General features: G+C 52.9%; 59 protein-coding genes, 2 tRNA genes, 1 other RNA gene and 1 pseudogene (1 of these 63 only partly in view). 24 read left to right on the plus strand and 39 right to left on the minus strand.

Annotation, left to right across the window (positions count from 1 at the left end):
* Positions 1-299: pseudogene (locus H7F11_RS12635) on the minus strand (IS256 family transposase); the annotation flags it as partial.
* Positions 300-395: 96 nt separating this feature from the next.
* Between H7F11_RS12635 and H7F11_RS17295 the strand changes: the two are divergent.
* Positions 396-878 carry a DUF3320 domain-containing protein gene (locus H7F11_RS17295; protein WP_413541264.1) on the plus strand — a complete coding sequence of 161 codons (483 nt, stop codon included), beginning with the start codon at positions 396-398 and terminating at the stop codon, positions 876-878.
* 165 nt (positions 879-1,043) lie between these two features.
* The gene (locus H7F11_RS12645; protein WP_193651408.1) at positions 1,044-2,162 is read left to right on the plus strand and encodes a hypothetical protein; all 1,119 of its coding nucleotides are present in this window, start codon (positions 1,044-1,046) and stop codon (positions 2,160-2,162) included.
* 587 nt (positions 2,163-2,749) lie between these two features.
* Here the strand turns inward: H7F11_RS12645 and H7F11_RS16985 are convergent.
* The 3 genes from H7F11_RS16985 to H7F11_RS12660 all read right to left on the minus strand — a co-directional run bounded on the left by H7F11_RS16985 (position 2,750) and on the right by H7F11_RS12660 (position 5,321).
* Positions 2,750-3,283 (minus strand): relaxase domain-containing protein, encoded by a 534-nt coding sequence (locus H7F11_RS16985; RefSeq protein ID WP_193658168.1) that lies wholly within the window; start codon positions 3,281-3,283, stop codon positions 2,750-2,752.
* Positions 3,246-3,878 (minus strand): MobF family relaxase, encoded by a 633-nt coding sequence (gene mobF / locus H7F11_RS16990; RefSeq protein ID WP_193658170.1) that lies wholly within the window; start codon positions 3,876-3,878, stop codon positions 3,246-3,248. The genes H7F11_RS16985 and mobF overlap by 38 nt, the downstream gene beginning before the upstream one ends.
* Before the next feature lie 108 nt (positions 3,879-3,986).
* Positions 3,987-5,321 carry a transposase gene (locus H7F11_RS12660; protein WP_193640707.1) on the minus strand — a complete coding sequence of 445 codons (1,335 nt, stop codon included), beginning with the start codon at positions 5,319-5,321 and terminating at the stop codon, positions 3,987-3,989.
* Between the two features lie 712 nt (positions 5,322-6,033).
* On the opposite strand from H7F11_RS12660, the gene H7F11_RS12665 reads away from it, so the two are divergent.
* The 3 genes from H7F11_RS12665 to H7F11_RS12675 all read left to right on the plus strand — a co-directional run bounded on the left by H7F11_RS12665 (position 6,034) and on the right by H7F11_RS12675 (position 7,883).
* The gene (locus H7F11_RS12665) at positions 6,034-6,357 is read left to right on the plus strand and encodes a hypothetical protein (RefSeq protein ID WP_193640999.1); all 324 of its coding nucleotides are present in this window, start codon (positions 6,034-6,036) and stop codon (positions 6,355-6,357) included.
* Between the two features lie 33 nt (positions 6,358-6,390).
* Positions 6,391-7,119, plus strand: coding sequence for a hypothetical protein (locus H7F11_RS12670; protein ID WP_193640998.1), 729 nt, complete (start codon positions 6,391-6,393; stop codon positions 7,117-7,119).
* Positions 7,120-7,226: 107 nt separating this feature from the next.
* Positions 7,227-7,883, plus strand: a complete 657-nt coding sequence (locus tag H7F11_RS12675) for a hypothetical protein (RefSeq protein ID WP_193639820.1) — start codon at positions 7,227-7,229, stop codon at positions 7,881-7,883.
* A gap of 184 nt (positions 7,884-8,067) precedes the next feature.
* Here the strand turns inward: H7F11_RS12675 and H7F11_RS12680 are convergent, their stop codons facing one another.
* Positions 8,068-8,526, minus strand: a complete 459-nt coding sequence (locus tag H7F11_RS12680) for a hypothetical protein (protein WP_193639821.1) — start codon at positions 8,524-8,526, stop codon at positions 8,068-8,070.
* A 705-nt stretch (positions 8,527-9,231) separates the two neighbouring features.
* Between H7F11_RS12680 and H7F11_RS12685 the strand changes: the two genes are divergently transcribed.
* From H7F11_RS12685 to H7F11_RS12715, 7 genes are all read left to right on the plus strand, one after another.
* Positions 9,232-9,486, plus strand: coding sequence for a hypothetical protein (locus tag H7F11_RS12685; protein ID WP_193639822.1), 255 nt, complete (start codon positions 9,232-9,234; stop codon positions 9,484-9,486).
* A 16-nt stretch (positions 9,487-9,502) separates the two neighbouring features.
* Positions 9,503-10,795, plus strand: a complete 1,293-nt coding sequence (locus H7F11_RS12690) for a DUF2130 domain-containing protein (protein ID WP_193639823.1) — start codon at positions 9,503-9,505, stop codon at positions 10,793-10,795.
* 2 nt (positions 10,796-10,797) lie between these two features.
* Entirely contained in the window at positions 10,798-11,691 is an 894-nt protein-coding gene (locus H7F11_RS12695; RefSeq protein ID WP_193639877.1) for a phospholipase D-like domain-containing protein, read from the plus strand.
* Entirely contained in the window at positions 11,684-11,983 is a 300-nt protein-coding gene (locus H7F11_RS12700) for a hypothetical protein (RefSeq protein WP_193639824.1), read from the plus strand. The genes H7F11_RS12695 and H7F11_RS12700 overlap by 8 nt, the downstream gene beginning before the upstream one ends.
* 103 nt (positions 11,984-12,086) lie before the next feature.
* Complete coding sequence (locus H7F11_RS12705) at positions 12,087-12,302, plus strand: antitoxin MazE family protein (RefSeq protein ID WP_193639825.1); 216 nt, start codon at positions 12,087-12,089, stop codon at positions 12,300-12,302.
* Positions 12,299-12,622 (plus strand): type II toxin-antitoxin system PemK/MazF family toxin, encoded by a 324-nt coding sequence (locus H7F11_RS12710; protein WP_193639826.1) that lies wholly within the window; start codon positions 12,299-12,301, stop codon positions 12,620-12,622. The genes H7F11_RS12705 and H7F11_RS12710 overlap by 4 nt, the downstream gene beginning before the upstream one ends.
* Positions 12,622-13,011 carry a helix-turn-helix domain-containing protein gene (locus H7F11_RS12715; protein WP_193639827.1) on the plus strand — a complete coding sequence of 130 codons (390 nt, stop codon included), beginning with the start codon at positions 12,622-12,624 and terminating at the stop codon, positions 13,009-13,011. Before H7F11_RS12710 ends, H7F11_RS12715 begins: the two co-directional genes overlap by 1 nt.
* 23 nt (positions 13,012-13,034) lie before the next feature.
* On the opposite strand, the gene H7F11_RS12720 is transcribed toward H7F11_RS12715, so the two are convergent.
* Complete coding sequence (locus tag H7F11_RS12720; RefSeq protein WP_193639828.1) at positions 13,035-13,310, minus strand: hypothetical protein; 276 nt, start codon at positions 13,308-13,310, stop codon at positions 13,035-13,037.
* 386 nt (positions 13,311-13,696) lie between these two features.
* Positions 13,697-13,786: transfer RNA gene (locus tag H7F11_RS12725), tRNA-Ser, on the minus strand.
* Between the two features lie 220 nt (positions 13,787-14,006).
* Between H7F11_RS12725 and H7F11_RS12730 the strand changes: the two genes are divergently transcribed.
* Positions 14,007-14,564 (plus strand): SCP2 sterol-binding domain-containing protein, encoded by a 558-nt coding sequence (locus H7F11_RS12730; protein ID WP_227485483.1) that lies wholly within the window; start codon positions 14,007-14,009, stop codon positions 14,562-14,564.
* A gap of 96 nt (positions 14,565-14,660) precedes the next feature.
* Here the strand turns inward: H7F11_RS12730 and gatB are convergent, their stop codons facing one another.
* The 20 genes from gatB to secB all read right to left on the minus strand — a co-directional run bounded on the left by gatB (position 14,661) and on the right by secB (position 37,829).
* The gene (gene gatB / locus H7F11_RS12735; protein ID WP_193651412.1) at positions 14,661-16,094 is read right to left on the minus strand and encodes an Asp-tRNA(Asn)/Glu-tRNA(Gln) amidotransferase subunit GatB; all 1,434 of its coding nucleotides are present in this window, start codon (positions 16,092-16,094) and stop codon (positions 14,661-14,663) included.
* A 2-nt stretch (positions 16,095-16,096) separates the two neighbouring features.
* On the minus strand, positions 16,097-17,569 hold the full coding sequence (gene gatA / locus H7F11_RS12740; RefSeq protein WP_193651407.1) for an Asp-tRNA(Asn)/Glu-tRNA(Gln) amidotransferase subunit GatA: 1,473 nt from the start codon (positions 17,567-17,569) through the stop codon (positions 16,097-16,099).
* Positions 17,570-17,581: 12 nt separating this feature from the next.
* Entirely contained in the window at positions 17,582-17,869 is a 288-nt protein-coding gene (gene gatC / locus H7F11_RS12745) for an Asp-tRNA(Asn)/Glu-tRNA(Gln) amidotransferase subunit GatC (protein ID WP_193651406.1), read from the minus strand.
* Between the two features lie 2 nt (positions 17,870-17,871).
* Entirely contained in the window at positions 17,872-18,675 is an 804-nt protein-coding gene (locus H7F11_RS12750; RefSeq protein WP_193651405.1) for a VacJ family lipoprotein, read from the minus strand.
* The gene (locus tag H7F11_RS12755; RefSeq protein ID WP_193651404.1) at positions 18,675-19,328 is read right to left on the minus strand and encodes an ABC transporter substrate-binding protein; all 654 of its coding nucleotides are present in this window, start codon (positions 19,326-19,328) and stop codon (positions 18,675-18,677) included. Before H7F11_RS12755 ends, H7F11_RS12750 begins: the two co-directional genes overlap by 1 nt.
* 40 nt (positions 19,329-19,368) lie before the next feature.
* A complete protein-coding gene (gene hpnH / locus H7F11_RS12760; RefSeq protein ID WP_010636860.1) occupies positions 19,369-20,472 on the minus strand; it encodes an adenosyl-hopene transferase HpnH in 1,104 nt (367 codons plus the stop codon).
* Between the two features lie 107 nt (positions 20,473-20,579).
* On the minus strand, positions 20,580-21,422 hold the full coding sequence (locus H7F11_RS12765) for a ferritin-like domain-containing protein (protein ID WP_193651403.1): 843 nt from the start codon (positions 21,420-21,422) through the stop codon (positions 20,580-20,582).
* A complete protein-coding gene (locus tag H7F11_RS12770; protein WP_193651402.1) occupies positions 21,419-22,432 on the minus strand; it encodes a lysylphosphatidylglycerol synthase domain-containing protein in 1,014 nt (337 codons plus the stop codon). The genes H7F11_RS12765 and H7F11_RS12770 overlap by 4 nt, the downstream gene beginning before the upstream one ends.
* A 3-nt stretch (positions 22,433-22,435) precedes the next feature.
* On the minus strand, positions 22,436-25,141 hold the full coding sequence (locus tag H7F11_RS12775) for an MMPL family transporter (RefSeq protein WP_193651401.1): 2,706 nt from the start codon (positions 25,139-25,141) through the stop codon (positions 22,436-22,438).
* On the minus strand, positions 25,122-25,997 hold the full coding sequence (hpnK, locus tag H7F11_RS12780; RefSeq protein WP_193651400.1) for a hopanoid biosynthesis-associated protein HpnK: 876 nt from the start codon (positions 25,995-25,997) through the stop codon (positions 25,122-25,124). Before hpnK ends, H7F11_RS12775 begins: the two co-directional genes overlap by 20 nt.
* Before the next feature lies 1 nt (position 25,998).
* Positions 25,999-27,429 carry a hopanoid biosynthesis associated radical SAM protein HpnJ gene (hpnJ, locus tag H7F11_RS12785; protein WP_193651399.1) on the minus strand — a complete coding sequence of 477 codons (1,431 nt, stop codon included), beginning with the start codon at positions 27,427-27,429 and terminating at the stop codon, positions 25,999-26,001.
* On the minus strand, positions 27,429-28,604 hold the full coding sequence (gene hpnI / locus H7F11_RS12790; RefSeq protein WP_193651398.1) for a bacteriohopanetetrol glucosamine biosynthesis glycosyltransferase HpnI: 1,176 nt from the start codon (positions 28,602-28,604) through the stop codon (positions 27,429-27,431). The genes hpnJ and hpnI overlap by 1 nt, the downstream gene beginning before the upstream one ends.
* Before the next feature lie 39 nt (positions 28,605-28,643).
* Positions 28,644-29,633, minus strand: coding sequence for a hopanoid-associated sugar epimerase (gene hpnA, locus H7F11_RS12795; protein ID WP_193651397.1), 990 nt, complete (start codon positions 29,631-29,633; stop codon positions 28,644-28,646).
* On the minus strand, positions 29,630-30,352 hold the full coding sequence (locus tag H7F11_RS12800) for a nucleosidase (protein WP_193651396.1): 723 nt from the start codon (positions 30,350-30,352) through the stop codon (positions 29,630-29,632). The genes hpnA and H7F11_RS12800 overlap by 4 nt, the downstream gene beginning before the upstream one ends.
* Positions 30,334-32,307, minus strand: a complete 1,974-nt coding sequence (gene shc, locus H7F11_RS12805; protein ID WP_193651395.1) for a squalene--hopene cyclase — start codon at positions 32,305-32,307, stop codon at positions 30,334-30,336. The genes H7F11_RS12800 and shc overlap by 19 nt, the downstream gene beginning before the upstream one ends.
* Complete coding sequence (locus H7F11_RS12810) at positions 32,304-33,344, minus strand: phytoene/squalene synthase family protein (RefSeq protein WP_193651394.1); 1,041 nt, start codon at positions 33,342-33,344, stop codon at positions 32,304-32,306. The genes shc and H7F11_RS12810 overlap by 4 nt, the downstream gene beginning before the upstream one ends.
* Before the next feature lie 119 nt (positions 33,345-33,463).
* Positions 33,464-34,873 carry a sigma-54-dependent transcriptional regulator gene (locus H7F11_RS12815; protein WP_193651393.1) on the minus strand — a complete coding sequence of 470 codons (1,410 nt, stop codon included), beginning with the start codon at positions 34,871-34,873 and terminating at the stop codon, positions 33,464-33,466.
* 6 nt (positions 34,874-34,879) lie between these two features.
* Positions 34,880-36,331, minus strand: a complete 1,452-nt coding sequence (locus H7F11_RS12820) for a sensor histidine kinase (protein WP_193651392.1) — start codon at positions 36,329-36,331, stop codon at positions 34,880-34,882.
* Between the two features lie 4 nt (positions 36,332-36,335).
* Positions 36,336-37,376: an NAD(P)H-dependent glycerol-3-phosphate dehydrogenase gene (locus H7F11_RS12825; protein WP_193651391.1), complete on the minus strand. Its 1,041-nt coding sequence runs from the start codon at positions 37,374-37,376 to the stop codon at positions 36,336-36,338.
* A 3-nt stretch (positions 37,377-37,379) separates the two neighbouring features.
* The gene (secB, locus tag H7F11_RS12830) at positions 37,380-37,829 is read right to left on the minus strand and encodes a protein-export chaperone SecB (protein ID WP_193651390.1); all 450 of its coding nucleotides are present in this window, start codon (positions 37,827-37,829) and stop codon (positions 37,380-37,382) included.
* 141 nt (positions 37,830-37,970) lie between these two features.
* Here secB and H7F11_RS12835 point away from each other — a divergent pair.
* From H7F11_RS12835 to H7F11_RS12850, 3 genes are all read left to right on the plus strand, one after another.
* Positions 37,971-38,046, plus strand: a tRNA-Glu gene (locus H7F11_RS12835).
* Positions 38,047-38,731: 685 nt separating this feature from the next.
* On the plus strand, positions 38,732-40,450 hold the full coding sequence (locus H7F11_RS12845) for a proline--tRNA ligase (RefSeq protein ID WP_193651389.1): 1,719 nt from the start codon (positions 38,732-38,734) through the stop codon (positions 40,448-40,450).
* An 11-nt stretch (positions 40,451-40,461) separates the two neighbouring features.
* The gene (locus H7F11_RS12850; protein WP_193651388.1) at positions 40,462-40,920 is read left to right on the plus strand and encodes a universal stress protein; all 459 of its coding nucleotides are present in this window, start codon (positions 40,462-40,464) and stop codon (positions 40,918-40,920) included.
* 1 nt (position 40,921) lies between these two features.
* On the opposite strand, the gene H7F11_RS12855 is transcribed toward H7F11_RS12850, so the two are convergent.
* Both H7F11_RS12855 and H7F11_RS12860 read right to left on the minus strand, forming a co-directional pair.
* Positions 40,922-41,563 carry an ABC-type transport auxiliary lipoprotein family protein gene (locus tag H7F11_RS12855; RefSeq protein ID WP_193651387.1) on the minus strand — a complete coding sequence of 214 codons (642 nt, stop codon included), beginning with the start codon at positions 41,561-41,563 and terminating at the stop codon, positions 40,922-40,924.
* A gap of 4 nt (positions 41,564-41,567) precedes the next feature.
* Positions 41,568-42,506 (minus strand): MlaD family protein, encoded by a 939-nt coding sequence (locus H7F11_RS12860; protein ID WP_193651386.1) that lies wholly within the window; start codon positions 42,504-42,506, stop codon positions 41,568-41,570.
* A gap of 176 nt (positions 42,507-42,682) precedes the next feature.
* Here H7F11_RS12860 and H7F11_RS12865 point away from each other — a divergent pair, with 176 nt between their 5' ends.
* The 3 genes from H7F11_RS12865 to H7F11_RS12875 are packed head-to-tail and all read left to right on the plus strand — an operon-like array spanning position 42,683 to position 45,758.
* Positions 42,683-43,336, plus strand: coding sequence for a protein-L-isoaspartate O-methyltransferase family protein (locus H7F11_RS12865; RefSeq protein WP_193651385.1), 654 nt, complete (start codon positions 42,683-42,685; stop codon positions 43,334-43,336).
* A 6-nt stretch (positions 43,337-43,342) separates the two neighbouring features.
* Positions 43,343-43,888 (plus strand): isochorismatase family protein, encoded by a 546-nt coding sequence (locus tag H7F11_RS12870; protein WP_193651384.1) that lies wholly within the window; start codon positions 43,343-43,345, stop codon positions 43,886-43,888.
* Positions 43,889-43,904: 16 nt separating this feature from the next.
* Positions 43,905-45,758, plus strand: coding sequence for a M61 family metallopeptidase (locus H7F11_RS12875; RefSeq protein WP_227485485.1), 1,854 nt, complete (start codon positions 43,905-43,907; stop codon positions 45,756-45,758).
* On the opposite strand, the gene H7F11_RS12880 is transcribed toward H7F11_RS12875, so the two are convergent.
* The 4 genes from H7F11_RS12880 to H7F11_RS12895 all read right to left on the minus strand — a co-directional run bounded on the left by H7F11_RS12880 (position 45,666) and on the right by H7F11_RS12895 (position 47,068).
* The gene (locus tag H7F11_RS12880; protein WP_227485486.1) at positions 45,666-46,304 is read right to left on the minus strand and encodes a 5-formyltetrahydrofolate cyclo-ligase; all 639 of its coding nucleotides are present in this window, start codon (positions 46,302-46,304) and stop codon (positions 45,666-45,668) included. The genes H7F11_RS12875 and H7F11_RS12880 overlap by 93 nt on opposite strands.
* Position 46,305: 1 nt before the next feature.
* A non-coding RNA gene (gene ssrS / locus H7F11_RS12885) (6S RNA) lies at positions 46,306-46,486 on the minus strand.
* 8 nt (positions 46,487-46,494) lie between these two features.
* Entirely contained in the window at positions 46,495-46,809 is a 315-nt protein-coding gene (locus H7F11_RS12890; protein WP_193651383.1) for a cell division protein ZapA, read from the minus strand.
* A 19-nt stretch (positions 46,810-46,828) separates the two neighbouring features.
* Positions 46,829-47,068, minus strand: a complete 240-nt coding sequence (locus tag H7F11_RS12895) for a hypothetical protein (protein ID WP_193639863.1) — start codon at positions 47,066-47,068, stop codon at positions 46,829-46,831.
* An 88-nt stretch (positions 47,069-47,156) separates the two neighbouring features.
* On the opposite strand from H7F11_RS12895, the gene mrdA reads away from it, so the two are divergent.
* From mrdA to ychF, 4 genes are read left to right on the plus strand one after another with little or no spacing between them, the layout of a single operon-like run.
* On the plus strand, positions 47,157-49,103 hold the full coding sequence (gene mrdA / locus H7F11_RS12900) for a penicillin-binding protein 2 (protein WP_193651382.1): 1,947 nt from the start codon (positions 47,157-47,159) through the stop codon (positions 49,101-49,103).
* Positions 49,104-49,115: 12 nt separating this feature from the next.
* Positions 49,116-49,724, plus strand: a complete 609-nt coding sequence (locus tag H7F11_RS12905; RefSeq protein WP_193651381.1) for a 50S ribosomal protein L25/general stress protein Ctc — start codon at positions 49,116-49,118, stop codon at positions 49,722-49,724.
* A gap of 6 nt (positions 49,725-49,730) precedes the next feature.
* A complete protein-coding gene (gene pth, locus H7F11_RS12910; protein ID WP_193651380.1) occupies positions 49,731-50,300 on the plus strand; it encodes an aminoacyl-tRNA hydrolase in 570 nt (189 codons plus the stop codon).
* 9 nt (positions 50,301-50,309) lie between these two features.
* The gene (gene ychF, locus H7F11_RS12915) at positions 50,310-51,401 is read left to right on the plus strand and encodes a redox-regulated ATPase YchF (protein WP_193651379.1); all 1,092 of its coding nucleotides are present in this window, start codon (positions 50,310-50,312) and stop codon (positions 51,399-51,401) included.
* A gap of 24 nt (positions 51,402-51,425) precedes the next feature.
* Here the strand turns inward: ychF and H7F11_RS12920 are convergent, their stop codons facing one another.
* From H7F11_RS12920 to H7F11_RS12930, 3 genes are read right to left on the minus strand one after another with little or no spacing between them, the layout of a single operon-like run.
* Positions 51,426-51,947: an RNA pyrophosphohydrolase gene (locus H7F11_RS12920; RefSeq protein ID WP_193651410.1), complete on the minus strand. Its 522-nt coding sequence runs from the start codon at positions 51,945-51,947 to the stop codon at positions 51,426-51,428.
* 55 nt (positions 51,948-52,002) lie between these two features.
* Positions 52,003-52,452 carry an NUDIX hydrolase gene (locus tag H7F11_RS12925; protein ID WP_193651378.1) on the minus strand — a complete coding sequence of 150 codons (450 nt, stop codon included), beginning with the start codon at positions 52,450-52,452 and terminating at the stop codon, positions 52,003-52,005.
* Positions 52,453-52,454: 2 nt separating this feature from the next.
* The gene (locus tag H7F11_RS12930) at positions 52,455-53,162 is read right to left on the minus strand and encodes a pseudouridine synthase (protein ID WP_193651377.1); all 708 of its coding nucleotides are present in this window, start codon (positions 53,160-53,162) and stop codon (positions 52,455-52,457) included.
* Positions 53,163-53,246: 84 nt separating this feature from the next.
* Between H7F11_RS12930 and H7F11_RS12935 the strand changes: the two genes are divergently transcribed.
* Complete coding sequence (locus H7F11_RS12935) at positions 53,247-54,278, plus strand: agmatine/peptidylarginine deiminase (RefSeq protein WP_193651376.1); 1,032 nt, start codon at positions 53,247-53,249, stop codon at positions 54,276-54,278.
* 52 nt (positions 54,279-54,330) lie between these two features.
* Here H7F11_RS12935 and H7F11_RS12940 read toward each other — a convergent pair whose 3' ends face one another.
* The 3 genes from H7F11_RS12940 to H7F11_RS12950 all read right to left on the minus strand — a co-directional run.
* Positions 54,331-55,308, minus strand: a complete 978-nt coding sequence (locus H7F11_RS12940; RefSeq protein WP_193651375.1) for a hypothetical protein — start codon at positions 55,306-55,308, stop codon at positions 54,331-54,333.
* 36 nt (positions 55,309-55,344) lie between these two features.
* Complete coding sequence (locus H7F11_RS12945) at positions 55,345-56,577, minus strand: pesticin C-terminus-like muramidase (protein ID WP_193651374.1); 1,233 nt, start codon at positions 56,575-56,577, stop codon at positions 55,345-55,347.
* Positions 56,578-56,685: 108 nt separating this feature from the next.
* Positions 56,686-57,069 carry the 3' portion of a lysozyme inhibitor LprI family protein gene (locus tag H7F11_RS12950; RefSeq protein WP_193651373.1) on the minus strand. The gene runs 69 nt beyond the window's last position, so only the last 384 of its 453 coding nucleotides appear in the window; the start codon falls outside the window, past its right edge — the gene reads right to left on this strand; it ends in the stop codon at positions 56,686-56,688.

A 57,069-nucleotide genomic window follows, 5' to 3' on the forward strand; every position in this document is an offset into this window, starting at 1 on the left:
ACTTTGACGGGTACCGGACCCAGAGCGGTCATGATCTCGCGCTCCGGCAGATGCCCATTACGCACGACCGCCTGACGCCCATCAACCATCCGCACCGTCGCAAATTCTTCCAGCAATACCGCCACCTCTGCCTCTATGGCCTGCTCAATCAGAGAGCGTGCCGCGCGTCGAAGTATCCCTTCAATGCCCAGACCCAACTCTCCCATCCCACCTGCTATTACGGTATTCTTTTCCACGGCGTACTCCTTATGTTGCTCTTTGAGTCGGAAACCCTTTGTAGCAACAGTACGCCACCTCATTCAAGCCAGTTGTAACGGCCCGTACACCACTTTCGAGCATAGCTCAATCCGTTGGCCGAATTCCATGAATCTGATTTCAGCGTCCTTAATGTAGAGGTGGATTCCCAGATTTTCTTCGAAGATGATTACGATAGCATACTGGGGCAGCTTATTGCTCATGTGGTAAACACGGAGGGACCAGTGCGAACCGATGTACTCACCAAGCGCATTGCACGCGTTCATGGGTGGGCCCGAACTGGAGCTCGTATACAAAGTCGTATAGTTGGACTAGCCCAAGGAAAGTACCCTACCAGCAAAGAAGACGTTGGCCTTTTCTATTGGCCAATGGGCAGCAATACGTCCCGTTTTTCAGCTTTTCGCCACCCTTGCAATGAAACCGTTCGGCCTGTAGATGAGATTGCTTTACCAGAACTTATTTCGCTTGCCTGTGAATTAAGAAGGCGGCAGCATTTCGAAGACGAAGCCGCCGCCGTCTTAGCTATGGCCCACGCAGTGGGACTACAGAAGCTCCGCACTGCAAGTCGGCACAGGCTGTCCCGCGCGTGGAGAGATTCGATGAATTACAATGAAACGCTATAACAAATTCTTGGCATTCCGTATTTCTATTGGACAAGTCTGTCAGCAACTTAGTTTATATTCTACAGCATAGTTGTCTTTTTCAACGCTGTCTGTCGCCGTTTTGCAGAACGATAGCTGCATAACCTATAATGCAGTTCGTTCAAAAGCCCTGTCCTAGAGGAATGCATGCCTATCCGCCCCTACCCCATCCCCATGGATGACTTCCGTAACGTGCTAACGCTTTCCCCGCTCAGCCTGGTCGAAATAGCGCGCAGATTCGAGATCAGCCGCAGCAATCTGATGGGCTTGCTCGGAGGCAATCGCACGCTCAGTGATGACAGACTCCTGCAGTTGGTGAAATGGGTGGGGCTGGTAGGGGCGAATTCCCTGCACCTGAATTCTGGCATTCATTTTTGGAAAATTGCTTCCGAAACACAAATGGAAGCTTTTCTGCATCTGCCCACAGGGATATTGCCGGAATCCTTACGCTGGAGTCTGGTCCTGGAGTTTCCGCCCCAGGATCGGGACTGGATACATCTCAAGGCCGATATCGGCGAGCACTGTTGGGTTTTGCTGTCCGTCCGACCAGTCTTTTTTGCTTTGCTGCGGGACCGCCTTCCAGGCATTGGTCGCCCAGTAACGCTGATGTATTTACAAAAACCGCTGAAACAAATCCTTGCCGATACCAGTAATCCGGGTTTGGCGGTTGCGTGGGCAAAGCAGCCGCAAACCCTGACTTTGGTAGATGCGCCAATGCGGGACACTCATGCAGCGGATTTGTCGGCCTGGATGGCTTGGGCACGGCAAAAGCTGGCCCTTGATACCAGTGACATCAGTGAACAGGTCTATCCACCAGTGACGGAATCTCCCGAAGACGGACTGGACCCTGCGATTCCTTGTGATCAGGCCTGGCACCTCTTGGCGCACCGCCTTGACGTCGCCGGTGCCGCACATCCGGATATTGTTGATATACCAATATTCCCCATGGAAAAGTTCAGCGATTACCCTACTGGCATGGTGCGGATGGATCGGAACTGGCTGGGGGATGCCCTGCTGGAGCTTGGAAAAAAAGGACGGTTGCGCTGCTACGTCAAGGAAAACAGTACAGAGAGCGTGATTGTGGCATTGTCTACGGTAACACGCTGTGGATTACCGCCACCTTGGGTTTTGTCCACGGCATCAGAACGTTACCTGATTTGGCGTGAGCAACATCTGGAAATCGCTGCGCACATTGAATCAAATGACTATTGTATCGGGCCGGTAGTGGCTTCCTGGCATCGCGCTACAACCTGTTTGGTTCAATAGTATCCATCCAGCCTTCAGGATTGGCGGCAGTGAACCGCTGGTCTTGTTTCGGGCATACTCTGGAAGTTGAACATGTTCCGAAAGGACTCTGGCTTTGGAGTCTAAATAGCCTGGAAAACCAGAGTGAAATGAGCAAATAATGATTGAACAGATGCACAGAAAACGGGCGCATTTCCACCTAACCTACTCATTATACTTGATTTTACTCGGAATTGGCCTTAAAGAAAAAACTATGCGACTCTGGCTTTCCCGTCTATATAGCCTGGAAAACCAGAGTACAAAGGCCAATGATGGTTGAGAATGGCGCGGGAACAAAGCCTGCTGTCAGTGCATAACGTGTCCAGCAATGGTTGGGGTTACCTTACCTAACACGGACTCAATCAGTTAGGTAGCCAAAAGCTATGCGGCAATCCTATGTTCCCGATTCTGTCATCAATCGTTCCTGTTTGTGTCACATGAATATGCTCATGCCATACAGGGAGTAAAGGGCGCGTCAGACGGTTATGCACGGATGGTTATAGTTCTTAGCTGTCATTTCAGTGAAGACCATGCTTCACTGGTTTTGTATTTCCATTTTATTCTCCCTGCTACCCAATATTGTCTGGTCCGAATGCTGATTGATAGTCATGACTGATGGCAACATCTTCACCAAAATCTGACGAGGAATGAACAGTAATATTGGTCACATCCATTCCGGTGCAGCTTTGTTGCTTTTGAGTTACTGCTGCACGTTTGGCGGCAGCGGCCCGAATACTGTCCAAATCAATGCCTGCATCATGTGCACGCTGCCGCAGCGCATCCTTCAAATACTTCTTGTCCACGTTTCGATCTTTGCTTACCCGTGTATTCAACACAGCGAAATCTTTTTGTTTGCGGGTGGCCTTTTTGGGATCAATGCCGCTTTTTAATAAATACGATTGGATTTGTTTTTTTCGCCCTGAGAAAGCATCTTCGGCTTCTCTGGATATACCCTGCACCCCAAAAGATAGGTGCTCTATACCTTTTTTATCACATTCCAGCCTCAGCTCCAGTTCATAGCCGCCCAACACCTGCATTTTGTTCATCAAGTAAGCCACTTGGGCATCACCCAGTGCATAGATTTTGCGACTTTTTTTTTCCATAGTCGCTCCGCAAACTGGCCCACTGGCCATCGGCTCTTTGGATAAGATTGGGAATCACTACATGGACATGCAGTTGGGGATCGATGATTCCATCGGCGGCTCTGGCGGTTTCATGCAGAAATCCAGCCGCTACAATAAGATCAGAAAACTCGGTAATCACGCCACCCTTCCCTTTTCTCGCGTGGGACATTTCCCTTGCGTAAAAATTTTCGATCGCTTGTTGCACAGATTCCAGCATCCATGCCTTAACACGTGAATCGTCAATGGACAGAATAGAGGCCGCTTTGGGCGCACTAAATGTCCAGTCCGAGCCCATTCGACGATTATTCTGATGGTTACCGCGTTTACTGATGTCATGTCCATCCATGGTGACACCATGTAGGAGTTTTTCTAGATCCGAGTTGTTGACATAGCAAGATAAGCCTTGGATGGCGGCACCGTTACCCATCCAAACGCCCTTAACGTTGCCATTTTCCGCATAATAGTTGCTAGTTTCATCTTCAGAAAAATGGACAGTCTGCGCTTCCTTTTGTTCAGAAACGTATTTTATTACACTTTCAGGAGTCCCTTTTAGGTGAGTTTCTTTCACGCTCATGATATCACCTCTCCTCTTCGTTTTTTATTACCGTAATTATGCAAAAAAACTTTTCGTAATTTTTATCTGAAGTTTCACCGATTTTCATGAGGAATAAGTCGCCGCATGCTACGCCACCATACGCATGAGCATCTGAGTGAATGATTTATGAGGGGGTTGGCAGAGATGGGGCCAAAGTCCCAGAAAATGGCTGGAGAGAGCTTCATCTGTAATCAGTTTGCGGACATCGGAGAAGGCAAAACTGGTCCGTCCCTTGACGATATGGCGGCGCTTGGGATCAGCCGTGATCCGGTCGGCGTAAATCCAGGTCAGGGTCGTGGCGAGCAGGCAGAAATGGAGGTGGTTGGTGACGGCATCAGCGGTCCGGTTCTGGCTGCGGGCGCTCCCGATTTCCTGTTTGATTTCTTTGAAGCCGGCCTCGATTTTCCAGCGGGCACCATAGTATTCGACAATCTGGGTGACGGAGAGCGTCAGATCTGTCGTGAAGAACGCCACCCACTGGGTTTTGCGAAAGACCCAGACCACCCGCACCGGGCAGCGCAGGGTTTTGAGCAGGAAGATCTGATCATAGGCACGTATCTCCCGCGCTTTGCCATAAAGCTGGACCGTGTGCCTTTGCGCCTGTTCCCGCAAAGACGTCGCCAGCTCGGTCACTGAACCGCAACGATCCCCATATTTGCGAGGCCGACCCTTGGCGGTCCGGGCCGCATCCGCTGGCTCTGCATATAGGACCGTACTGCTGCGCAAGCGGGACAACAGGTGGATGGACGGTTCCGCTGCATTCAGGGGTTTCCACAGGCCATTGTTCCCGAACCAGCTGTCGCAGACGATCAGAGGAGAGTGGCCGCTGAAATGGGTAGCCACCGGCAGGATCATGGCCGCAGCCTGGGCCATTTTTGACTGAAAGACCGGCACCTGTCCATGACGGCGGACGTTGATCTTGCCGGCCGCAATGTCCTTCTGCCGATGGTAGAAGCGACAGCCCAGCGGCAGACAGGCCCAGCGGCCTTTGATGGGCTTGAGCAGGCCGAGCATGACGATATTCTGTGCCCAGGGATAAGTGGGATGATTCACCTTGGCGGTATGATCGAAGAAAAAGCCGCAGCCGAAGATCCGCTTGCCGGTTTTGTCGTTGAGGGTGTCATCAAGGGCCAGGATCAGTCGCCCATCGACCAGCGGGGACGGAATCAGATTCCAGGCAATCGGCCAGAGGCGATCCCAGGCCAGTTGGGTGGAGGCCATGAAGAGGTAGAAACGGCGGGCGTTCACATCCAGGCCAAAGAGGGTCTGCAGGGAGCGCAGCAGATTGCTGCTCATGGAGGAGGTGAAGGGGACCATGATAGCCAACAGGATAAAGGGGAACCATTGAGCCCGTTCGCGCCCTAGTCGCGAATCCGAAAATGCCGATTGGAAAGGGAGGAGTAAATCGCGTAGCATGGACATCGAACAGGGCCTCTTGCGTTTTATAATCAGAGCGTTAACGATCACTCATTATATCACGGAAGGCGGTTCTATTCATCGTTATCTGGCTGATTCACAATAAATAAAACAAGAAAAATAGGGTAACAAAATAGCGCCAAAATAAGTATAATTCATAGATAAATAATAATATTTAATGACCGACATTTTTGTTAACCATGCCGATTTTCCTCGCGGAAAAACGGTGAAACTTTAGTTTTTATAATACCAAATTAAATTAAATGCACGAAGCTTAGGTAGGTTTATCCCGTTACCGTTCGATCACAGTAACGACACCAACAGGCTCAAGACACCAAGCATTATTGAAAACCCATCTGACCTCAAAATTCAGGATAAAACTAATAACAATGTCATGATTTTGGGTGGGTTTGTGTGTAGTTAACATATCTATATGTGTGTACAAAACTTATCGTTTAAATGCTGAACTATATGGAAAAACTACGGTATATGTGCGTTATGTGATGATTACCTAAAGATAAGATGCGCATTCTATACAGAAAACCTTCGGACCGATAATCCGAAAATCAACAGATAAATAAAGGATATTTAACGGCATAAAAAGAAAACACTGAAATTCTACAGAGAATGGCATCACATGCTTCGTTGAAGTGACTTTTATTGGTACAATATGTATTAAGAGATATTTTTGAAAAATGCAGAAAAAAAGGAGCCATGCGTGGATAAATTAACAGAGCTGATTGCCGACGGACCGGATAAACGTTATACCATGAAGTCGGTTGTTTTAAGCCGCTACGAAGACATTAATACTGCTAGAAAATTAATGCGTACCTGGAATGACATTGCTGATGCTCTCGGATTTACCGGGCGCGGAAAAGATGTGGCTGGATGTTATGCGCGGGTCTCTATGGGCATCAAAAAAGGGAAGTTAATGGTACCTGTAAAAAAGCAAAAGACGAGTATAGGTCGTGGCTTAGATATTCATGAACGGCTCATATCCAAATCAGGAATCATCAACTTGGATGATCCTGCCAATCAATGAGTTTTTTACCATCTACTGAAAAGGAATCTTGTTATGCATAAAAAATTGATTATCAGCCATGGCGACAAGGGTGGCGTGGGCAAAAGCATTTTCTCGATGCTAACCGTCGATTATTTGCTCGACAGAAATTTACCTGTCGCCGTTGTGGAAGGAGACGTCGAGACGGGGGACGTAGCCAATCGTTATGAAGGCGTCGAGGGCGTCACCGTTTTCAGCGTGGATCTGGACAAATCGGGGCGCGATGCCGAAAACAGCATGACCGTTCTGTTCAGGCGCATTGAGCAGATGGGTTGCGAAAACGTGGTGATTAACGCACCAGCCAATGGGAAAAAAGCCTTCGACACGAATGCGAATTTGATACTGCCCGTTGCCCAGGATTTAGGATTTGAAGTATGTGTCGCTTGGATGATTGGTGTTGAGGAAGCCAGCGCAGAAATGTCGTCACGTTCTCTTCTTTGTCAAATGGCTGACCGCAAGATGGCCGTGGTGAACCGCCACGAAAGTGCCTACGATGCCGATTTCTCATGGTTTACCCAACCGGTTCACAAAAATGCATGGATAAAAGGTGGCGGACTGGTTGGTGAGATTCCTGAACTAGCCTCGCGTGTTGCTAGTGTTCTCAAAACGCACAAAAATCGATCATTGGCCTCCCTGACAGGGGCGGATAGTCCTTTGTTTATCGTGGACCGTCAGTCTATTCGAAATTGGCTGAGGCAGTCGTGGGTCAATGCGGTGATTCCACTTATTGATGGTGGTGCCTGATGGGTCCATTAAACCGATCGGAATCACCCGCATCTGGGATAGGCACTCACAAAACGGGCAAAGCTTCGTTGGCCGCTGACAGCGGGTATGATCTGACAGAGCGGTCTTTGCCCGATACCGATCATAAGCTGCTCGCCCGGTGGGTACAGCAGTATAAAATATCGGCAGACGATCCCATGTATGGCGCGTATCTGTCTGCACGTGTAGCTTTTGATGGAGCCGCTGCCGCTGGTTATTCCTTAGAAATCATGAAAACCGCTCTCGCATCCATCCCAAACAAGATACAAAAAGCCGTCACTGCAGGGGCCGGTGATATCCAAGGGCACGTGGATAAAGCCTTTGACATAAATGTAATCAAACTGGAAAGAGCGATTAGTCATGGACTAGAGCGGGGTTCTTCATCGGCATTGATCGCCTTGAATACGGCCACCAAAAACCTGAAAGACGCTGCGGCCGCCGTAGACAAAAATATGAATGCGGCCATTGCTCAAAAGCAGGACAAAGTCATCGACCACTGGGTAGATACCGGTGCCGACCTCTTGAACATCACCGTGCGGGAAGCGGTTTTGAAACAGCGCGTCCTGAACGTTTACTTTATTTTAGGGGTGATGCTAACCGCGTTTGTGTTAGGTGCAGTGCTTTGTTATGAATATCTCACCTTAACCCATCGTATTACGCCATCGACCATCCTGATAAATCAACACACGGGAAAACTGGAATGTAAGGTTTCACAACACGGCGCTAATTTCTGCGAAATTCGGTAAGTCACGAACGCTGTTTGAAAAAGTTTTACTTGAATGCGATGGATACAACATGCTGATCTCAAGATTCCCTATTCGGCCAGCATACGGCCATAAATTAGCCGTAATAAACGAACAAGCGGGAACCCCATCATCAATAACAGGTTCATGACCGATCACAGACGTCACCGGCCATGATAAAGACGGCTCAACTATTTTCTTTGTCTTGGCCTATATCCAGTTCATCTGAATCGTAGAAATAAACAGGTAGACGTTTCAGAGGCCGCTGCCAAGCTTTAAACCCAAAGGGAGGCAATGATTGCGCATATTTATCTACTGACCAATACTCTAGAATAGTTCCATCTGGATTAGTTTTAATCTCAGGTTTGGGGATCAGTGAGGTTTCAATCCCAAGATCGTAACCAGCAGCATCAGCAAGACAAGGAAAATTGAAAGCGATCACCGAGTGAATGTGCCGTGCAAGCTGACGCCACAGACTGGTACTCAGCCAAGCATATCCTGCATCCGGATTTTCTAATTTTCCCACCCACCAGTTTATCAGATGCAGAGGATCAAAAGCTTCCTCACTACCCGTTTCCAACAAATACAAACGCATCAATACGGCACCCATCGGGGTCTTATACACATTTTCAATTCCTTTTAACATGACATTCTCCTTTACCAATCATCAAAACACGATCTACAATCAACCCAATAACAAATTATAACTCTTTAAGTAAAATAAAAAAGTTTTTCTACTGACCTACTACTATAATCTATTTTTTCACTTGTACGAAACACCTTCAAGACATTTTCCAGACCGTCAACCTATTACAAACCAGAATGATGCTGACGTTGTGGTGATTTAATGAAAATACGCTTTTAAATGGGATTATGAAACTTCCTTGATGCCTTATCCGGAATTGCAAGCCAGCTCGTTCAGATTTTTTCGTGGGATACACATTGTACCCAATGGCCTATTTTATAAAGTCTTTGATCGCCATATAAGGGACACATTAACCACATGAAAAAATGATTCATCGAAGGTTCTTCATTGAGCAGCTTTCAGCCTGTTTTGTTCCAAATGGAATTCATTCAGGACATGATTTACGGTAGGCATTTACACCATGTCAACTGCCTCAGCTTCCAATGAGACATACTCTTTTGGGGCATCGATGAATTTTACATAGATGATCTGCAATAAGGTATCGGCCAGAAGATACAGCAAGTAACTTCCTATAGTGGTGGTACATTTGGCACGCTACGAATAAGATGGGCGGTGTTGACTATCGCTTATTTAGGGTAACATATAGACCTGTAGTCGCATCCCGATTAACGACATCTTTCCGCAAATCAGCAAAGGAGTACCATCATGTTTGGATTTGGAGAAAAGCCCCAGGAACAGCAAACTGCCACTTGTCCATGCTGCCAGACGCCCATGCAGGATATGGGTGCCCATGGCCTTCGTATGGGAGGTTTAACCGGTCTGGGTGGGGCCGCATTGGGCATGTTCGCCGGGCAGATGGCCGATGATGGCGAGGAAGCCTTCGAGAAGAAACTCAAGGTACAGGTCTTTGTCTGCCCCCAGTGCAGCGAGATTTCCTTCAAATATCATGGCGGGCTTTAAACGGGAGTGAGTCAGCATGCATGAGATCATTTGCCCCCATTGCCACAAAACTTTCAGCTTGGACGAAGCGGGATACGCCGATATTCTGAAACAGGTTCGGGATGCGGACTTCGATAAGCAGATCCATGAGCGTCTCGCGCTGGCTGAAAAGGAAAAGCAGAACGCTCTGGCCCTCACCCGGGCTGAATCCCTGGCAGAAGCGCAGCGTGCCGAAGCCGCCAAGGATGCAGAAATTGCAAAACTCAGGGAACAGATAGCTTCCATCAACAAACTCGAATCGGTCAATCTCCAGAATGCCCTGCAACGCCTTCAGGCAGAAAAGGATAGGGAAATTCAGTCGCTCAATGCCAAACTGGAAGCCAGCCAGACCCATCAGCAACTGGCCGTTAGTATGGCTGTCCGGAACATAGAAAAAGAGCGCGACACGCTGAAAAACAGTCTCGATCGGGTAGAGCTTGAAAAGCACCTGGCGGAAAAATCCATCACCGAACGTTTCGAAATGCAGATCAAGGACCGCGATGCAGCCATTGAACGCTTGCGTGACATGAAAGCCAAACTCTCCACGAAAATGGTCGGAGAAACCCTGGAGCAGCATTGCGAAATTGAATTCAATCGAATCCGGGCCACAGCATTCCCTTACGCCTACTTTGAAAAAGACAATGACGCTCGGGCGGGTAGTAAGGGTGACTATATTTTCCGGGATTATGACGAAGCCCAAACGGAAATCGTATCCATCATGTTCGAGATGAAAAACGAAAATGACCAGACGGCCACCAAGAAGAAAAATGAAGACTTTTTGAAGGAACTGGACCGTGACCGTACAGAAAAAGGTTGCGAATACGCGGTACTGGTTTCACTCCTGGAATCCGATCACGAACTCTATAACAGCGGCATTGTGGATGTATCTCACCGCTATCCGAAGATGTACGTCATTCGGCCGCAGTTCTTCATCCCCATGATTACCTTGCTGCGCAATGCGGCCATGAAAGCGCTCCAGTATAAGACCGAGCTGGCCCTGGTGCGCACGCAAAATATAGACATTACAAACTTTGAAAACGATCTGGAGAGCTTCAAGGATGCATTTGGAAGAAATTACGACTTGGCATCCAGAAAATTCGCCACGGCGATTGATGAGATCGACAAATCCATTGATCATCTACAGAAAACCAAAGAGGCGCTGCTGGGCGCGGATCGGAATCTGCGCCTGGCCAACGATAAGGCCCAGGATGTAACCATCAAGAAACTCACCCGGAAAAATCCTACCATGGCCGCCAAATTTGCCGAACTGGAAAACCCAAAAGAAGGATAATGATGCCGCTCTATATTGAACCCCATGCGGGACCTGCACCCATTGTGCAGCTGATACGATCAGCCCACCACTCGGTCAATGTCGGGGTCTATTATCTCTCCGACCATCCTATTCTCCGGGCATTGAAAGCAGCCCATGCGCGCGGTGTGGATGTGCGCGTTATCATTGAGGGTAAGCCTTATGGCATGAAACCCTGGCAGGTGCGTAAGGAAGAACGGGAGATCGAGGCGACGGGTGCCACTTTACATCTGGCCCCTTACCGCTTTACCAGTCATGGGGATCACTATGCTTTTCTCCATGAAAAGTTTGTCTGTTCAGGCCATGAATGCGAAATTGGTACGGCGAACTTCGATTGGAGCGCATTCGATCGCAATAGGGAGTACCTGTATGTCACGAAAGATCCTGCCGTGGTCAAGGCGGCCAACGCTGTTTTCCATGCAGACTGGAATAATCGACGGGCTCCGGCCTATGCACATCAGATTCTGGTTCTTTCTCCGGGCACGTCTGCCGCGCAAATCATCGGTGTCATCCAGCAACCGGGTCCGATAGACATCGAAAGCGAGGAAATGGGTCCATATCGCCCGACACTGGAGGCTATTGCCCGAAAAGGCGCGCTGGCCAGAGTCATCCTGCCCGCCAGTATCAACGCCCAAGACAAGCAAGATGTAGCCTTTCTGCGCGCACATGGGGTTCAGGTACGCTTGATGCCGGTGAAGCCGATTTACATGCACGCGAAGGCCGTAATTTCCGGGAATGAAGCATTGATAGGCTCCGAGAACTTCACGGAGACTTCACTGGAGTCCAATCGAGAAATGGGGTTATTGCTTCATGGTCGTCCGGTATCGGAGCTGCAGGCGCAATTTAATCGGGATTGGACCAGATCTGCACATGGCTAAACACGAAACTATCATAAAAGCTCCCCAGTTTGGAATAAGAGCCAATCTAAAGACCAATCCCGGCAAAGAGACTCCTGCGGAGCGTATTCCTGCGGAGCGCAAAGAATCCGCAAAGGATGTACGGGATCCAGATATGGCTTCCGCGAACGCTACTCCATCATTCTGGTACCCCAAGGATCTTGATCTCCCAGAGAAGACTGCGCCCAAAATGGCTTTCAAGACAGCGCCTAAAATCGCAGAAAAGCGCAAGGTGGAAGTTATTGTGCGAAAGAAGCGGAATTTTAGCCTCTAGTCGCGCTTAGGAATCCTGCGATCAGGTTATTTTCAGGGAATTGTTGCCTGCGATGCTGCTGTCATATAACCTGTTTCATGTAACTTTAATGAGGAGATGATTTATGACCACTGCACATGTGAACATGCGGGTTAAAAAACATCGAGACGCCTTGCGTGCCGCAGGGTTGAGGCCAATTCAAATTTGGGTGCCAGACACCCGTCGTCCAGACTTTGTGGAGGAATGTCGTCGTCAGTGTCTTGTTGTGCGGAATGACCCGCAAGAAAAGGAGGTGATGGACTGGCTTGAAGCGGCAGCAGATAAGGATGGGTGGGTTTGAAAAGGGGCGCTATAGTCGTTGTTGCCCTACAAGGTGACTATGGCAAGCCCCGCCCGGCGCTGGTTGTTCAGTCTGAAATGTTCTCGACATTGCCCTCCGTGACAGTTCTCCCCATTACCAGCGATCTCAGAGATGCGCCGCTTTACCGTATCGGCATTGAGGCATCACCGGAAACCGGATTGCACAAGCCTTCACAAATCATGGTGGATAAATCGCAGACTATCCCTCGCGAGAAAATAGGCCAGATAGTCGGGCACTTGGACGATGGGATGATGGTCTCTGTGAATCGGGCGATGGCTCTATTCCTTGGCTTTGCCTGATGGAACATTGGCGTAATGTTGCGCCTCTGCTGGTCCCGCCAGCCGATGACGCAGATTATCAATCACTGGTGGAATCTCTGGATGCCATTCTGGATGCGGGGGGCGCGGATGAAAATAGTCCTCTGGCTGGACTGGCCAGCATGATCGGATATTTGATCGAAAAGTACGGAGCTCAAAATTACCCCATGCCCAGTGCTATGAGCAGCCAGGAAGTTTTGGCATTCTTAATGGCACAACATCATCTCCGACAATCCGATTTGCCCGAAATTGGAAATCAGGCAAAGGTTTCGGACGTGCTTTCAGGCAAGCGTAAGATCAATCTTCGTCAGGCGAACGCCTTGGCAAAACGGTTCGGCTTGAGCATTGAAGTATTTGCAGGAACCGATTAAAAAATAATTCGCGTGTCAATCGCCTACGCCGGGTTGCAACACTTATCAGACTGTAGCGGTCGGTTCTGGATGTATTCCCCTAACCATGCCTCATCCCGCCATGCACATTCCCGCACCATCACGGCCAGCATTTTTTGTATCCGGCTGGGTGGAACATTTTTGACCCATCGACAAAACCGGGCATCTTTCGCATAAAAACCGACCATCGTACTCACATCAATCGCATAAGCCGGGCTGAGAACGTGCATCTCCACATGATGAAAAACGTTTTTAGCCATCGCATGAATATCCGTTTTCATATAATCCCCCTTATTTTCCTTATGGGATCATAACACAAAACGTTAGGCTTGGACGTCTATTTTTACGAGGCGACTTCTCCCAACCGGTGAGGTCATGGAATCGTGTGTGGATAGATGTATCAACGGTAGCTCAATTATCTTGCTCCATTCGTATCATCTGGATGGGCAACCGTTCTCCCTCTGCATTTTCCGACGGCATCGGTACCACAGGGTCTCGGAATGATAAAAAACCTGATGTTCCATCTTGCCAATAAACCCACGACTTGTAATCACAACCCAAGTAAGTCTCGATGAAGAAGAATTTTTGCAGGGTAAGATCGGAGGTAAGATAAACTTACTTTAAAATTATTTATTTATTTTTAATTCAATTGGTTAGCATATCTAATTGGCGGAGGCGGTGAGATTCGAACTCACGAGGGGCGCAAACCCCTGCCGGTTTTCAAGACCGGTGCATTCAACCGCTCTGCCACACCTCCGTGTCGGTGGAGTTTAACCAAAGCCCGGGCAAATGTGAATGCCAGCCAACTTAAAGTCATGCAAAAACATCTCCCTTCAGTACACCGGAAACTCACTATCTGCTTATTTTCTAATTGTTTATCACCAAATTAAAAATACCTTGGTTTCCGCAAGACCAAACCCGGTCTATACTCGGCAAATGCTCAATGGGAGCATTCCATACATATGGCGGAGGAGAAAATGATGTTTAAAAAAATGGTGATGGCGACGGTTTTGGGATTTGGTCTCGCCGGTTCTACGATGGCAATTGCAGCAGATACAAGCACTTCCGCAACAGATAGTAGCGCCACAACAGCAGCATCCACAACCCCCGTTTTCATGTCTCCGGCCTGGGCCAAGGAGCTTTGCACCGCCTGGAACAATAACCCGACGCTGACCGAAAAACTCGCGGGGGCCTGGATCAAAAATAATGGCGGCAAGGGCTACAAGGTCATGGAGGTCTCTGATTCCAGTATGAAAAGTACGCCGCCTATTCAGCTCGAAATTGCCGCTAAGGACGGTAAGGCCGAATGCACCTATGGTGGCGCAATTAAGGTAGCAGACCTGAATTACAGCTATGACTACAAAATGTGGGCAACGACCCATGACTGGCACCACATGGGTTCACCCATGATGGCCATGATGTTTGGGCGCCTCAACTTCAAGGGTCCGAAAATGGAAGCCATGGAAAACATGGGCCCGTTCTCCGAATTTCTGAAACTGGTCAAGGAAGTGCCCGCTACTGTTCCGGCTTCCTGAGCGCACCCAAAAGTTGTCATATAAAAAGGGTGCCTTCTGCTGGCACCCTTTTGAATGAACGGGCATTACCCACCCGCAAAACAACACTTCAAAATTTCATTCCGGCTTCTGGAGTCGTTCCAGCAACAGGGTATTTACCTGATCAGGATTGGCTTTCCCCTGACTGGCTTTCATCACCTGGCCGACAAAAAAGCCCAGAAGCTTATCCTTACCCGCCCGGAAACCCGCAACCTGCTGGGGATTGGCAGCAATAATTTCATCTACCATAGCGGCAATGGCTGACGCATCGGTAATCTGACGCAGGCCACGACTGTCAATAATGGCATCAATTTCACCACCCTGGTGAAAAATTTCTTCAAAAATTTCCTTGGCAATTTTTCCGGAAATCGTTTTATCTTCAATACGCTGCACCAACAGGCGTAATTTTTCGGCAGACACCGGGCAATCCTGAATTTCGACCCCTGCTTTATTCAAAGCTCCGAGCAAATCACCCATGACCCAGTTGGCCGCCAGCTTCCCTTCCACGCCATCCGCCACACTCTCGTAGTAGTCGGCAAGATCGCGCCCGGCAGTCAACACACCGGCATCATAGGCCGAGAGATGATAGGCCTGCATGAAACGTTCACGCTTGGCATCCGGCAGTTCAGGCAGGCTCTGGCGGACTTCTTCGATGCGAGTATCATCGAGAACCAGAGGCAACAAATCAGGATCCGGGAAATAACGATAATCGTTGGCTTCTTCCTTGCTGCGCATCGAGCGGGTTTCATCCCGGTTGGCATCATACAGGCGCGTTTCCTGAACAATGCTGCCACCGCTCTCCAGAATATCCTTCTGTCGCAGAATTTCATATTCAATGGCTTTTTCCAGAAACCGGAAAGAATTCAGATTCTTGATTTCCGCCCGGGTACCAAAAGGGGCTCCAGGACGACGCAGGGAAACGTTGGCATCACAACGGAACGAACCTTCCTGCATATTTCCGTCACAAATTTCCAGATAGCGCACCAGCGCATGCAGTTTCTTCAAGTAAGCCACCGCTTCTGCAGACGAACGCATATCCGGTTCAGAAACAATTTCCAGCAATGGCGTTCCGGCGCGATTCAAATCAATACCTGTCTGCCCGACAAAAGCCTCATGCAGGGATTTACCCGCGTCCTCCTCCAGATGTGCACGGGTGACGCCGATGACTTTCTCGGAACCATCCGCCATCTGTACCGTCAACTGCCCCTTGCCGACAACAGGCAACTCGTACTGGCTGATCTGATAGCCCTTGGGCAAATCCGGATAAAAGTAATTTTTTCGCGCAAACACACTATGCCGATTCAGTTCGGCACCAATCGCCAGACCCAAAGCAATGGCCTTATCGACGGCTGCGCCATTCAAAACCGGTAATGCTCCAGGCATGGCCAGGCAAACCGGACAGGTATGACTATTGGGTTCTGCACCAAAAGCAGTCGGGCAGCCGCAGAATATTTTCGTAGCGGTGTTGAGTTGAGCATGAACCTCCAGACCGATAACCACTTCCCAGTCCATACTCATGCCTCCCCTGCCTTCAAGTTTGGCCGTGCCAGATGCCAGTCAGTTTCCTGTTGATATCGATGCGCCACATTCAACAATAAATCGTCTGCAAAATAATCTCCCATCAACTGCATGCCAATGGGCAGGCCGGATCCGGTGAACCCACAGGGCAGGCTGAGGGCCGGAATCCCGGCCAGATTCACGGCAATCGTATAAATATCGGCCAGATACATGGAAACTGGATCGGCGTTTTTGGCACCCAGCGCAAAGGCAGGTTCTGGAGTCGTAGGGCCGACAATCACATCCACCTCGGCAAAAGCACGGCGGAAATCCTCACGAATCAGACTACGCACCTGCTGGGCCTTGAGATAGTAGGCATCGTAATAACCCGCAGAAAGCACATAAGTACCGACCAGAATGCGGCGCCGCACTTCCGCACCAAAGCCTTCATAACGGCTCTGCAGATACAAATCATCCAGGCTTTCACCTGCACTGCTGCGATGGGTGTAGCGCACCCCGTCAAAACGCGACAGATTGCTGGAAGCCTCAGCCGGTGCCAGGACGTAATAGGTACTGACCGCATGGGGGTTATTCGGCAAGCGAATGGACTGAATGGATGCGCCTTGTTTGGCCAACTGATCTATCCCCGCCTGCACGGCGGCAGCCACTTCCGGATCCAGTCCCTCGCCAAAAAATTCTTCCGGCACACCTACGCGCAATCCCTGCAGAGGACGATCCAAACCCCGCAGTAAATCACTGGCAGCCGCCGGGTGGCTGGTGGAATCCCGAGGATCATGGGCCACCATGACATTGAGTAGCAAGGCACAATCCTCGGCGGAACGCGCCATCGCCCCCCCCTGATCAAGACTCGAAGCAAAAGCAATCATGCCATAACGGGAAACCCTTCCGTAAGTAGGTTTAATCCCGGTAATACCGCAAAGGGCAGCCGGTTGGCGAATGGAGCCGCCGGTATCTGTCCCCGTCGCCACCGGCACTAAACCCGCTGCTACCGCCGCTGCCGAGCCACCGGAAGAACCTCCCGGCACCATTTTCGTATTCCAGGGATTGCGGACAGGCCCAAAATAGCTGGTCTCGTTGGAAGAGCCCATGGCAAATTCATCCATGTTGAGCTTACCCAGCATCACCATGCCTTCTGCGGCCAGTCGCTCCACGACAGTGGCACTATAAGGTGCGACAAAGTTTTTCAGCATTTTCGACCCGCAGGTGGTCGGTACACCTGCCGTACAAAAAATATCCTTATGGGCCATGGGCAAACCCAGCAGCGTTCCGCTTTCGCCTTTCGCCAAACGGTCATCGGCCCGCGCAGCAGATTCCAGGGCAGCAGCCTCAGTCACTGTTACAAAAGCGTTCAGTTCCGGGTTTAAGGTATGGATACGCTTGAGCAGGTTTTTCGTCAGCTCTTGAGCAGAGAAATCCCGTTTTTGCAGACCCTCGCGGAGTTGCCGCAGGGAAAAATCGTGGAGGTCCAAATGCTGCTCCTGTTATTCGATGACTTTGGGGACGAGAAAAAGCCCGTGCTCGGTGGCCGGAGCACTGGCCATCAGGCGTTGGCGTTCATCATGATTGGAAACCTGATCCTGGCGCAGTGGCTGTTCCAGATCCAGAGGATGGGCCATGGGTAAAATCCCCTCTGTAGGTATGGCACTCAACTCCTCAACGAGTGACATGATTTTTTCCAGTTGACTGGCCACTGCGGGCACTTCTTCCTGAGGTAGGGCCAGACGGGCCAAATGAGCCGTACGGCGCACTGCATCCTGATCAAAAGCCATATTTAATGTTTTCCTTTCGTGTTGGCGCTGGATTCATTGCCGGCTGGAGTTGTTCCAGCAGGCGGAGGTAAAGACAGACCTTCAAGTAACTGGCTTTTACTCACCACCCCGCCACTGATCAAATACTGTTCATGCTGTTCCCAGGCGTTGCGCATAAACTGATAGGGATCCACTGCCTCCTGAACCATGCGGATTTTCGGACCATCCACATAGCCCGTATTAATCACGCCCATGCCACTCAAGGCATATTGGGCGGGGGTACTGGTAATATAATATGCGGGGCCGGTAAAGATGACCATGGCGAGGCCCGGCAAACTCCGCAACGAACTGGGTCCATAAAAGGGTAATACCAGATAGGGTCCCTGTGGCACGCCCCACACCCCAAGCGTCACCCCCAGACTATTGTCGTGCATGGGTAAATCCAGCTTGTCTGCCACATCAATCAAACCACCCACACCGAATGTGGAGTTGACCAGGAAACGGCTCATATCCTCCATACCCTGTTGTACCCGACCTTGCAAAAAATCGTTTATAAAAATGTAAGGCATGCCCACGTTGGAAAACACGTTACTGACGCCCTCGCGGACAAAACCCGGAGTCACCGCATTGTAACCCGTAGACACCGGCTCAAGCACATAATCATAAAGTCCCATATTCACATGGAACATGGCATGATTGAAGGTTTGCAAAGGCGGCCGAGCGGATCCAGATATGTCAGGCCCGGGACCATCCACCGTAGCGCAGCCCGATAGCGCCAGCACGGAACTGGCAAAAATCCCACCAAACAGCCGACGCCAACGAGCCATCAATTTCTCCCGCTCGCGTACTGAGCGATTTGCGCTTTTAAATGCGCAATCAGCGCCGGGAAACCCTTACTTTTTATGGTTTCGTCATATTCAGAACGTTTCAGGGACAAATCACTGACCCCGTCTGCAACCACATTCACAATACGCCACTGTCCATCCTGTTGCTGGAGCAGGTAATCAAAATGATGGACTTTACCATTGCGCATGGTCAGCGTGCTGAATACGCCCTCAGTTCCGGGCTGCATGGTTTCACTGTTGACGACCGCAAAATGCTCCCCTTCATAGTTATCAAAACGGGCCGCATAAGTGGCTGCAGTATAGTCCGCCAACACACCTACAAATTCTTTTTGTTGCGCGGGGGTCAGTTTGGACCAGTGGTTGCCCAGGGTCAGACTGGCAATTCGGTCAAAATCATAGACCTTACGCACCACAGGAGACACGACAGCATAACGGCCCTGGTAACCCATTTTGCTGCCACCCTGCATGGCTTTCAATAAGACTGCATCGAGCGTATCAATAGTCGCTTTTGGCGTCAGCACCTTGGCTTGCGCAGCTGCCGAAGCCGGCGCGGCGACAGCTGCTGAGGCTGATATCATTGGCGACATGGACAAAGCCACTGCCGCCGAAAGCAGCACGGCACTTCTCATAAGCATAAAATCTCCCTGTTAGCCTGTTTGGACGATCAATCGCTTATTAACGTTCAACCCGTAAAGGGAAAACCGGATGGTCGGATCCCTGTGAAGGGGGAATGGTTGGCATATCCGGGGCCATAGGGCCTTCCGTACGCGGCCCACGCAAGGCTACTTTAAGCGCCCGCAGGGGGTGCGCAAACGTGTCATTGACCGCTGTCGGCTCAAAACCCGAATGGACCTGACACTGATCGCACTTGCGGTTAACCCCGACGCCGTACTGATCCCAAGGGGTCGTTTCCATCATTTCCTTGTAAGTCTGGGCGTAGCCTTCACTCACTAACAGGTAGCAGGGCTTCTGCCAGCCAAAAATGTTGCGGGTGGGGTTTCCCCAGGGCGTGCATTGATAATTCTGGTTGCCCGCCAAAAAGTCCAGAAACAGACTGGACTGATTGAACGTCCATTTCGCCTTGCGTTCCTTACCAATACGGAAAATATCCCTGAACAACTGCCGGGATGCGCGCCTTTGAATAAATACTTCCTGCTGGGGGGCCCGCTCATAGTTGAAGCCGGGAGAGATAGTCACACCCTCTACACCCAAGGCCTTGCAGTCATCCAGGAAATTGGCTACTTCTTCCGCCCCTTCACCCTGAAAGAGGGTACAATTCACGGTCACCCGGAAGCCTTTTTCAACCGCCTCCTGAATAGCCAAAGCCGCCCGCTTGTAGGTCCCCGGTTGACAGACAGAATCATCATGGCGGTGTTCATTGCCATCCAGATGGACAGAAAATGTCAGATAAGGAGAAGGCGTATAATCATCCATACGCTTTTTCAGCAGGAGTGCATTGGTGCATAAATAAACGAAGCGCTTGCGTTCCACCAAACCCTTCACCACTTCCGGCATATCCTTGTGAATCAGTGGCTCACCGCCGGCAATAGAAATGATGGGCGCACCACATTCTTCCGCTGCGCCAATGCACTCTTCCACCGACAGGCGTTTATCCAGCACATCATCGGGGTAATCGATTTTCCCGCAACCCGCGCAGGCCAGATTACAACGAAACAACGGCTCCAGCATCAGGACCAAAGGATAACGCTTACGCCCCCGCAGTTTTTGCGAAACAATGTAGCGACCCACCTTGTAGCTCTGAATTAAAGGAACACCCATAGTATCAACACCCCCACCTGGTGGCTAAACAGCCTGTGAACAAATAACAACCTTAATCGCTCAAGTATAACATACCAAAGCGTATGCAGGACAAGCGCAGCAAATAATCAGGCGCATTTACCCCGGGACAGAAAGAAAAACAGTATATTGGCAATACGCGGTGCCAATTTCGGACGCAGCAAACGGGCATCATAAGCAGCAAAGCGTCTCTCGTTTTCCGTCCGACATAATGCGAGCAACTGTGTCAGGCTAATGTCGCTACTCACCTGTTCATGGCCGGTCATGGTAAAATTTTCCTCCTGATGATCATTCAGGCCCCTTGCCGTTTGAATCCGCGCCCAGGCCTGCATGCTGATGACCTGGATACGGTGATACTCCAGAACAATTTTTTTCCAGAAAGGCAGGCGCCGACGGTGCCACTTTAACCAGTTGATAAAAAAAATGATGTGTCGCGCTTCTTCCTGCATGACCGGCTCAAATATCTTTACCAGCTCAGGTGGGAAAAATCCCGAGTTTTTGGCTGCAGCAAACAGTCCAAAAGCAAAATAGGAATCCAGACATTCGCCATAACCCGTAAATAGAAACTCCCAGTAAGGATCCCGCAAGGGCGGCGGCGGCGGAGAGGGAGGTATCTGAATATTATAATGTTTCACCAACGCCTGGAGCAAATCCGAATGTCTCTGTTCTTCCTGACCATCCAGAGCCACAGCGGCACGCACTACGGGATCGGTTTCCCGTGCCGCCATACTCTGAACCATCCGCGCGGTGACACTCTCCGTCGCTACCGCCTCACCCCAGAAAGGCAAGGATTTGACCCGTTGTTCCGTGGCAGCATCCAGTTCCGGCCAAGGCATATTTGCAGGATCAAAATGTACATGGGTATCGTGCATGAACTGGCAAAACAAATCCCGATGCTGCTCAGAACCCAGATCTATGGCCATTGCCGTCATAAAACCCCCTCTTTCCCGGTTGCAACCTGTAACCACCTTCGACGCATATAATGACTTTCTGATGCAGCCCATGACAAGAGGACCGGGACGCCCAGAAAAAGTTCACGCAGCCGTCTGGCCAAAGCATAAGCCAGGGCAAGGTCCGGACCAATGCCGACCACCGTTCCGAACAGCATAAAACCGCCCTCCTGAATACCAATGCCTGCCGGCACCACAAATGCCACACTACGCAAAGCTTGTCCCAGACTTTCGAGGAGCAAGGCCGCCCAGAAAGGTACCGGATGGTGCAGCAGCCAAAAAGTAAAAACGACCTCAAGAGTGCCCGCAAAAAGCCCGGCTAATTGCCAAAAATTGGCCACTAACAAAGCGCGTCCCTTGTCGTAAAAACTCTGGATTTCCGTGTCCAGAAGATGCGGATCGCCGATAATCCCCAAAAGATCATAACCACCCAGCATTCGCTTACTGATGTTCTGCACCAGCGAGAACAAGCCTTTGTGTTTTTGCAGCCAGAAAAAAATGACCAGCACCGGGATCGACAGGAAAAGGAAACCCAGAACTTCGAAAACCAGAAGATGATCGCTGACCGCGAACAGCAACACCACAACTCCCAGCAAAGCAAACAAAAACTGACTCACCAGAGTCAAAGTGATCTCGACCATGACACTGGCACCGGCCACATAGGGCGAGACACCATATTGACTGAGCATTCGGATTCCCAGCAGTTCACCGCCTATCCGTGCCACCGGCAATAAACCATTCACCGATTCGCGAATCATGGCCAGCCACAACAAAAGCCCAAAGGAGGCACGCGCCTTGCCACGTAACAGCCACTTCCAGCTTAAGGTATCCAGAGCCAGCGGCAGCAAATGAAAAGGCAGCAACCAGAGCAACCCCCAGCCCGCTACGGCGAGTAGCGCCATAATTTCGACAAAACCGGCATCTAGCACCAGATAAACACCCAGGAACAGACCCAGTAATCCAGCGAGCAGAATGAGCATTTTCTGTTTCAAGGCTTAGCTGCCTTCATCCTGTGCGATTCCCTCTTCGCGGGGAGAAGACGTAAACAGCAGCATCAGGGTCGGCAAAATAATCAATATACACAAAAGTACAATGGCCAATGCCAGGCTCAGCGCCTCGCCAAGACTCGCCATGCCCGGATCACGGGATACGGCCATACTACCGAAAGCACTGAGAGTGGTCAGACCGCTGAAAAATACCGCCATTGGCGTTGAAGTGCCCAGCAAATGCGCCACATCCACGCCATTGCGCCAGCGCACCACTATATAGATGGCAAATGCCACACCCAGACCAATCAAGAGCGGCAGGACAATGATATTACCCAGATTGAAACTCAAACCCAGCAGGCTCATGGCAGCGACCGTAAACAGTGCCGCCAGCAGCAAGGGAATCATGATCAGCAGCACATCCCGATAACGGCGCAAGGCTAAAAGCAACAACAGACTGATACTCGCCAGCGCAATGTAGGTAGCCTCCTGAAAGGCACCGAGAACAGCCTCTCCACCCTGCACCAGCATCACCGGGGTTCCAACCGCCTTGGGCTCGACCTTGAGCACACTCTGAACAAACTGGTACATGGCCTGGTTACTGCTCAGATTGGCCTTGGGGAAAATCTCTACGCGCGCCTGACCCGATGCGCTGACATAGCGATCTTTGAGCGCTGCTGGCAGGGTTTGCAAATTGACCGGCCCGGCAGACATAGCCATGCCCAGCTGTTTCAATTCCCCCGGCAGGGTGCCCATCACACTATTCTGTAAAGCATTCATGGCGGCGGGCTGCTTTCCCTGCTTCTGTAAAAATGTCTGAAGATGACCGGCCAACTGTCCAGTTATTTTACCATCTGCAGAGGTCTGACCATCCTTGACGGCCAGAGCACGCAGATCCTTGACCAGTTCATCCAGCTTCTTACGTGTATCTGCAGCAGGTGGAGTCAATGCTGTCGGCATCATCAGTGAAAAAGGCGGCACCAGAATCTGCAGATTCTGCAAAATAGCCAGTTTTTTGGATTGCTCCTTGGGAATATAACTTTCCACAGTTAATGCCCGTGCCACCGTCGGCAACTGCTCGACGCGCCGGGCCACGGTCTGAGCAGCGGCAATATTGGGCGTGAGTACTTCCATCCGGTAGGGAGCGGTATCGGGATTTGCCAAAAGCTTTTCAAAGACTTTCACGCCCTCGGCATGACTATCAATCATGTGTAGTGGATTAAAGTCAAAAGTTGTCCGCAAAGCCAGGGGAATGGCCGCAACGGCGAGTATGGTCACCAAGCCCAGAATCCAGTGGGCATAACGATGGATCGGATGTTTTGCCAGGGTAGGCACCATCGTAAAGTGTGGATAATTGATGGCCCGATGTTGCCCGTTTACGGCAATGGGCCACAAGGTCAAATAAGCAGGCAAAAAAGTCAGGGTCAACAGCAGCGCAATGAGCATGCTGGTCCCGGAAATCAGCCCAAGATCCACAATCCCGGCATAACTGGTAGGCACAAAGGCGTAAAAACTCAGTGCCGCCGCCACAGCGGCCAAACCTAGCGCCGTTCCCATACCCTGGGTCACCCGATGCATCGCTACCCGATGTACCGCACCGTTGAACAATTCCTCGCGATAGCGCAGACAGAATTGAATGCCGAAATCCACACCCAGTCCAATAAACAAAATAGCAAAAGCCACAGATATAAGATTAAAGGGGCCGACGAAAAACAAAGCCCAGGCCGTCGTCAGGATAATGCCCGATACCAGCCCGATCAGTACACCACTCACCAATTTCACCGAGCGCAGGGCAATGCTGAGTAGGATAATTTCCAGCCCCAGAGTCAGCGCCAGGGATTCACCAGCACCATGACTGACGGTCTGGAGTTGCTCCGCATCCAGCACGGCCCCTCCGGTTACGCCGACACTGATGCCGTGGGCGGCATTTAACTGCAAACTCTGCAAACCTGCCTGCAAGGTCCGGATGGCAACCTCGGCAGGCTGTAAGGAATGATAATTCATGGCGGGCTGAATAATGACGAAACGCTGGGCAGGACCCAGCTTGGCCAGATCCCCGCCCATCATTTCACTCCAGGAAAGCTGGTACGGCTTACCTTCCAGGCGGGCTTTCACTGCCTCATTCAACGCCGAGAATATGGCCGCCATGCCCGGCAACTGCACACCATTACTCAGTCTTTGGCGGATGGCCATACTCAACAAATCACTTAAGCCACCAAGACTGGGATCTGCGGACAAGCGGGCAATCAGGGGCTGGGCATTGGTAATGCGATCGGCAAAATCCTTTACTTTTTCCGGAGACAAATAGAGCAGACCATTCCGCGCAAAAAAGCTTCCGCCTCCCGGCACATAGACACTGTGAAACATCTTCGGACGAGCGCGCAGCCAGGTCTCCAGACGGGTGACTGCCGCATCGGTGCTCTGGGGATTTTTCCCCTGCAGTACCACCACAATAGTGTTTTGATCCTGGGAAAACTCCTTGTGATAAGCCAGTTCACGTTTCTGAAAGGGCAGATCGCGAGACAGGGCATGGCTGGTATTGGTATCTACTGCAAAATGTGTGATCGCATAAAACAGGGCCAGCAAGGTAGCAATCAGCACCAATCCCATCACCCAAAGAGCCCGTCGTACAGAAAAATCGACCACCTGCACAAAAAAATACGCAATGGATTTTCCGATACTTTCCAGGAATCGTTCAGCCGCCGGTGAAATCACTGAATCTACCTCTCACAATCTGGTGATCACGCAAATACTCCCCAATCCTGGGACTCAACAGGGCGGCATATTCTGCCTGGGGCTCATAATCGGGCATGAGCATTTGCAGTAAAGGACTCTGGGTGGTCGCCGGATGAAAATAAATTTCCACGAGAGCCTTCTCTGGCAGGCACTTCAACATATCCAGCAGGCGCGACTCGGTCATATGTCCGGTGGCATCCAGGCCGCAAAGCAAATCATTATAAAGCAGTCCACGCTTATCCAGTTGCCGGCGCATGCTCGCCAACCAAGGGCGCAAAAAAAAAGCCCAGAAGGCAGGTGCAAAGCCACGCGCACCACCACATCGCGCCACCGCCAGTGACTCCCAGGGGAGACGCACTGCCCGCAATCCAAATGCTTCTCCAATATCCAGCATCAGACTTAACACCGTAGGGTGCAAATGCAGATGTTTGTGGGCGTTGGCATGATCGAGCACCAGACCGGCGTCTGCAAAGGCGGCAAACTGCGCTCGAATTTCTGCCGCCAATTGCTTGCGCACCTTGGGGAGAAAAAAATAACGCGCACCTCGCAACCATAAATCCGCTGCAAAACGACCCTGAACGTCCACCAGATCCGGCACCTGTTTCGCCGGCAACAGCGGCGCTCCATCCACCAGGGTCAGGTGCAAACCGACACCCAGTCCAGACAAACGCTTCGCACGGCGTATGGCATCAGCTGCCGCAGGGGCTCCCACCATAAGACTGGCGGTGGTCAGCACACCCTGCTGATAGGCTGATTCCACCGCCTCATTAACCGCGAGATCCAGTCCGAAATCGTCGGCGTTAACGACCAGCCGCCGGGTATGTCCCTGCCCCACTTCAGCCGTGGCGTTGCCGCAGGAAGCGCACGAACTCGACGCCTTCCCGCAAACGGCGCTTCATCATTTGGGTACTTTTAAGCATCTCACCAGTAATTTCCGCAATTTTTCCGGCGCGGAAGTAGAAACGTTTGTACATGGTTTCCACTGAATCAAAAATTTCCGTGTGATTCAAGTGCGGATAACTCATGGGACTGATCTGCACACCGCGATCATTGACCAGGTGGGCCTCATCTTCTTCGGTCAACCAACCCTGTTCCTTGGCCTGGTTGTACAAAAAAGTGCCGGGATAAGGTGCCGCCAGTGAAACCTGAATAGTGTGAGGATTGATTTCCTTCGCAAATTCGATGGTTTTCTGGATGGTTTCCTTGGTTTCACCAGGCAGACCAAGAATGAAAGTACCATGAATGACAATACCCAGCTTATGACAGTCCGCCGTGAACTTCCGGGCCGACTCCACTTTAATGCCTTTCTTGATATTATTGAGAATCTGCTGATCGCCCGACTCATAACCCACCAGCAACAGACGCAGGCCGTTTTCACGCAGTACCTTGAGGGTCTCGTAAGGCACATTGGCTTTGGCGTTGCAGGACCAGGTCACCCCCAGCTTGCCCAGACCCCGGGCGATTTCCTCAGCACGCGGGCGATCATCGGTAAACGTATCGTCGTCAAAGAAAATTTCCTTCACCTGCGGGAAGTTTTTCTGGATGTAACGCACTTCCTCAATCACATTGGCCGCACTGCGGGTCCGATAACGATGTCCGCCCACCGTCTGCGGCCAAAGACAGAACGTACACTGGGACCGGCATCCCCGTCCCGTGTAAAAAGAAATGTAGGGATGCTTGAGGTAGCCAATGAAATAATCCTCAATGTGCAGATCCCGCTTGTAGACCTCAGAGACAAAAGGCAGGGAGTCCATATCTTCAATCATGGCCCGGTCGGGGTTATGAATTAGCTGGCCGTCTTCCGCACGATAATTGATGCCATCCACTTCACTCAGGGGCCGACCTTCGGCAATTTCCTTGAGGGTGAAATCAAATTCTTCCCGAGCCACAAAATCGACGGCATGCCCTGCTTCCCGCAAAGACTCGTCGGGTTCTACCGCCACTTTGGCTCCGACCAGACCAATCATCATTTTCGGATAGTGCTCCTTGAGCAACTCTGCCATACGCACATCCGATGCAAAAGAAGGAGTACTGGTATGGATGATGCACAACTCGTATCCAGCAGCCACTTCCAGCGTTTCTTCCACGCTCACATCGGCGGGGGGTGCGTCCAGCAGGCGACTGCCGGGGATCATTGCAGCGGGCTGGGCCAGCCAGGTGGGAAACCAGAAAGAACGAATTTCCCGCTTGGCCTGGTAACGGGAACCAGCACCGCCGTCAAAACCTTCAAAGGAAGGCGCCTGCAGGAAAAGGGTTTTCATCGTCATTATGTTACTCCATCGTGGCCGTTCAGCCGCCCGTCGGCGGTGACCGCATATTGTGACCCTCTCCAGGCAACGCGCCGCGCAAAGAGAGCATGAAACCAAATCCACAGCCCTAGAAAATCTGCCAGCAGGGCCGTACCCAAACAATCTGTTGCACCGAGTTTGTGCATAATTTGCCTATGGTACACGAGGCGCAACAAGAGAACCATACCCAGCGGTATGATCCCCCAATAGCCAACCCCCCAAAACATCCAGGGCATCAAAACCGTAAGCAGCGGCAGTGGATAACTGAAAAAAGAAAAAAAGTGGCCCAGAGGCTGAACACTGCGGGTGGTTCTCGACCAGCGCAGGGCATGCTGGTAAAACGCCCGAAAACTGGCCTCATGGACCTGGGTATCCACCACATAATCTGCCAGTACGGTGGCCTTCCCCAGCCGCCGGGCACGGGCTCCCAGACAGTAGTCGTCCGCCAGTTGATCAGCCAGACTTTCCAGTCCGCCTATCGCCTCCAGCGTAGAACGCTGCAAGGCCATGGTTGCCCCTCCACAAAATATATTGGGGCCCATGCGCGCAGAGACCCGTACAGAAGGCAGAAAAAGACTGTTGATTTGGCTGGCAAGTAGTCTGGAACTGAAATGATGGTCAGGAAGCCCGCGATATAAACAGGTCAGCACACCGGTCTGAGAATCCATCAGCGGCGTTAGCAGATGATGCAAATACTGCGGCCCCACCACAATGTCAGCATCGCTGATCAGCAGCAAATCGTGATTGCAGGCCGCCAAAATACCCGCAAGATTATTCACCTTGGGGTTACAACCCAACAGGTTGTCGCTCAATACCCAGCGCAGGGGCAGGGCAGGAAATTCCTGTTGCAAGCGCTGGACCACAGCAACTGCCGGATCAGCGGCGTCCTGCACACCGCAGATCATTTCGTAACGGGGATAATCCTGCAGACAAAAACTACGCAGGCAGGCATAGAGGCTGCCATCATCTCCATGCAGGGGCTTGAGCAGACTGAGAGCGGGCAACTCTTGAATGGTATGGGGTAAAAAAGTGGCATCCGTATTCGTCAGGACCGGTTGCCAGACATGCAGCACCCACATGGCCAGCAATTGATAACCCAAAGCCGCCAGAGCCAGCAGAAACGCCAGACCCAACAGCCCTTCCTCAAAACTCATAAGCAGTCATATCCTGAACGGTGAGTTCTTGAATCCAGTCTACAGATAATGATTTTCCGCAAACCACCTTACCGCATCGCGCAGGGCCTCCTCGGCGGGACGATGTATGTAATGCAGCATTTCTTCGGCTTTCTGTGAGGAAAAATACATTTTGTGCGCGGCCATCCGCAACTCATCCATGGTCACCAAAGGAGTACCCCGGCCACGCGCACGGACCACATTTTCTGCGGCCCAAGCCAGGGGGAACAACATTTTGCGAGGAATACGCAGCAGGGGTGAACGCTTTCCGGTAAGTCCGGCAATGCGGGTCAAAATAGCCTGCAAGGATAAATTATCTCCGCCAAGGATGTAGCGTTGTCCCGGCTCTCCGTGCAAATAGGCCTGCCAGTGGCCCATGGCCACATCATCCACATGCACCACATTCAGGCCGGTATCCACATAGGCGGGCATTTTTCCGGCAGCGGCATCCCGTACCAGCCGCCCGGTCGGCGTCGGCTTACGGTCGGCAGGCCCGACAGGTGTGGAGGGGTTCACAATCACAATGGTTGCAGACTCATTCTGACAAAGCTGTTGCAGAGCTTCCTCAGCCATAAATTTGGAGCGTTTATAATGTCCGATCATATCCGCAAGACGGGAAGGAGCCGCCTCATCCGCCACCCGGCCATCGGCATAATGACCCAGTACGGCAACACTGCTGGTATAAACCATGCGCTCCACCCCGGCGTCCAAAGCCGCCCGGGCCAAACGCTCCGAGCCGCTGACGTTGGTCGCGTACATTGACTGTGGATCAGGCACCCAAAGCCGATAATCCGCCGCCACATGAAAAACCAGCTGGCAACCCGCTACGACTTTATCCAGAGCCTGAGCATCGGCCAAATCTCCCAGCACCGGCTCCACATCCAGACCTTCCCAGTTGCTGGAATCCGCACCGCTGCGATGCAACACCCGCACTTCCAGTCCTTCAGCGAGCAGGCGGCGTAGCACCGCTCCGCCGACAAAACCCGAGGCACCCGTCAATAAGGCTTTCATACGCTGTTGGCTTCCCGTAAATGCGATTGAAGCAGGTGCGGCTGAACCAGACGCAGGGTGTTTACGGCGACCTGCATCTGCCGGCCCAAACCCATGAGCGGCGGCAAATCGCCTGGATGGCGCAACAATCCCCGCAACAGGGGCATAGCCTGGGGACGACCATAACAATCGACACTGTGAGTGGCTGTTGCGGGAAGAGACTGATCGGCAGGATCCACCACGCTACGAATTGCCAGAAATGGGATGCCGGCTTGCACTGCCCGTTGCGCCACGGCTCCACTTTCCATATCCACCGCCTGGGCCTCCGGATAATCTGCCCGGAGTTGGGCCTTGGCCGCCACCGATGCACAGGCCTCACTGACTGAGCAAAGCCCACCTGCCCGCACTTGGCCGGAAAGTTGTTGCACCAGTGCACTCCGCCAGTCCGAGTCGGTAGGCCAAGCACGGCCCGCCCAGAATATGTGCTCGGGAACCAGCAAATCCCCGGCCAGACAGGCAGGATTCAAGCCGCCCGCAGTACCCCAGGACAAGAGCCCGTCTACCCCCGCTTGCAGCAACTGTTCAGCCGCCTGATCAGCCCGTACCGACCCCATTCCCGAAACCACCATGCAAAGCTGTGACTGAATGTCCATTACTGCCTGGTAGCGCAGCTTCCCGGAAAAAAGGATGCGCGCCTCGGCAGCCAGCGCCACCACGACACCTATCCGCTGCGGCTGCATCCCAGGTTCCGGAAGCGGGCCAGTGCCCAAAGCGGGAAATAAAAACTGTAGCCGTGGTAAATGAGGTAAAACACCTTGGGGAAGCCGGGCGCATTAAAGAAAGGATCATGCCAGCCACCCTCGCCATTCTGATGCGTCTGCAACCATTGAATACCCCGGCGCAGGGCGATGGAGCCGCGATCTCCCGCCGCCATCAAACCCAGGCAGGCCCAGGCAGTCTGGGCCGCCGTGGAAGCCTGACCAGCCCCCGCCAGACCGGGTTCTGCGTAGGAATCGTTATTTTCCCCCCAACCACCATCTTCCTGCTGCATGGCCCGCAACCAGTCAGCGGCCCGGTCCATGGCCGGTTGCAAGGAAGGATCCTGCAACTCTCCCAGAGCCATCAGCACCGACCAGGTTCCATAAATATAGTTGGTCCCCCAACGTCCAAACCAGGCCCCGGAAGACTCCTGCTCACACAACAGATAGGCGACAGCCCGGCGCAGCACATCGCGATCACGGGGCCTGCCCAGATAGCCAAGAAAGGACACCACCCTGCCCGTCACATCCGCTGTGGGCGGATCCAGCAAGGCCTTATGATCAGCAAACGGGATTTCATTGAGATAATAATGGGTATTATCCACATCATAGGCACCAAACCCACCATTGCGGGATTGCATTCCCGCCAGCCAGTTTGCCGCTTTTTCGATACTTTCCCGATCTTCAGGACGCCCGGCACGCGCCAGGGCCCAGGCCACTGCCGCCGTATCATCCAGATCGGGGTAGTAAGGATTCGCATACTGAAAAGCCCAGCCACCACCTGCCAGCTGCGGGCGCTGCACCTGCCAGTCTCCAGGATCACTGCAAATCTGCCGCTCCTTGAGCCAGGCAATGGCTTTTTCCTCTTCGCCGGTAATTCTGTCTGATCCACCGGATCCATCAACGGCGTCGGCTTCCAGCAACGCATGAAGGGCCAGACAGGTGTCCCAGACCGGTGACATACAGGGCTGACAGTAGGCATCCTCAGCGCGCTCCACCACCAGCTTGCGTAGCGCCGCACCCGTGGCCTGACGGTAGGGATGCTCCGGCGCATAGCCCAACAAAGCCAGGGCTTCATGGGCATTGACCATGGCCGGAAAAATGCCATTAAGACCATCTTCGCCATTAATCCGGGCCGTAAACCACAGTTCGGCACGACGCACTGCAATGCGGCGAATGGTCGCAGGAATCCAGTTTTCAATAAAGCCCCAAAACCGATCCAGAGCCAGAAAACTGCGCGCCACCAGGCCCTGTCGCGATGCTGCAAAGTAGTCCTGAATCTGTTCTGGAGGGTGACGAAATACTTCGCGAATATGAACCTGCAAGGGATTTTTGGCCTGGGCCTTGAGGCTGCACAAAATGAAAAGAGGCACCATGACGGTCCGCGACCAGGACGCCACCTTGTAAATCTGAAAAGGAAACCAGCGTGGCAAAAGCATCACTTCCACCGGGATGGAGGGCACGGCACGCCAGGGCACCTGGGCAAACAGGGCCAAAGTGATTCGGGTGAACACATTGGCATGTTCGGCGCCGCCATGGGCAAGAATGGCTTCTCTGGCACGAATCATGTGGGGCATATCCGGCGCATCTCCCGCCAGTTTCAGCGCGTAATAGGCCTTCACGGAAGCACTCAAGTCAAAATGACCACCATAATACAGCGGCCAACCGCCGTGATCTGCCTGCTTGCTGCGTAAATATACCGCCATTTTGGACTCCAGCGCCGCATCACGCTCATCCATATAGTGCTGCATCAAAATAAATTCGGCCGGAATGGTGCAGTCCGCCTCAAACTCAAAACACCAGTGCCCATCAGGAGCCTGTTTTTCAAGGAGTAACGTCTGGGCATGTTCCAGCGCCCGATCCAACGACCGGTCCAGGGTCTGCTCCAGCGTGCGACGCAAATACCCGCCTACCAGCGGCTGCAAGACACGGTTCATGCGGCCGCTACCCGTGCCGTTTTGCGCAGGGGTTTAATGCCAGCCCGAAAACTGGCCAGCAACAACCCATCTGAACGATGCATGAGCTTGGATAACATAACCACCCACTGCACACTATTACGACTGATTTTCACCTCAGCCCCCGATGCAAAAGCCGGATTCTCGGCAATGCGCCGTAAAGTCAGCACGGCCATCGCCAGGGCCCAGAGGCAAAAATCACGCATACCGGTCTGATCCGCAGGAATCATCAAAGTATATTGCAGCGCATTTTCCAGATGTCCGGCGGCAATATCCAGCAGGCTTTGCAAGGCTGCCTGAAAGCCTGGGTCGTGACTGCCGGGTTGAACGGCGGCAATATCACAACCATATTGGGCAAATACGCTGGACGGCATCCAACTGACCCCGCGTGCCCAGTCATCCCATATATCCTTGAGAATATTGGTCATTTGCAGGCCCTGACCAAAAGACACCGCCAGTCGTTGCATTTCTGTTTCCTGAGCACGCAAACGCGGTTCGTACTCCACAAAAAGGCTGGTCAGCATTTCGCCAACCACGCCCGCCACCACATAGCAGTAATGATCCATGGCGGGCATGTCCACCAGCCCTTTCAGGGAGGCGTGCTGCTGAAACTCGGCCATGCCCTCCCCCATGATGCGCACACAGCGCGCCAGAGCCGCTTGCTGGGGAGCACTGAAACTGTGGGTAATCTGTACTACATCGGCTGTGTGGCGAACCAGATCATGTTCTGCCTCAGGCATATCTGCTGACAGTTGCGCAGCAAATCCTTCGGCAAACACCGCCGGATTTTCGTGCCCCTCGACCACCTGCAAAAAAACCTGCTGCCAGTGGGCTTTTTCTTCCCAGGGCATAACGGGATCATCTTCAATAGTATCGGCAATACGGCACAGCAAATAACCATTTCCGACCGCCGCACGCAAAGCTTCAGGCAATTGCGGAATAGTCAGCGCAAAAGTACGGGAAACAAGTTGCAGGCTTTGTTGCTGCCAGGCTAAAGCCTGATCTAGCGCCGCAGTCATGCGGCGGTCCTGACTGGTGACATCCAAACTCCTTGTTTTAAGGTCCGGGCGCCAGTGCTGACCCGTCGCATCGCGGCAATGTAACTATCTCGCAACAATTCCGCAAGTGTAGACTATTTCTATCCAGACTCCCCGTCATCTCCCAGGCCATGTTTGCGGACCCGATAGCGCAGCGTCTCGCGGGTAATCCCCAACACCCGCGCAGCCTTGGTGACATTACCCTCAGTCAGACTCAGTACCTGCTGGAGAATCTGCCGTTCCATAGCCTCCAGATCCATGCTGCCATCCATGGGCAGAATAATGTGTTGGTCATCCACCGGACAGCCGGATGGCGCTGGACAGGCACCATTCACATTTCCGGGCAACTGCAACCATTCCCTGGGCAGTTCTTCGGTTTCGGAAAACAGCACCGCGCGTTCAATCACATTACGCAGTTCCCGGACATTTCCAGGCCAGTCGTAAGACTCCAGCGCGGTCCATACGGCTGGGCTGATATAGTGCACGCGCTTGCCGGCCTGAGCATTGAATTCCGCCACAAAATGCGGCACCAGTGCATGCAGATCGGCTTTGCGCTCGCGCAAGGAAGGCAAGGCCAGACGAAATACGCTCAGACGATGGAACAAATCGGCACGAAAAGCTCCTTGAGTTACCTGAGCATCCAGATCCCGATTACTGGCGGCAATAAAACGCACATCCACGGCAATGGGACGATCCCCCCCCAGTCGGCGCACGCTGTGATCTTCAATGACCTTCAACAACTTGGCCTGGAGTTCCAGCTCCATTTCCGAAATTTCATCCAGAAACAGGGTGCCGCCACTGGCCTGCTCCACCAGCCCCCGATGCCGCACAGCGGCCCCGGTAAATGCTCCCGGCTCATATCCAAACAACTCGGATTCCAGCAATTCCCGGGGCAAAGCCGCACAGTTGATTTCCACCATGGGACCGCCCGCCTGCGCACCACTATAATGCAGAATACGCGCAGCCAGTCCCTTACCCGTGCCCGTTTCTCCAGAAATCACCAGGGCACTATAGGGAACCTGACTGAGGCGATCGAGCATGCTACGTACGTTAGCGGCAGCCGGACTTTCCCCCAGATAGGTTTCGGGACGATAGCGGCGATGCTGGTTGGAGGTATCTTCCGCCACCCGACGCTGGGCGCGGGCACCCCGGCCAGCCGAGCGCACCACCATCTCCAGACGTTCCATTTCACAGGGCTTTTCCAGAAAATCATAGGCACCCAGCCGCAAAGCCCGCACCGAATCGGGCACACTCCCAAAGGCCGTCAGAAAAATCCATTCCCCGGCACTGCCTTTGGCTCGCACCTTTTCCAATAAATCCAGACTATTACCATCTGGAAGGTTGAGATCCGCCAGGGTCACCAGGGGGCTGAGATCCTGCTTCAACAAGAGCTCTTCGGCATCGGCAAAGCGTTCCGCCCAGTGTACTTCCCAGCCTTCCTTTTCAAAAAAGCGGCACATTTCCCGCCCCAGAAAAATCTCGTCCTCAATAATCAGCAAAGCATCAGCCATGTTGGGTTACTCCTTACCAGCAATGTCAGGACAAGGTAATAGCAAGCCTACTTCTGCCCCATGCGGAGCCCGATTTCGCAAATACACTTCTCCCCCCAGACTGCGCACAAAACGTCGCACCATGGATAAACCCAGTCCTGTTCCCTGTTCCTTGCTGCTGGCAAAGGGACGAATGCCCTCGCGCAACAAAGTATCGGGAAAACCCGGACCATTATCCGACACCGTCACTTGCAACTGTTTATCCACCTGGGCAATGGCTACACTGACCGTTCCACCCTCGCTGGTCAGCGCCTGCATGCTGTTCAAAATGAGATTGAGCAAAGCCTGACGAAACTGATCCAAAGGCAACAGGCAATCGCGGCAATCTCCCGGCAAGAGTTCCAGCACAACCTGGGCAGGCATTTGATAACGCAACAAATTCAGCAGGGTTTCCACTGTTTCGCGTGGCGCAACCCGGCGGCCCTTCTCATGAACCTGACGTGCGCCCCGTAATTGCTGGTCGAGCAAACGACTGACCCGACGCAGCTCCTCTTCCATCAGGCCCAGCCGTTCCGCCAGCTCTGGATCACGGATTTCCCGACGAATATTCGCACAACCCACCTGCAATCCTGCCAGTGGATTACGCAATTCATGGGCAAAGGCCGCAGCGGCCTCTCCCACTGCCGCCAGGCGCTCCGAGCGAGCCACCGCCGCCTGTTGCGCCACCAGAGTATGGGCTGCTTCATTTACTTCCCGCTGCAAATCCTGCAAATACTGACGCCGGGTTTTTTCCAGCTCTTCCAAGCGCCCAATCATATGATTGTAATACTGCAGCAAAGGACTGATGCCAGGATCCGCATGGGCTTCCGTCACCCGCCGAAAAGCCCCGATTTCCAGGGAACGCATGGCCCCCTGCAAGCGCCGCAAGGGACCGAGAATGCGCAGACGGAAAAATGCCAACGTCACCAGCACAAAAATCATGAATGCAAACAGTGCCACGGCCGTTCCAATCAGGGTATAGCGGGCATCATGCCCCGCCGCCAATACCAGCTTACGACCACGCAGATGCTCTTCCATGCTGACATCGGAAAGCTGCAATAAAGCCTGAGGCAGGAGGGCCTGGTCCTGTTTGGCCATCAACGCCTGCAAACGCTTCCAGTGCGCATTGGTTTTGACCTGCTCAGGATGCGCCGCTGCAATCCGGGCCAGGTTGCGCTGCAGCACGGGCAGCGCCGCCGCAGAACCGTCAGAATGCCAGGTACGCAAGGTTTCCTGGGAAGTCTGCGCCAAGCTCGCCATGTAGGCCGTATAAGCATCCAGCGTATGCAAATCCTGGTTGGTGTGGACCAGCAGTACACCGAGCAGCAGCAAAGCCAGCACCACAAACTGCACCAGCAAAAAACCAATGGTCCGGAAGGGCGCAAAAGGGATGCGCTTGCGGCTGTCTGACCCGCCACCCGGCAAACGCAAAATCGCCATGGACCTAGAAACTCCCCTTAAACGGAGAAGCGGTTATGGACTCCAGATCAGCAGGATGCTCGGCGCGTGCAGCGCGGCGCATCAGTTGTTCACTGGCCTCGCGCGGGTCCGCGCCAGCGTAGAGCACCCGATAGACCTGCTCGGTAATGGGCATATCCACCCCCAGTCGCTGGGCCAGTAAAAACAAAGCCCGGGCACTGCGCACTCCTTCCGCCTCCTGGCCCAGATCGCGCAATACAGTCTCCAAAGACAAACCCCGCCCCAGGCCCATACCCACCCGGCGATTACGGGACAAATCACTACTGGCCGTCAAAATCAGATCCCCTGCCCCGGTCAATCCCATAAAGGTTTCCGTGCGCCCCCCCAATGCCGTACCCAAACGGTGCAATTCGGCAATACCACGGGTAATCAGCGCGGCGCGGGCACTATCGCCATTGCCCAGCCCATCGGAAATACCCGCCGCAATGGCCAGCACATTTTTGATCGCCCCTCCCAGACATACGCCCGCCACATCATCACTGCGATACACGCGCATCTGGTCACTGGCAAATGCTTCCACCACCCGCCGCGCATCATCCATATTCGCAGCAGCAGCGGTCATGGCCAGAGGCTTACCCATAATCAGATCATGGGCAAAACTCGGCCCGGAAAGTACCACTTTAGGCAAGGTCGGACAGCTTTCATCCAGCACCTGATCCAGACGCAAGGCGCTCGGCAGCTCCAGTCCTTTGGAAGCCAGCACCAGCAGCAGATCCGGGTGTAATGAAGCCTCGGGAATAGTTGCCAGAACCATCCGCAAGGCATGGCTGGGAACCGCCAGCAGCACACCTTCAGCGCCATCCAGCGTCGCCGCCAGATCAGAGCCTATGCCAAGACCGGACGGAAAGCCGATATCGGGAAAAACCGGGGATAAACAGGTGGAATCAACAAAACCCGGTAAAGTTTCCGGGTGGCGTCCCCAGAGCCGCACCGCATGGCCGTGGCGACACAAATGCACCGCCATTGCGGTTCCCCAGTGCCCAGCTCCAAGAACGGCCCAGCGCATGGTTTATTGCGTCGTGTGGCCCACTTGTTCTTGCTGCGCCTGCTGATACAGCGCCTCAAAATTGACGGGATGCAGATGCAGAGGTTGGAAACCGCCGCGTCCCACCATATCCGCCACCACTTCACGGGCATAAGGGAACAGAATGGTCGGACAATGCACAGCTATCAGCGCCGGCAAATGTTCTTCCGGAATATTCTGGATCCGGAACAGCCCCGCCTGCTGCACTTCCACCGCAAAGTAGGTACTCTCACCCGCCTTCGCCTTGACCGTCACGGTCAGGATCACTTCCGTCAAGCCATCCATGCCTTCTACCTGATTGCTGGCCGTATTCAGACCCACATCCACGGTGGGCGCCTCGGTCTGTACAAAACTCAAGGGTGCGTTGGGCGACTCGAAAGAACTGTCCTTCACATATATCCGTTCAATCATGAATACTGCTTCTGCTTCTTCCATAAGATCCTTCTTCATACAGGTGGCTAAAAATACACTCCGCCCAGTCTAACCGAAGACCCCCCTGCGGGGCTATGGAGTGAAAGCCCGAAAATACACTTGCCCTGAAGCGCGCTTCTGTGTACGATTCCCCCCGCTGTCCAGGTCCCCATCGTCTAGCGGCCTAGGACACCGCCCTTTCACGGCGGTAACGGGGGTTCGAACCCCCCTGGGGACGCCAAAAAATTCATCAAGTTAGAAATAGCACTGCTTTTAACTTGATTAAACGCTGCAATTAAAATGCACTCATCTGCAAATGACAGGTGCAACCAGCGCGAGGTGCAGACTGGCGACTACCAACCCCGGACTTGACCAAGATAAAAACGTGACCGGCTGGCAAGACATCATCCATAAATGCGGATTTCCTTCCCAAACTAAATGTTCCACACCAAAAGCGATGCTGGGTCATGGTCAAAAATCACTGAGTCGGAAATGGTCCGTGGCGTTTCCATCCAAGGCAATGAGGCGAAGAGAAATTGCGACCATGTGTTGCAACCATTAGATTTCAATGCAATAGATTTTCTTGGGCGCGTTCCGAATCAGGACGGTAAGAAAAATCTGGCGTTTGCCTACCCCGATGCGCACATCCGCGCACCTAATGGGCATCTTTCCTGGCGGCCATCTCATACCCCCATAAATCACCGCGCCTTCTTGAGCCGCTCATGCGCGCAGGCGGGATAATTCTGCTCCAACGGTCTTTGTAAATAGATTGCACGACCTCGGCTTTTGATCAGACCATTTACGCTTTTGCTGGGCGGAAGTACCTGAAATTCACGTCATCCTTATTCGTTAGTAAAAAGCTTTACCTCTTTCTTTGTGCTGTGGCCTTTCTTACACTGTGCGCTACCTTTTCATTTGAGATTTTTATGCGCGCCAGTCAGATTTTCATTCCGACCCTGAAAGAAACTCCCGCCGAGGCAGAACTCGTCAGCCACCAGTTGCTGTTGCGTGGGGGCTTCATTCGCCGCCTTGCCTCGGGATTATATACCTGGATGCCTCTGGGTTTACGGGTATTGCGCAAGGTGGAGCGCATTGTCCGCGAGGAAATGGACCGCAGCGGCGCCCAGGAAGTGCTGATGCCTGTAGTGCAACCCGCCGAGTTGTGGCAGGAATCGGGGCGCTGGGAAAAATACGGGCCGGAACTGCTGCGCCTCAAGGATCGCCACCAGCGCGATTTTTGTCTGGGTCCTACCCATGAAGAAGTCATCAGCGATCTGGCACGCCGCGAAATTCATTCCTACAAGCAGCTTCCCGTCAATTTTTATCAGATTCAGACCAAGTTCCGCGACGAAATCCGGCCCCGTTTCGGGCTGATGCGTGGTCGCGAATTCATCATGAAAGACGCGTATTCCTTTCATGTGGATCATGCTTCTCTGGAAATCACTTATCAGACCATGTATGACGCTTACCAACGGACGTTCACCCGCCTGGGACTGAATTTTCGGGCCGTGGAAGCAGACAACGGGGCGATTGGCGGCAAGCGTTCCCACGAATTTCATGTCCTGGCAGATTCAGGGGAAGATGCCATTGTGTCCTGCGGCCACTGTGATTACGCAGCCAATATGGAAAAAGCCAGTAGTCCCGCCAAAGGCGCGCCTGTAGAAGCCCCTCTGGAGGCGGCGCTGGTGCAGACGCCGGGCATCCGGACAGTGGCCGAACAGGCTGCCGTGCTGGGCATTTCCAGCAGCCAGATCGTCAAAACCGTGCTGGTCGTGGCGGGTGAGCAACCGGTCATGCTGCTGTTGCGCGGTGATGACGAATTGAACCTGATCAAGGCTGCGCATGCCCTGGAGGTGGACGAAGTCAGAATGGCCACGCCCGAAGAGGCAGAATCCGCTACTGGAGCTCCCCTCGGTTTCATCGGCCCCAAAGATTTAAAAACTTCTATTCGGGTGCTGGCTGATCATCGTACCTTGAACGTCGGCAATTTCAGCACCGGGGCCAATGAAATACATACGCATTGGGTGAATCTCAACTGGGATCGGGATCTTTCCCGCCCGGACAGCGCCGACTTGCGTAATGTCCGGGCGGGTGATCCTTGCCCCCACTGTAGTACCGGTACGCTGGGCATTCGCCGGGGTATTGAGGTAGGGCATGTGTTCCAACTCGGGCAGGTATACAGTGAGCGCATGAAAATCACCGTACTGGACGAAAGCGGACGCGATGCCACGGTGACCATGGGTTGCTACGGAATTGGGGTATCCCGGGTGGTGGCAGCGGCGGTGGAGCAGCATTTTGACGAGCGCGGCATTATCTGGCCTGCGGCTTTGACGCCCTTCGATGTGGGCATTGTTGCCATCAATGCCCGCAAATTTCCGGAAGTTGCTGCTGCTGCTCAGGCCCTGCATGATCGTCTGGAGCAGGCGGGTTTCAGTGTGCTGCTGGATGATCGTGATGAGCGACCGGGGGTGCAGTTTGCGACCATGGATTTGATCGGCTTGCCGCATCGGGTGGTGGTCAGTGACAAGGTACTGGCGCAGAATGTCTGGGAATATCGGGCGCGCCGCGCCAGCGAAAATAAGCTGGTGAATGAAGCCGAACTGATGGACCGCCTGAATGCGGGTTCTCCCGTTCATCCAGCATAAGGATCAGGATCATGGATAACTTTCCAGTGCAGCATGTTCTGGTGGCCGTGGATTTTTCAGCAATGGCGCTGGCTACCGCCCTGGCGGCGGCTCAGGAAGCGCGGCTGCATCAGGCCAAACTCACCGTAATCCATGTGTTCAACCCGCAAATGCTCAATTTGCAGATGCCCGAGGAAATCCTGCCCCCGACTCTGGATCTTCGGGAAAAGCTGCTGCACCTGGCCCACGCCGAAATGGACAAGCTCCACAAAGCTATGGACAGCGAAGGGATGCAAGCAGAAATGGTCCTGGAGGAAAGTGCGGACAACATTGGCCGCGCCATTGCCGCTTTTGGAAAGGCCCATCAGACCGACCTGATGGTGGTTGGCAGCCATGGTCATAGTGGTCTTGGACGTCTATTATTGGGTTCTGTAGCCAATGACGTGCTCAACCACGCCCACTGTCCGGTGCTGGTGATCAAACACAGTTGATTCACTGATCCTGGTCAACCCAGGCACTGACAGCCCCGACAAAATAGCTGCTGGCCTGGGTCATGGCGGCAGCCCCACCCGCCGCCGAAGCTGTTTTCAGCGGCACGCTTTCCTGGAATGCATGCTGGGCGATGACCTGATAATTGTGGGCATTCAATAAAGTGGCTGTGCCTGCTATCAGCGCCTGGCCAGCCTGGGGTGCAGTGAAATTTACCACAAAATTATTCAGGTGCAGGCGCAGCACATATTGTGCAGCACCGCTGGACTGCCCGGAGAGCACGGCTTTCCAGTGCTGGCTTTGCTGCAGATGCTGCAGCAGGCGCATATCCAGCATTTCCGCCGGAGTCCCTACCCAACGCGCATCCCGATAAGACAGGAGCATTTGGGGATTCTGATAAAGCAGATGGTATTGGTAGGCGTTGGTATCCAGCCAGGAAGGCGCACTGACCGAGGCCATTTGCAAAACGGCGTGAGCATTGTGCGGTGCTTTTTGGGCTTCGACAGGAGCCGACGAATGCAGCACACTGATATTATAGGGCACCTGCCAGGGAGTCGCCGTAGCGCAACCGCCAAGCAAAAAAGCAGTTCCCAAAAATCCCAGACGGGCTGCGCCCCGTAAACGCGGCATGCGAACAATTCTCATCGGCTTAGTGACCTCCTGCAGAAAAACCCGATTCACCCGGACCCGGGGGTGGCCCCCGGGTTCCGTAAAGCAAGGATTGAGGTGATTGTTTCAGGGATTGGCTGAGGCTGGACAGCGCCTCACTGCTGTGCAGCAGGCTGCTGGTTAATTGCTGTACCTGGGGAAGCGTCTGGTAATTTAACGTATTCATCGCCTGCTCACTGGCAGCACCCAGTTTTTGCAAGGAGTTGGCCGCCTGGGTAGCACTCACCAGAGGGGCTTGCGCCTGCACTGCCAGGGTATCTAAATGCCGGATCAGTTGATGACTGGCGACCATGGTGGATTGGGTAGCTGCGACCATGGCGGGAAGTGCCTTGAGCGCAGGCATCATGGCATCTTCCATTTGCACCAGGTCCTGAGTAGCCTGATCAAGATGCGTCAGAGTTTGCCCGAAACGGGCGCGGTTCTGGTCATTGAGCAGGTCATTCAGTCGGTCCGCCAGCTCATTGCTGCGGTTTACCAGAGACTCGCCGTTGCGGGACAGCACCTCAAAGAAACTGGGGTGCATGGGAATTTCGGCAACCTGACCGGGCTTATGCGCAAGGGGCGCAAAATTGGTTCCCTTATCCGTCAAGGACAGGTAACTGAGGCCCGTGACGCCTTGAGGAGCCAGTTCCGCGAAAGTCGCACGGGTGATGGGTGTGGTTTTCTCGACCTTGATCCTCACCCGAATCATGCGCGGATTGGCCGGATCCAGACCAATAGACGTCACCTCACCTACCCTCACCCCTTTGAATCGCACGGGCGCCTGAATGCTAAGGCCTGTAACACTGTAAGGCGAAATCACATCAAAGTTAACCCCGGGTTTTTCGCCGTGATGCATCCACAATCCGACAATCGCGACCGCGACGCCGAGTAAAAGCAAAAAAACTACCGCGACCAGCGCGTGCGCTCGGCTTTCCAAGAAGGTAGCTCCTGAATGAGATATTTACCTATTGGAGCACAGGAACCGTTGTAAGCCAATCTTTCTGAATAACCTGCTCAATGACAAGTCCCCTTGCCCGCTGGCCCAATGGAAGCAATTGACTTGCCCGGAAACCCATGACTAAATGAGCGAAAACCTCTGGAGCCCTTGCACCTATGGACTTTGATATATTGCGCCGTACCATGATTGATACTCAGATTCGCACCTGGGATGTGCTAGATCCGCGCGTGCTGGCCATCGTCACCGAGGTCAAGCGGGAGTTATTTGTGCCGACCGCCTATCGTCATCTGGCGTTTGCGGATTACGCCATGCCCATTGCCCACGGCGAACATATGTGGACGCCTAAAATGGAAGCTCGTGTCCTTCAGGAGCTGGATTTGCGCGAACATCACCGGGTGCTGGAAATTGGCACAGGTACCGGCCACATGGCCGCACTTATGGCCAGACTGAGTGGCATGGTGCATAGCGTCGAGGATCGTGCAGATTTATCGCAAATGGCGGAAGGCCATCTGCGCGTACAAGGCATTCATAATGTGCAGCTCCATGTTGGCGATGGCTCATTCGGCTGGGCTGGTCATGCGCCCTATGATGCCATTTGTGTCACTGGCTCTTTGCCCGTATTGCCCGAGGCATTCAAGGAACAACTGGCGGTGGGTGGGCGTCTGGTCGCCATTATAGGTAAAGGGCCAGCCATGCGCGCCCAGCGCATCTCGCGCACCCAGCAGGACGTTTATGAAACTGCCGTACTTTTTGAAACTGAAGTCACTCCCCTGCGGCATGCCCCACTCCCCGGTCGTTTTGTTTTTTGAGTGGCCATGCGCATTGAAGCCCCGCAGAGTCTGATCCTGACCATTGATATGCAGGATCGTCTGCTGGGGGCTATTCCCGAGACAAAACGCAATAAAGTCATTCAAAACTCTGCACACTTGCTGGCTGCTGCGACGACACTGGAAATTCCGTGCCTGGCTACCGCGCAATATCCCCAAGGACTGGGGCCGATTCGTCCTGATCTTCGGTCATTTTGTTCACAATCTTTTGATAAAACGGTTTTTTCCTGCTGGCGGCATGCTCCGCTCCGAAACTTGCTGGAAACTGGGCAGAGTCGTCGTCAGATTATCCTGACCGGAGTCGAAACCCATATTTGTGTTCTGCAAACCGCTCTGGATCTGCACAGCGCTGGTTGGCAGCCTGTTGTCGTCGCCGATGCCTGCGCCAGCCGCGACGACGCAAATGGCCAATCGGCCCTGTTGCGACTGCGTCAGGCGGGTATCACCGTCGCGGTGGCAGAGTCGGTATTTTATGAATGGCTTGGTGACGCGGCCCATCCCCAATTTCGGAGTCTCGCCCCGGCCTGGCGCTGAAACGGAGTAATTTCCCATGCAATCCCCTGCTCTCTCTTACAGCATCCATCTGGAACCCGAGGCGCATTTGTTCCGGGTCACCCTGGAAATCCCCGAGCCCGATCCTGATGGGCAGGTACTGGCTTTGCCGGCCTGGGTTCCGGGCAGTTACACCATCCGCGATCTGGCCCGCCACATTACCCAGATATCCGCAGAATCCCGGGGCGCAGCAGTCCAACTGCGCAAAATGGCCACTGATCGCTGGGTTTGTGCCGCTGTAAAAGCGCCTCTCCAGATTTCTTATCGTGTTTATGCGCTGGATCAATCGGTGCGCACGGCTTTTCTGGATCAACTGGGCGGGTTTTTTAATGGTCCCGCCCTGTTTTTGCGGGTTGTCGGTCAGGAGCAGCAAATCCATGCCTTGCGCATTACTGGCCCGGAGCATTGGCAGTTGGGGACTTCCATGCCCCGCGCGGCTGGTGAAACTTGGGGCTGGGGTCAGTTTCAGGCAGAAAATTATCGGGCATTCATTGATCATCCGCTGTTGATGGGTACGCTGACCCTGCTGAATTTTGAAGCGGGTGGGTTGCCTCACCACTTGCTGATTCAGGGAGAACATCAGGCTGATCTGCAGGCGCTGAGACAAGACATGGCCCGCATTTGTGACTGGCAGCAGAAGTTCTGGGGTGAGTCGCCCTTTCGGGAATATCATTTTTTGTGCAAGGCGCGCAGCAACGACTATGGCGGTCTGGAGCATCGGGCTTCCAGTGCTCTGGTTTGCGCCCGGGATGACCTGACCGGCCGCGCCCCCAAAAACTATCGGCGCTTTCTGGGGCTGGTCAGCCATGAATATTTTCATAGCTGGCTGGTACAGGCCATCAAGCCAGCGGTATTCAGTGCCAGCAGTCTGGATCGGGCGGAACTTTCCGGGGATCTCTGGATATTTGAAGGGATTACCTCTTACTACGATGATCTCTGCCTCTGTCGTGCCGGTTTAATCAGTCCGGAACAATACCTGCAAGGGGTCGCGCAGGAATGGACGCGCCTGCAAAGACGCCCTGGCCAATATCTGCAAAGTCTGGCAGAATCCAGCGAGGACGCTTGGCTCAAGCTTTATCACCCCCACGTCAACAGCGCCAATTTTGAAATCAGTTATTACAACAAGGGGGCGCTGCTCGCCCTCTGTCTGGACTTGAGCCTGCGTCTGGAAAGTGCAGGCCGTTTGAGTCTGGATAACTTGCTGATGCACTTCTGGAAAGAGCATGGACAGACTGGCAAGGCACTCCCCGAGGGAGAAGCCCTGCAACAAATAGCCGACCTTGCTGGTACGCAAATGGCAGAACAGTTGAAAACCTGGATAGAAGCCCGCGCCGAACTGCCTCTGGAAGCTCTCCTGGCACGCATGGGCATTGCCCTGCACAGCCGTCCCGCCACCAGTCTGAGTGATTCAGGCGGCGAGGCGGCTGCGACCGTGCCGACGGCCTGGATTGGTGCCCACTGGCAAAGCCAGCCGCAAGGCGCACAAATCCGTCAGGTCCTCAGCGGCAGCCCGGCAGAAGCGGCCGGTTTGTCACCCGATGACCTCCTCGTTGCTTTGGAAGGAATACGCTGCACGGCGGACAGTTTCGCCGGGCAGATCAGCACCGGCATACCTGGCTGCCCGCTACGCCTTCACTACTTTCGCGATGACGTACTCTACGAGACCCATCTGACCCCCGTCGCCCCGCCGCAGGATACCTTCTGGCTGGAGTGGCTGGAGGACGTTGACGCAGTGGTAAGTGCCCGCCGCAGCGCCTGGCTAAGGCAAAAGTCCGTTGATACGGTGACAGGCGAGGTCGGTACAGATGATGCTGAGTGGCACGTCCCAGGGTTCGCGGGGGACTCTGGCTAACTGCTGAAAAGCATGGCCGACCCCCAGCAGACGCGGGTGTTGCCAATGCTGCCGGTGGGACATGCTGGCGAGACTGCGATCATAAAAACCCCCGCCCATTCCCAGGCGATAACCTTCTGCATCAAACGCCACCAGGGGTAAAATCAGCAAATCCAGCGCCTGCGGGGTTATCAGCAAATCGGCTGCTACCTGAGGCTCGGGAATGCGGAAGCCATTCGGACGCATGCGGCTCTCCCCATGAAAAGGCGCGAAACGCAGTTTTTGCGCAAAATTCCCTGATAATACCGGTAAATAGAACTGTTTGTGACGGCTCAGACGATGGTACATCAGCGGGAGAGGATTGATTTCGCCCTGCATGGGCCAATAGAGGGCAATGCGCCGGGCCTTTTTGTAATGACTGAGCTGGAGAATTTGACGGGATAGTGCCAGCGCCGCCTGCTGTAAATGCTGCGGAGAAAGAGACTGACGTTGCTGTCGCATTTTTCTGCGCAAGCCGCCCTTGGAAACCGGATCGGATGGATCTGGTGCTTCAGTTTCAGAAAACAAAAGACCTCCCGCGATGGTCGTGCGGCCCGCTACCCCCAGAACCTGATGAACAGGTGGGAATCCACACATCGCTTCAGGCTACTCCGCAAGGGAGCTGCACACCACGATGATGACTGGGGACTCCCTGGATAGACAGTATTGGTTCAGGAATCGTCTCGGCCACTCGTGCCTCGCAGGAGGCAATTTCAAGTTACTCTGCCCCCCTGGCCCTGTCAACCAGTTGCTGCAGACGCTGTTCGACAAGTTGCAGATCATGCTCACGCGCCAGCAATGTCTGCCGGGTACGCTGCAAATCCGCCGCCAGATTCACGGCCACCATCAGGGTGGCGCGTTCCCGGCTCAGTAATTTGCCACGGCTTCGCGCCACTTCCAGTTGCTGATTGAGTAGGCGCACAGCTTCCAGCAACAGCTCCCGTTCTTCATCCGGACAGGGTATCTGATAATGCTGATCCAGCAGGGTGACTGAAATTTGTTGCACGGCGTTTGTGGGTTTGGCTTCGGACACAGACTTCTCCCTGGTGATTTTATAGTTCGTTTTCCCAACAATTGACCTGCGCCAGCAGATCATTCAGGCGCAAACAGATTTCTTCCTGACGCTCTTGCAGCATCCGGTTTTCCGCTTTCAGCTTTTGAATTTGGGCCTGCAGGGCTTGCACGGAATGCTTGTTGCGACTATCTCCTTCCAGTTGCCGACGCAATCCGCGATAATCCGTGATAGCATTCTCCAACTCTGCAAACAGGGATTCATATCGGGATTCTAACACTGCGCCACCCACTTTTAGCCGGACATTCCGACACCGAGTTTACGAAGCACCTCCATCATTTGCAAATTGAAGCAGGTTTGTTGCGCCCATGCCCTTATCCGAATCATTAAAACGTACGCGCAGTTTTCGCTTTCGCCTGGGTGTTGCGGCACTGTTGATGCTCCTGGCTATTCTGGGGGTTGTCTTGCGGGTACTGGACCTGCAGGTACTGCATTACTCCAAATTTCGCGAGCTGGCCTATGACAATCATGTGGCTCTGGTGCCCCTGGCTCCGCCTCGGGGCGTGATTCTGGCGGATCATGGGGAGGTTCTGGCAGAAAACCTTCCCACCTATGCCCTCGAAATCACCCCGGATCAGGTCCCCCATCTGCAACAAAGCCTGCAATTTTTGCAGCATCTTCTGAACTTGAGCCCGGAAGATCTGCAGCAATTTGCCGCACGGCGCGCTGGCAAGCCGGACTTCGACCCGATTGTTTTGAAGGCTGACCTGAATCCGACGCAAATTGCAGCCGTATCCGTCCGCGCCATGGAACTGCCGGGCGTGCGTATTGCCGCCATGATGCATCGCCATTATCCCTATGACGCCTTGTTTTCCCATGTCGTCGGTTATGTCGGGCCGATTACCGCTGCCGATCTGAAAGATTTTCATGCCAGTAAATATGTGGGTCGCAATTATATTGGCAAAAACGGCCTGGAACGTTATTACGAACGCAAGCTGCGCGGCGTCATGGGTTATGAAATCAAGGATATTAACGCCCGGGGTTTACCGGTAGGCACCCTCCGCCAGATTGCCGCTCATCCTGGTAGTAATCTGATTACCCATCTCCGTCTGCGGGTTCAGGAGGCAGGGGCAGAAGCGTTGCAGGGGAAAGGCTATCGCGGTGCGGTCATCGCCATGGATCCCAATAATGGTGGCATTCTCGCCATGGTCACCAGTCCCAGCTTTAATGCCAACTGGTTTGTGGACGGCATCAGTAATGCGCACTGGCAATCGCTGCTCAACAATCCGGGCCGGCCACTCATGAACCGGGCCGATAACGGTTTGTACCCGCCGGGTTCCTGCGCAAAGCCTTTTTATACCATTCAGGCCGTCCAGGAAGGCGTGATCAGTCCGGATTTCCATACTTACTGCCCCGGCAATTATCAGTTGGGAGGACACACCTACTGGGACTGGAATCGGGGTGGTTTCGGGGAGACCGGCATCACCAAGGCATTGGCCTGGTCCGTTGATGTTTTCTACTACAAGCTGGCCGTAAAAATGGGAATTGATTTGCAGGACAAGACCCTCTGGCGTTTCGGCTTCGGGCAGAAGACGCCCATTGATCTGCCCGGTGGCGCAAACGGTCTGGTCCCGACTCCAGCCTGGAAACGCGCGCATCTTCATGCCCCCTGGTACACCGGTGACTCGGTGATTTTGGGTATTGGTCAGGGCTATCTACTGGAAACGCCGCTACAACTGGTCCGCGCCGTTTCTGCCCTCGCCAATGGCGGCTATCTCGTGCAGCCCCAGGTCGCCAAGGCCTTCATTGACCCGCAAAGCGGCAAGACTATTCCTATTCCCAATGCCGCACCCGTAAATCTGCATATTTCTGCCGAGGCCATGCATGCGGTGCATCTGGGGATGGAAGCCTGCGTCAATACCGGCACCTGCCATACGGTGAGCATTCCCGGTATCAGCATTGCTGGCAAAACCGGTACCGCCCAGGTCCCTATGGGCTATAAAAATGGCCACACTATTTACAACAATGACTCGCTGTTTATTGGCTGGGCACCCGTGGATCATCCCAAAATTGCCGTAGCGGTGGTGGTCGAAAATGGCGGATACAATGCCTGGCAAGCCCTACCGGTAGCCCGTGCAGTCATTAAGGCGTATTTGCAACAGGACCAAACGCCTCCAGCTCCAGCTCCGCAAAAATTATCCACAAAATTGTCGGCAAAGGTTGCTCAATCGGCAAGCGCGCATTATGATGCGCCCCTTAGTCATGGGGAGAAAGGTTCTGTCAACCCTCGCCCCGCTCAATCCACAGCACAATAAGGAGTACTGAAAATGACAGATTTTGCGATTGCGGCCATACCGCGTGAAGAAAACGGCCGCCGCGCCAGTCGTCGCCTGCGCCGTACGGGCATGGTCCCGGCCGTGCTTTATGGGGATAACAAGGCAGCGATGGGTCTGAGTATTGAAGCGCGCCTGTTGCGCAAGCTCCTCGCCGACGAACGGGCCTACACGCATGTGATCGCCCTGGAATTCCCCAAGGGTAAGGAAACCGCCCTGATCCGTGATATCCAGATGCATCCCTACAAGGAAGAAGTCCTGCACATGGATTTCATGCGGGTCCATGCCGGTGAAACCGTCCGCTTGCATGTGCCCATCCACTTCCTCAACGAAAGCACCTGCGCGGGTATTAAGGCCGGTGGCGTATTGCACCGCGCACTGACGGACGTGGAAGTGGAGGCACCGGTCGATCGTCTGCCCGAAGCCATTGAAGTGGACATAGCCAAACTTGAAAAAGGCGAGAGCCTGCATCTGTCGCAGATCAGCCTGCCGGCCGGAGTCATTCTGATTCCGCTCCAGCATGAAGACGATAAGGAAATTGTCTCCATTCATAGCCCCCGTACCGGCGCTGAAGCGGAAGAAACCCCCGAAGCCGCCGAGTGAGGTAAAATGGACTGGTTGCTGGCGGGGCTGGGAAATCCCGGGGCAGAATACGCCCGCACCCGCCACAATGCCGGTTTCTGGGCGCTCCAAACCTTTGCAGAAAAGGCTGGAGCGTCTTTACGTTTGGAATCACGCTGGCATTGTCTGGCTGCAACCACACAAAATTCAGGACAACAACTGGGCTTGTGCCTGCCCCAGGATTTCATGAACCGCAGCGGTGCTCCGGTCCAGTCTATGGCCGCTTTTTACAAGGTACCTGCGGCGCGTATTTTAGTGATACACGACGAGCTTGATCTACCGCCCGGTACGGCGCGTCTGAAATGGAGTGGCGGACATGGCGGACATAACGGCTTGCGCGATCTGGATCGGGCGCTGGGCACACGGGATTACTGGCGCCTGCGCCTTGGCATTGGGCACCCCGGGCACAAGAATGCTGTGATAAATTATGTACTGGGCGTGCCTTCGGCAATGGATAAATCCGCGATTGACCTGGCGATTGAGCACAGCCTGGCGGTTCTTCCGGAATTTCTTGATGGTCGCAGTGATGCGGCACAGAAAACCCTGCACAGCGATTAGGAGTTTTTTATGGCTTTGGCCTGTGGCATCGTCGGTCTCCCCAATGTGGGCAAATCCACTCTGTTCAATGCGATCACCAAAGCCGGTATCGCCGCTGAAAATTATCCTTTCTGCACCATTGAACCCAATGTCGGTCTGGTATCCGTGCCGGACCCTCGCTTGCAGGCATTGATTGAAATCGTCAAGCCCCAAAATGTGGTTCCGGCCACCATGGAGTTTGTGGATATTGCCGGACTGGTGGCGGGCGCTGCCCAGGGCGAGGGTTTGGGAAACCAGTTTCTGGCCCACATTCGGGAAACGGACGCTATCGCCCTGGTTACGCGCTGCTTTGAAGATCCCAACGTCGTTCATGTCAGCGGTCAGGTGGACCCTGTGGCCGATCTGGATACGGTATTGACGGAGCTGATTCTGGCGGATATCAGTACGGTCGAAAAAGCTCAGGCGCGGGTTGCCCGCCAGGCCAAGGGTGGCAACAAGGATGCCGTCGCCGAAGCCGCTGCCATGGCCCGCCTGCTACCGCATCTCAATAGTGGCAAACCTGCCGCGAGTCTCAGCATGAGTGCTGAAGAAAAAGCCCATTTGCGTGGCCTGTTTTTGCTTACCATGAAACCCATGATGGTCATTGCCAATGTGGCGGAAGATGAAATTCAGGATGGACCCTGGCGTCCGCTTCTGGAAGCCTGGGCGGGCGAACGTCATGCCAGTGTGGTTCCGGTATGTGCAGCTATTGAATCTGAACTGGCTGAACTGGAAGCTGAAGAGCAGAGCGCCTTTCTGCAGGACCTCGGGCTGGAAGAACCCGGACTGAATCGTATCATCCGCGCCGCCTATGGCCTGCTGGGCCTGCAGACCTATTTTACGGCTGGCATCAAGGAAGTACGAGCCTGGACCATTCCCATCGGGGCCACTGCCCCCCAGGCAGCTGGCGTCATTCATAGTGATTTCGAGCGGGGTTTCATCCGCGCCCAGACTATCGCCTACGCAGATTTCGTCCAGTACCGGGGCGAGCATGGTGCCAAGGAAGCGGGCAGAATGCGTGCGGAAGGTAAGGATTATGTCGTCCATGATGGCGACGTACTGAATTTTTTGTTTAACGTGTGAGATGGAGACCTGTTGAGCCAGAGGTCAACCTGCTGAAGGGGAAACTTTTCTCTTAGACTCAGCAGCATCGGCAGGAGGCGGACCCACATTAATCAGTGGAGCCAACTCCTGCAATGCCTGCCAGTAAACCCGTCGTTTAAAGGCGATGATTTCCCGGGCAGGCATCCAGAAATCCACCCAGCGCCAGGTTTCAAACTCAGGATGCTGAGTCGTCAAGGTGTTAATTTCCGCCTCATCGCCTTCGAAACGCAGCAAAAACCAGATTTGTTTCTGCCCGCGATAGCGGCGTCGCTGGGCACGATGCCGGGAACAGGGAACCTCGTAACGCAGCCACCCCTGAGTCCGCCCAAGAATACAGACCTTGGCCGTACCCACTTCCTCTTCGAGCTCACGGAACATGGCTTGTTCTGGTGTTTCCGCATGATCAATACCGCCTTGCGGAAACTGCCAGGCATTCTCACCCCGGCGTTTGGCCCACAACACCTGATTGTGTTCGTTGCAAATAATCATGCCCACATTGGGGCGATAGCCGTCTGCGTCTATCATGTTCATCGTCTCTACCGATGCCTTTTCCCCAATATAGCACGAGACAGAGCCTGCGTCAGTCTGTCAGACTGTGTAAAATTTCCAGGGGATAACGATTTCCGGCCAGATAATCCGCAATACAACGCTGCACCATGACATTACGCAGGTGTCCGCTCTGCGCCTGTATTTCTGCCGGGATCATCCACACCGGACCAATAATTCCGGTATCCAGCTTGTAGTCTGAACGCTGAGTACCCAACTTCCCGCCAAAAGCGAAACGCAGGTAGGTCAAATCTTTGGCGGGATGTTCCCAATGATAAATGCCCGTGAGATATTCGGGCACAAAGGCATAAGCGGTCTCTTCCAGAGTTTCCCGTACAACCGCGTCAAGCAGTGTTTCACCAGGGTCCCAGTGACCAGCAGGCTGATTGAAACATCGGCGTCCTTCTACCATTTCTTCAACCAGCAAAAAATGTCCCTCTTGCTCCACAATTGCAGCAACCGTCACATGCGGCTTCCAGACCATGATTATGACTCCCTTTGCCGTTCGATTTCGCTGAGTTCCCGCCACTGTCCTGGAGCCAGATCATCCAAAGTGAAAGGTCCGAATGCCTCCCGATGCAGGCTCAACACCAAATTATCCAAAGCCACAAACATACGCCGCACCTCGTGATAACGTCCTTCATGGAGGGTCAATTGTAGTTCAGTCGTGCCGAGCGGGATCATTTCTGCCACTTTGCACGGGCTGTGCTCTCCCTCCAGCAGCAAGGTGCCCGAAGCCAGTATGCCGGCTTCATGCCCCTGCAAAGGATTTTGCAAAGTCACTCGATACCGGCGCGGAATTTCATAGCGGGGACTGGTCCAACGATGCAGCCAGTCCCCATCATCGGTCAGCAACAACACACCGCTGGTTTCCCGATCCAGTCGTCCGACACTGCTGAAGCTGGGTCGCCGGTAACGCCATCGCGGTGGAAAATCCTGATAAATGGCACGAGGATCATCATGTGCACAGACCTTGCCGAGGGGTTTGTGATACAGCACATAAAGGGGATAGGGATGATCCAGAGGCTCTTCATCTACCTGCACAGTGGCTGGATCTACCCTGGTAGCAGCCTTGCGCAGCGGCATTCCATCCACTGACACGCGCCCTTCGCGCAGTAAATCACGCGCTTCCGAACGGCTACAATAACCCAGTCGGGAGAGCAGATGATCTAAACGTTCGCCGGAATGCGCCATGAGGACAGTTTAGCCTGCCGGCATGGCTGACGGAACCCCCAGAATTGCCTATGATATGGGCATCACCTCTGGAAGGAATTCACCATGCAGTCCAATTATACTCTCCCCGCCGAATGGGCTCAGCAGTGGGGTGTGCAACTGACCTGGCCCCATCCCGAAAGCGACTGGGCACCCCGACTGGCTGAGGTCCTTCCGGTTTTTGTGCAGATTGCCAGGGAAATCAGCCTGCGCGAGCATCTGCTGGTGGCCTGCCATGATCGCGAAAGTTTACGGGATTGTGAACAGCGTCTGGTGAATGCCCACGCCAACATGGCGCACTGTCATCTTTATCTGGTGCCCAGCAATGACTCATGGGCGCGAGATCACGGCCCACTCACTCTCACCAACCCGGCAGGGGAACGCAAATTGCTGGATTTTGGCTTCAATGCCTGGGGCCTCAAGTTTCGTGCTGACCTGGACAATCAGATTACACGTCATCTTCATGCCCAGCAGGCTTTTGGCGAATGTTCTCTGGAAATTTCGGGAATGATACTGGAAGGCGGCAGCATTGAAAGTGATGGTCATGGCACTTTGCTGACGACCAGCGCCTGCCTGCTTTCCGCCAATCGCAATCCACAATGGTCGGCTGCGGAAATTGAAAGCGCCTTATGCCAGCAGCTTGGCATGCAGCGCGTGCTCTGGCTGCACAGCGGGCATCTGGAGGGTGATGATACGGATGCGCACATCGATACTCTGGCGCGCTTTTGTAATCCGCATGCCATCGCTTATCAAAGTTGTGATGATCCCAACGACAGTCACTTTTCCGCCTTGCAGCAAATGGCTGCGGAACTCAGCGCCCTGCGCAGTTACGATGGGCAGGCTTACCACTTGATTCCCCTCCCCTGGGCACAGGCGCAGTGGGATGAGGATGACAACCGCTTGCCTCTGACTTATGCCAACTTTTTGATCCTCAATGGAGCGGTCTTACTCCCCGTTTATGAGGATCCTGCGGATCATATTGCCATCCAGCGTCTTCAGACGGCTTTCCCGGACCGTGAGATAGTGCCTATCCCCTGTCTGGAACTTGCCCGCCAACATGGCAGCCTGCACTGCGTGACCATGCAGCTGCCAGAGTAAGATCTAAGCAAAGTCATCTGAGTTTTTTCAGCCAAATAGCCTCAGGCAAGCATCATTGCCAGAATAAGCCCGGAGAAACATCGTTTTTTACGGAGGGCAATGGCAAGGCACAATGATCCACCAAAATGTTCCCCTGAGGTTTGACCTTACAGTTCAGATTGTATGCCTTGATGGGTAGTGTCTGCGCCATGCCAGCCTGACAAGCCTGTTGATCCTTGCCGGGACAAGTCTGATTAAAACCCAGTAGACTCGCCGCTGCCCAGGCATGAATGGCAGGAAGATTTTCGCTGAGAGCTGCCGGATTCCTGACTAAAAGTGATAGTCGAGCTTCGGGGTCCAAGCCAGCAGGGGCCTGCCCGCCAGACATACCAAGATAAAGGTTATCGACCAGACCCATGACCTGCACATCGCCCTGATGATTAAGAATCATCAGGGACTGCACTTGTGCATTATGCGGCTGGAAACCCCAGATTAACTCGTTGCCATTTTTCAATGCGAGTCGGGGCAGAGGAAATAAATCCATCCCTTGCTTCAGCCGTTCCAGCAGAGGAACCGTTGTAGACCCATCCTGAATATAAGTCTTACCCGCAAACTGCTGCAGACTGGACATTTTAATGGGTACGCGCAGGGATTTTTCTATTTTTGAAAGCTTTTGAGACCAAGCATCCATAACTTTTAAAACACAGTCACCATGATTACCACATTGTTCTAACTGACTTTCGTAGGCTTGATGACCATTGAGCAATTGCTTACACACAGATGTACCAACACCAGCTGATCGCAAATATCGGACATAATAATTGCCCAATGTACTATCAAAAAGCCTCAGATTATCAACCCATCTTTTGGGCTTATAGTGACATATAGCCTCACGCAGAAGGCTTAGCGGTGCTATACAGCCTTTCGCATAATTATCTGAAGTATTTGCCGCAATAGCTGGACAATTCAAGGAGTCAACAGCCGCATGCGCCACACTACTCAAACTGAGAAGCAAAGCTGTAACTTGCGCTATAAAAGATAATATTTTCATCTATTGCGATCTCCAGATTATTATAAATTCAAAGTGCTATGCCCAGTCCAGATATCGCAAGACACGGTGCCAGACCAGATTTTCGTTATAGGCCAGAGGCACTTTGGCTGGTGCACAAGGGTCACCCTGCGATGGCAAGTAATGATAATTAATAGCATCGCGCAACATTTGTGCCCGCGCAAGAAAACGACTTTTATAGTTTGCGTACTGCCCAACAGCCAATTTTTCAAGCTCTTTTGCTGCACCCAACCAGTCTGCTTGATACAAATAATGACTCACGCTGGAAACATAAGAATGATACTTCATGTCTGTAAGCACTGTTTGAACTGACATAGGCATCTTCCAAAAACTCATTTTATGCTGGGCATTTTTATCAAAGAGAACAGATGTGTCTTCAGCATAGCCGTGGCGCACCGCTTCTGATATAAATGTTGATTCGGATTTCGATAGTTGCGGATATTTTTTATTTCTACTTATATAATAATTAGTTAACGCACTTATAGCATTATTTTTTTTCTTCCCAATAAAAGGTTTTGCTGTATCTATTATATATTCAATATCAACATCATCAGGTTTACCATATTTCTTTTGTTCGGTCTCCATATACCGTCTCAACCCTTCAATAGTCTGCTGTCCGAGGTCTACACCTTCACCTACCGTAACACCACTTTTGCCTATAGCTTTCTGGTATTTTTCTCCCGTTTTTTTATTTTTATTGTATCGCGGTCCAAGATTCTCTCCTGTCTTCACATTGGTCTCAAACGCCCCAGGCACATAAAAATCATACATCATGCCTTCGGCCTTCTGAATAAAATGATAATCCACCCGGTCCAGCGGGATACAGTCAGCAGCTGCAGCTACTGCAATGGCTTTGTCACTTCTGTAGCAATAATTTAACTCAGCCAGTCGTTTACCATAAGCATCCGTTAAGCAAAAAACATCACCTTTACACTGAAGCGTTTCTTCCTTCCATTTAGACTGGGTTGTATTCACATTATTCAAGGACTGATGATAATTTCCTTCTTTCTTCATTCTATTCGTCAATTGATTATAATCATGAGATACCTGTCGATCCATTTTTGCCAGCTGCGCATCCTGACAAACCGATTTTTCAGTTTCTGTTTTTGCTGTTTTACAGTTGTAAGAAGTAGTATATTGAGCTGCATGTGCAATCTGGGAGGAAAAAATACATATCAGCAATATTCCACCAAAATGTTGCCTATATTTACAGAAAAATTCCTGCTTGTCTTTATAGACTCCATATCTCATGAATTGTATTCCTCAAATCTGAGCGCAATATTTCACAATACACAGAGATTATCAAAAGTGACCGAATAGAGCGCCATTGATAATCCTCAAGATGCAAAATCTATAGTTCTAATGATAACAGGCGCCCAGCTCGGCTAAACGTTTTCCGTAAGTATCTGTTATACAGAAACGGTCACCTTTGCACTGGATTTTCTCTTTTTTCCATTTTTCCTGAGAGACAATGAGATAACTGAGATTTTTTTGATGATTTCCACTTTTTTTCATATTGTTTACTAATTCTTCATATTCCTGGGCTAATTGCAGATCCAGGCTTGCCAATTTTTGATCCTGGCAAATTATCTGTTCTGTTACGGTATTTGCAGTCGCACAGTCTAATGAAGTGGCGTATTGTGTGGCCATTAATCCTTGAGAATAAATCAAACCCATCAGCAAATAGCTACTTAACCATAATCGATACTTAATTTTAAATTTTTCCGATATACACTTTACTGC

The organism is Acidithiobacillus sp. HP-2 (assembly GCF_015100155.1).
Taxonomy (GTDB): domain Bacteria; phylum Pseudomonadota; class Gammaproteobacteria; order Acidithiobacillales; family Acidithiobacillaceae; genus Acidithiobacillus.

Coding starts and splice junctions, on each gene's coding strand:
- H7F11_RS12645 (WP_193651408.1), top strand. CDS start 1,044: ATGCCTATCCGCCCCTACCCCATCCCCATGGATGACTTCCGTAACGTG.
- H7F11_RS16985 (WP_193658168.1), bottom strand. CDS start 3,283: ATGGAAAAAAAAAGTCGCAAAATCTATGCACTGGGTGATGCCCAAGTG.
- mobF (WP_193658170.1), bottom strand. CDS start 3,878: ATGAGCGTGAAAGAAACTCACCTAAAAGGGACTCCTGAAAGTGTAATA.
- H7F11_RS12660 (WP_193640707.1), bottom strand. CDS start 5,321: ATGTCCATGCTACGCGATTTACTCCTCCCTTTCCAATCGGCATTTTCG.
- H7F11_RS12670 (WP_193640998.1), top strand. CDS start 6,391: ATGCATAAAAAATTGATTATCAGCCATGGCGACAAGGGTGGCGTGGGC.
- H7F11_RS12680 (WP_193639821.1), bottom strand. CDS start 8,526: ATGTTAAAAGGAATTGAAAATGTGTATAAGACCCCGATGGGTGCCGTA.
- H7F11_RS12685 (WP_193639822.1), top strand. CDS start 9,232: ATGTTTGGATTTGGAGAAAAGCCCCAGGAACAGCAAACTGCCACTTGT.
- H7F11_RS12690 (WP_193639823.1), top strand. CDS start 9,503: ATGCATGAGATCATTTGCCCCCATTGCCACAAAACTTTCAGCTTGGAC.
- H7F11_RS12695 (WP_193639877.1), top strand. CDS start 10,798: ATGCCGCTCTATATTGAACCCCATGCGGGACCTGCACCCATTGTGCAG.
- H7F11_RS12700 (WP_193639824.1), top strand. CDS start 11,684: ATGGCTAAACACGAAACTATCATAAAAGCTCCCCAGTTTGGAATAAGA.
- H7F11_RS12705 (WP_193639825.1), top strand. CDS start 12,087: ATGACCACTGCACATGTGAACATGCGGGTTAAAAAACATCGAGACGCC.
- H7F11_RS12715 (WP_193639827.1), top strand. CDS start 12,622: ATGGAACATTGGCGTAATGTTGCGCCTCTGCTGGTCCCGCCAGCCGAT.
- H7F11_RS12720 (WP_193639828.1), bottom strand. CDS start 13,310: ATGAAAACGGATATTCATGCGATGGCTAAAAACGTTTTTCATCATGTG.
- H7F11_RS12730 (WP_227485483.1), top strand. CDS start 14,007: ATGATGTTTAAAAAAATGGTGATGGCGACGGTTTTGGGATTTGGTCTC.
- gatB (WP_193651412.1), bottom strand. CDS start 16,094: ATGGACTGGGAAGTGGTTATCGGTCTGGAGGTTCATGCTCAACTCAAC.
- gatC (WP_193651406.1), bottom strand. CDS start 17,869: ATGGCTTTTGATCAGGATGCAGTGCGCCGTACGGCTCATTTGGCCCGT.
- H7F11_RS12750 (WP_193651405.1), bottom strand. CDS start 18,675: ATGGCTCGTTGGCGTCGGCTGTTTGGTGGGATTTTTGCCAGTTCCGTG.
- H7F11_RS12755 (WP_193651404.1), bottom strand. CDS start 19,328: ATGCTTATGAGAAGTGCCGTGCTGCTTTCGGCGGCAGTGGCTTTGTCC.
- hpnH (WP_010636860.1), bottom strand. CDS start 20,472: ATGGGTGTTCCTTTAATTCAGAGCTACAAGGTGGGTCGCTACATTGTT.
- H7F11_RS12765 (WP_193651403.1), bottom strand. CDS start 21,422: ATGACGGCAATGGCCATAGATCTGGGTTCTGAGCAGCATCGGGATTTG.
- hpnJ (WP_193651399.1), bottom strand. CDS start 27,429: ATGACGATGAAAACCCTTTTCCTGCAGGCGCCTTCCTTTGAAGGTTTT.
- hpnI (WP_193651398.1), bottom strand. CDS start 28,604: ATGAGTTTTGAGGAAGGGCTGTTGGGTCTGGCGTTTCTGCTGGCTCTG.
- hpnA (WP_193651397.1), bottom strand. CDS start 29,633: ATGAAAGCCTTATTGACGGGTGCCTCGGGTTTTGTCGGCGGAGCGGTG.
- H7F11_RS12800 (WP_193651396.1), bottom strand. CDS start 30,352: ATGCAGCCGCAGCGGATAGGTGTCGTGGTGGCGCTGGCTGCCGAGGCG.
- shc (WP_193651395.1), bottom strand. CDS start 32,307: ATGAACCGTGTCTTGCAGCCGCTGGTAGGCGGGTATTTGCGTCGCACG.
- H7F11_RS12810 (WP_193651394.1), bottom strand. CDS start 33,344: ATGACTGCGGCGCTAGATCAGGCTTTAGCCTGGCAGCAACAAAGCCTG.
- H7F11_RS12815 (WP_193651393.1), bottom strand. CDS start 34,873: ATGGCTGATGCTTTGCTGATTATTGAGGACGAGATTTTTCTGGGGCGG.
- H7F11_RS12820 (WP_193651392.1), bottom strand. CDS start 36,331: ATGGCGATTTTGCGTTTGCCGGGTGGCGGGTCAGACAGCCGCAAGCGC.
- H7F11_RS12825 (WP_193651391.1), bottom strand. CDS start 37,376: ATGCGCTGGGCCGTTCTTGGAGCTGGGCACTGGGGAACCGCAATGGCG.
- secB (WP_193651390.1), bottom strand. CDS start 37,829: ATGGAAGAAGCAGAAGCAGTATTCATGATTGAACGGATATATGTGAAG.
- H7F11_RS12845 (WP_193651389.1), top strand. CDS start 38,732: ATGCGCGCCAGTCAGATTTTCATTCCGACCCTGAAAGAAACTCCCGCC.
- H7F11_RS12850 (WP_193651388.1), top strand. CDS start 40,462: ATGGATAACTTTCCAGTGCAGCATGTTCTGGTGGCCGTGGATTTTTCA.
- H7F11_RS12855 (WP_193651387.1), bottom strand. CDS start 41,563: ATGAGAATTGTTCGCATGCCGCGTTTACGGGGCGCAGCCCGTCTGGGA.
- H7F11_RS12865 (WP_193651385.1), top strand. CDS start 42,683: ATGGACTTTGATATATTGCGCCGTACCATGATTGATACTCAGATTCGC.
- H7F11_RS12870 (WP_193651384.1), top strand. CDS start 43,343: ATGCGCATTGAAGCCCCGCAGAGTCTGATCCTGACCATTGATATGCAG.
- H7F11_RS12875 (WP_227485485.1), top strand. CDS start 43,905: ATGCAATCCCCTGCTCTCTCTTACAGCATCCATCTGGAACCCGAGGCG.
- mrdA (WP_193651382.1), top strand. CDS start 47,157: ATGCCCTTATCCGAATCATTAAAACGTACGCGCAGTTTTCGCTTTCGC.
- H7F11_RS12905 (WP_193651381.1), top strand. CDS start 49,116: ATGACAGATTTTGCGATTGCGGCCATACCGCGTGAAGAAAACGGCCGC.
- pth (WP_193651380.1), top strand. CDS start 49,731: ATGGACTGGTTGCTGGCGGGGCTGGGAAATCCCGGGGCAGAATACGCC.
- ychF (WP_193651379.1), top strand. CDS start 50,310: ATGGCTTTGGCCTGTGGCATCGTCGGTCTCCCCAATGTGGGCAAATCC.
- H7F11_RS12920 (WP_193651410.1), bottom strand. CDS start 51,947: ATGATAGACGCAGACGGCTATCGCCCCAATGTGGGCATGATTATTTGC.
- H7F11_RS12925 (WP_193651378.1), bottom strand. CDS start 52,452: ATGGTCTGGAAGCCGCATGTGACGGTTGCTGCAATTGTGGAGCAAGAG.
- H7F11_RS12930 (WP_193651377.1), bottom strand. CDS start 53,162: ATGGCGCATTCCGGCGAACGTTTAGATCATCTGCTCTCCCGACTGGGT.
- H7F11_RS12935 (WP_193651376.1), top strand. CDS start 53,247: ATGCAGTCCAATTATACTCTCCCCGCCGAATGGGCTCAGCAGTGGGGT.
- H7F11_RS12940 (WP_193651375.1), bottom strand. CDS start 55,308: ATGAAAATATTATCTTTTATAGCGCAAGTTACAGCTTTGCTTCTCAGT.
- H7F11_RS12945 (WP_193651374.1), bottom strand. CDS start 56,577: ATGAGATATGGAGTCTATAAAGACAAGCAGGAATTTTTCTGTAAATAT.